The organism is Caballeronia sp. LZ029 (assembly GCF_031451275.1).
Classification (GTDB): Bacteria; Pseudomonadota; Gammaproteobacteria; order Burkholderiales; family Burkholderiaceae; genus Caballeronia; species Caballeronia jiangsuensis.
On the sequence record NZ_JARUXO010000002.1, the window covers coordinates 1 to 56,261 of the forward strand.

At 62.2% G+C, this 56,261-nt stretch carries 56 protein-coding genes and 1 pseudogene (1 of these 57 running past the window's edge); 34 read left to right on the top strand and 23 right to left on the bottom strand.

The features are described from left to right. The 5 genes from QCE73_RS14940 to QCE73_RS14960 form a co-directional block, all read left to right on the top strand. Positions 1–1,096 (top strand): type VI secretion system baseplate subunit TssF (locus tag QCE73_RS14940; RefSeq protein WP_309882033.1); only part of this gene is annotated, 1,096 nt, incomplete at its 5' end. A gap of 63 nt (positions 1,097–1,159) precedes the next feature. Beyond that, positions 1,160–2,026 (top strand): DUF2515 family protein, encoded by an 867-nt coding sequence (locus QCE73_RS14945; protein WP_309882034.1) that lies wholly within the window; start codon positions 1,160–1,162, stop codon positions 2,024–2,026. Next, positions 2,023–2,946 (top strand): hypothetical protein, encoded by a 924-nt coding sequence (locus tag QCE73_RS14950; RefSeq protein ID WP_309882036.1) that lies wholly within the window; start codon positions 2,023–2,025, stop codon positions 2,944–2,946. The genes QCE73_RS14945 and QCE73_RS14950 overlap by 4 nt, the downstream gene beginning before the upstream one ends. Before the next feature lie 25 nt (positions 2,947–2,971). Then, on the top strand, positions 2,972–3,241 hold the full coding sequence (locus QCE73_RS14955; protein ID WP_309883115.1) for a PAAR domain-containing protein: 270 nt from the start codon (positions 2,972–2,974) through the stop codon (positions 3,239–3,241). Between the two features lie 249 nt (positions 3,242–3,490). Beyond that, on the top strand, positions 3,491–3,772 hold the full coding sequence (locus tag QCE73_RS14960) for a PAAR domain-containing protein (protein ID WP_309883116.1): 282 nt from the start codon (positions 3,491–3,493) through the stop codon (positions 3,770–3,772). A 129-nt stretch (positions 3,773–3,901) separates the two neighbouring features. On the opposite strand, the gene QCE73_RS14965 is transcribed toward QCE73_RS14960, so the two are convergent. Genes QCE73_RS14965 through QCE73_RS15030 form a run of 14 tightly spaced genes read right to left on the bottom strand, consistent with a single transcriptional unit; the run spans position 3,902 to position 17,048 of the window. Next, a complete protein-coding gene (locus QCE73_RS14965; protein WP_404989785.1) occupies positions 3,902–5,320 on the bottom strand; it encodes an MFS transporter in 1,419 nt (472 codons plus the stop codon). Positions 5,321–5,348: 28 nt separating this feature from the next. Beyond that, complete coding sequence (locus tag QCE73_RS14970; RefSeq protein ID WP_309882037.1) at positions 5,349–6,566, bottom strand: FAD-dependent oxidoreductase; 1,218 nt, start codon at positions 6,564–6,566, stop codon at positions 5,349–5,351. Then, the gene (locus QCE73_RS14975; RefSeq protein WP_035500218.1) at positions 6,559–7,524 is read right to left on the bottom strand and encodes a VOC family protein; all 966 of its coding nucleotides are present in this window, start codon (positions 7,522–7,524) and stop codon (positions 6,559–6,561) included. The genes QCE73_RS14970 and QCE73_RS14975 overlap by 8 nt, the downstream gene beginning before the upstream one ends. Before the next feature lie 10 nt (positions 7,525–7,534). Beyond that, positions 7,535–9,025 carry an aldehyde dehydrogenase gene (locus QCE73_RS14980; RefSeq protein WP_309882039.1) on the bottom strand — a complete coding sequence of 497 codons (1,491 nt, stop codon included), beginning with the start codon at positions 9,023–9,025 and terminating at the stop codon, positions 7,535–7,537. Positions 9,026–9,040: 15 nt separating this feature from the next. Continuing rightward, positions 9,041–9,865, bottom strand: a complete 825-nt coding sequence (locus tag QCE73_RS14985; protein WP_309882041.1) for an aspartate dehydrogenase — start codon at positions 9,863–9,865, stop codon at positions 9,041–9,043. Continuing rightward, positions 9,858–11,525, bottom strand: a complete 1,668-nt coding sequence (locus QCE73_RS14990) for a thiamine pyrophosphate-binding protein (protein ID WP_309882043.1) — start codon at positions 11,523–11,525, stop codon at positions 9,858–9,860. The genes QCE73_RS14985 and QCE73_RS14990 overlap by 8 nt, the downstream gene beginning before the upstream one ends. Continuing rightward, positions 11,518–12,327, bottom strand: coding sequence for an SDR family oxidoreductase (locus tag QCE73_RS14995; RefSeq protein WP_309882045.1), 810 nt, complete (start codon positions 12,325–12,327; stop codon positions 11,518–11,520). The genes QCE73_RS14990 and QCE73_RS14995 overlap by 8 nt, the downstream gene beginning before the upstream one ends. Then, complete coding sequence (locus QCE73_RS15000) at positions 12,324–13,184, bottom strand: IclR family transcriptional regulator (protein ID WP_309882047.1); 861 nt, start codon at positions 13,182–13,184, stop codon at positions 12,324–12,326. Before QCE73_RS15000 ends, QCE73_RS14995 begins: the two co-directional genes overlap by 4 nt. Next, positions 13,181–14,041: an alpha/beta fold hydrolase gene (locus QCE73_RS15005; RefSeq protein ID WP_309882048.1), complete on the bottom strand. Its 861-nt coding sequence runs from the start codon at positions 14,039–14,041 to the stop codon at positions 13,181–13,183. Before QCE73_RS15005 ends, QCE73_RS15000 begins: the two co-directional genes overlap by 4 nt. Before the next feature lie 7 nt (positions 14,042–14,048). Beyond that, on the bottom strand, positions 14,049–14,576 hold the full coding sequence (locus tag QCE73_RS15010) for a cupin domain-containing protein (protein WP_035500207.1): 528 nt from the start codon (positions 14,574–14,576) through the stop codon (positions 14,049–14,051). Between the two features lie 29 nt (positions 14,577–14,605). Further along, complete coding sequence (locus QCE73_RS15015) at positions 14,606–15,349, bottom strand: SDR family oxidoreductase (RefSeq protein WP_309882050.1); 744 nt, start codon at positions 15,347–15,349, stop codon at positions 14,606–14,608. Further along, entirely contained in the window at positions 15,342–16,403 is a 1,062-nt protein-coding gene (locus QCE73_RS15020; RefSeq protein ID WP_309882052.1) for an aromatic ring-hydroxylating dioxygenase subunit alpha, read from the bottom strand. The genes QCE73_RS15015 and QCE73_RS15020 overlap by 8 nt, the downstream gene beginning before the upstream one ends. A 17-nt stretch (positions 16,404–16,420) precedes the next feature. Next, entirely contained in the window at positions 16,421–16,729 is a 309-nt protein-coding gene (locus QCE73_RS15025) for a recombinase-like helix-turn-helix domain-containing protein (protein WP_238295522.1), read from the bottom strand. A 1-nt stretch (position 16,730) separates the two neighbouring features. Further along, positions 16,731–17,048: a non-heme iron oxygenase ferredoxin subunit gene (locus QCE73_RS15030; protein WP_035500201.1), complete on the bottom strand. Its 318-nt coding sequence runs from the start codon at positions 17,046–17,048 to the stop codon at positions 16,731–16,733. Between the two features lie 470 nt (positions 17,049–17,518). Here QCE73_RS15030 and QCE73_RS15035 point away from each other — a divergent pair, with 470 nt between their 5' ends. After that, entirely contained in the window at positions 17,519–18,592 is a 1,074-nt protein-coding gene (locus QCE73_RS15035) for a porin (RefSeq protein WP_035500200.1), read from the top strand. Positions 18,593–19,238: 646 nt separating this feature from the next. On the opposite strand, the gene QCE73_RS15040 is transcribed toward QCE73_RS15035, so the two are convergent. After that, positions 19,239–20,120 carry an IclR family transcriptional regulator gene (locus QCE73_RS15040; protein ID WP_309882056.1) on the bottom strand — a complete coding sequence of 294 codons (882 nt, stop codon included), beginning with the start codon at positions 20,118–20,120 and terminating at the stop codon, positions 19,239–19,241. A 135-nt stretch (positions 20,121–20,255) separates the two neighbouring features. On the opposite strand from QCE73_RS15040, the gene QCE73_RS15045 reads away from it, so the two are divergent. The 3 genes from QCE73_RS15045 to QCE73_RS15055 all read left to right on the top strand — a co-directional run bounded on the left by QCE73_RS15045 (position 20,256) and on the right by QCE73_RS15055 (position 23,137). Beyond that, positions 20,256–21,122 (top strand): sulfite exporter TauE/SafE family protein, encoded by an 867-nt coding sequence (locus tag QCE73_RS15045; protein WP_309882058.1) that lies wholly within the window; start codon positions 20,256–20,258, stop codon positions 21,120–21,122. Further along, a complete protein-coding gene (locus tag QCE73_RS15050; RefSeq protein WP_309882060.1) occupies positions 21,119–21,406 on the top strand; it encodes a DUF1634 domain-containing protein in 288 nt (95 codons plus the stop codon). Before QCE73_RS15045 ends, QCE73_RS15050 begins: the two co-directional genes overlap by 4 nt. Before the next feature lie 105 nt (positions 21,407–21,511). Next, positions 21,512–23,137, top strand: a complete 1,626-nt coding sequence (locus QCE73_RS15055) for an FAD-dependent monooxygenase (protein WP_309882062.1) — start codon at positions 21,512–21,514, stop codon at positions 23,135–23,137. On the opposite strand, the gene QCE73_RS15060 is transcribed toward QCE73_RS15055, so the two are convergent. Then, positions 23,134–23,958 carry a class I SAM-dependent methyltransferase gene (locus tag QCE73_RS15060; RefSeq protein WP_309882063.1) on the bottom strand — a complete coding sequence of 275 codons (825 nt, stop codon included), beginning with the start codon at positions 23,956–23,958 and terminating at the stop codon, positions 23,134–23,136. The genes QCE73_RS15055 and QCE73_RS15060 overlap by 4 nt on opposite strands. 164 nt (positions 23,959–24,122) lie before the next feature. Between QCE73_RS15060 and QCE73_RS15065 the strand changes: the two genes are divergently transcribed. The 4 genes from QCE73_RS15065 to QCE73_RS15080 all read left to right on the top strand — a co-directional run bounded on the left by QCE73_RS15065 (position 24,123) and on the right by QCE73_RS15080 (position 26,806). Then, on the top strand, positions 24,123–24,869 hold the full coding sequence (locus QCE73_RS15065) for a glucose 1-dehydrogenase (protein ID WP_035500195.1): 747 nt from the start codon (positions 24,123–24,125) through the stop codon (positions 24,867–24,869). A gap of 111 nt (positions 24,870–24,980) precedes the next feature. Further along, the gene (locus QCE73_RS15070) at positions 24,981–25,676 is read left to right on the top strand and encodes a nitroreductase (protein WP_309882064.1); all 696 of its coding nucleotides are present in this window, start codon (positions 24,981–24,983) and stop codon (positions 25,674–25,676) included. A gap of 90 nt (positions 25,677–25,766) precedes the next feature. Next, positions 25,767–26,399 (top strand): LysE family translocator, encoded by a 633-nt coding sequence (locus QCE73_RS15075; RefSeq protein ID WP_309882066.1) that lies wholly within the window; start codon positions 25,767–25,769, stop codon positions 26,397–26,399. Between the two features lie 26 nt (positions 26,400–26,425). After that, the gene (locus tag QCE73_RS15080) at positions 26,426–26,806 is read left to right on the top strand and encodes a hypothetical protein (protein ID WP_309882067.1); all 381 of its coding nucleotides are present in this window, start codon (positions 26,426–26,428) and stop codon (positions 26,804–26,806) included. Between the two features lies 1 nt (position 26,807). Here the strand turns inward: QCE73_RS15080 and QCE73_RS15085 are convergent. Beyond that, positions 26,808–26,939, bottom strand: a pseudogene (locus tag QCE73_RS15085) (SDR family oxidoreductase); the annotation flags it as partial. Between the two features lie 36 nt (positions 26,940–26,975). On the opposite strand from QCE73_RS15085, the gene QCE73_RS15090 reads away from it, so the two are divergent. The 3 genes from QCE73_RS15090 (at position 26,976) to QCE73_RS15100 (ending at position 29,054) form a co-directional block, all read left to right on the top strand. Further along, on the top strand, positions 26,976–27,179 hold the full coding sequence (locus QCE73_RS15090; RefSeq protein ID WP_309882069.1) for a hypothetical protein: 204 nt from the start codon (positions 26,976–26,978) through the stop codon (positions 27,177–27,179). A 311-nt stretch (positions 27,180–27,490) separates the two neighbouring features. Beyond that, entirely contained in the window at positions 27,491–28,699 is a 1,209-nt protein-coding gene (locus QCE73_RS15095; protein WP_309882071.1) for a hypothetical protein, read from the top strand. Positions 28,700–28,850: 151 nt separating this feature from the next. After that, the gene (locus tag QCE73_RS15100) at positions 28,851–29,054 is read left to right on the top strand and encodes a hypothetical protein (RefSeq protein WP_035500185.1); all 204 of its coding nucleotides are present in this window, start codon (positions 28,851–28,853) and stop codon (positions 29,052–29,054) included. A gap of 113 nt (positions 29,055–29,167) precedes the next feature. Here the strand turns inward: QCE73_RS15100 and QCE73_RS15105 are convergent, their stop codons facing one another. Then, entirely contained in the window at positions 29,168–29,581 is a 414-nt protein-coding gene (locus QCE73_RS15105; protein WP_309882073.1) for an RcnB family protein, read from the bottom strand. A gap of 217 nt (positions 29,582–29,798) precedes the next feature. Here QCE73_RS15105 and QCE73_RS15110 point away from each other — a divergent pair, with 217 nt between their 5' ends. Further along, the gene (locus QCE73_RS15110; RefSeq protein ID WP_309882074.1) at positions 29,799–31,700 is read left to right on the top strand and encodes a KUP/HAK/KT family potassium transporter; all 1,902 of its coding nucleotides are present in this window, start codon (positions 29,799–29,801) and stop codon (positions 31,698–31,700) included. An 18-nt stretch (positions 31,701–31,718) separates the two neighbouring features. Here the strand turns inward: QCE73_RS15110 and QCE73_RS15115 are convergent, their stop codons facing one another. The 3 genes from QCE73_RS15115 to QCE73_RS15125 all read right to left on the bottom strand — a co-directional run bounded on the left by QCE73_RS15115 (position 31,719) and on the right by QCE73_RS15125 (position 32,880). Then, positions 31,719–31,934, bottom strand: a complete 216-nt coding sequence (locus tag QCE73_RS15115) for a hypothetical protein (protein WP_309882076.1) — start codon at positions 31,932–31,934, stop codon at positions 31,719–31,721. Between the two features lie 50 nt (positions 31,935–31,984). Next, on the bottom strand, positions 31,985–32,191 hold the full coding sequence (locus QCE73_RS15120) for a hypothetical protein (RefSeq protein ID WP_309882078.1): 207 nt from the start codon (positions 32,189–32,191) through the stop codon (positions 31,985–31,987). A gap of 104 nt (positions 32,192–32,295) precedes the next feature. Further along, positions 32,296–32,880, bottom strand: coding sequence for a glutathione binding-like protein (locus QCE73_RS15125; protein WP_309882079.1), 585 nt, complete (start codon positions 32,878–32,880; stop codon positions 32,296–32,298). A 233-nt stretch (positions 32,881–33,113) separates the two neighbouring features. On the opposite strand from QCE73_RS15125, the gene QCE73_RS15130 reads away from it, so the two are divergent. From QCE73_RS15130 to QCE73_RS15140, 3 genes are read left to right on the top strand one after another with little or no spacing between them, the layout of a single operon-like run. Further along, complete coding sequence (locus QCE73_RS15130; protein WP_309882080.1) at positions 33,114–34,232, top strand: GGDEF domain-containing protein; 1,119 nt, start codon at positions 33,114–33,116, stop codon at positions 34,230–34,232. A 42-nt stretch (positions 34,233–34,274) separates the two neighbouring features. Then, a complete protein-coding gene (locus tag QCE73_RS15135) occupies positions 34,275–34,814 on the top strand; it encodes a DUF4142 domain-containing protein (protein WP_309882081.1) in 540 nt (179 codons plus the stop codon). A gap of 53 nt (positions 34,815–34,867) precedes the next feature. Beyond that, positions 34,868–35,251: a DUF1801 domain-containing protein gene (locus QCE73_RS15140; protein WP_309882083.1), complete on the top strand. Its 384-nt coding sequence runs from the start codon at positions 34,868–34,870 to the stop codon at positions 35,249–35,251. On the opposite strand, the gene QCE73_RS15145 is transcribed toward QCE73_RS15140, so the two are convergent. Further along, a complete protein-coding gene (locus QCE73_RS15145) occupies positions 35,248–36,078 on the bottom strand; it encodes a methyltransferase domain-containing protein (RefSeq protein WP_309882085.1) in 831 nt (276 codons plus the stop codon). The two genes, QCE73_RS15140 and QCE73_RS15145, sit on opposite strands and share 4 nt — an antisense overlap. 213 nt (positions 36,079–36,291) lie before the next feature. Here QCE73_RS15145 and QCE73_RS15150 point away from each other — a divergent pair, with 213 nt between their 5' ends. The 3 genes from QCE73_RS15150 to QCE73_RS15160 all read left to right on the top strand — a co-directional run bounded on the left by QCE73_RS15150 (position 36,292) and on the right by QCE73_RS15160 (position 40,524). Then, complete coding sequence (locus QCE73_RS15150) at positions 36,292–37,305, top strand: ABC transporter substrate-binding protein (RefSeq protein ID WP_309882087.1); 1,014 nt, start codon at positions 36,292–36,294, stop codon at positions 37,303–37,305. Positions 37,306–37,344: 39 nt separating this feature from the next. After that, on the top strand, positions 37,345–38,292 hold the full coding sequence (locus QCE73_RS15155) for a TauD/TfdA family dioxygenase (protein WP_309882088.1): 948 nt from the start codon (positions 37,345–37,347) through the stop codon (positions 38,290–38,292). A gap of 129 nt (positions 38,293–38,421) precedes the next feature. Then, entirely contained in the window at positions 38,422–40,524 is a 2,103-nt protein-coding gene (locus QCE73_RS15160) for a phosphocholine-specific phospholipase C (RefSeq protein WP_309882089.1), read from the top strand. On the opposite strand, the gene QCE73_RS15165 is transcribed toward QCE73_RS15160, so the two are convergent. After that, entirely contained in the window at positions 40,525–41,862 is a 1,338-nt protein-coding gene (locus QCE73_RS15165; protein ID WP_309882091.1) for a capsular biosynthesis protein, read from the bottom strand. A 381-nt stretch (positions 41,863–42,243) separates the two neighbouring features. Between QCE73_RS15165 and QCE73_RS15170 the strand changes: the two genes are divergently transcribed. From QCE73_RS15170 to QCE73_RS15220, 11 genes are all read left to right on the top strand, one after another. Further along, the gene (locus tag QCE73_RS15170; protein ID WP_309882093.1) at positions 42,244–43,047 is read left to right on the top strand and encodes an ABC transporter permease; all 804 of its coding nucleotides are present in this window, start codon (positions 42,244–42,246) and stop codon (positions 43,045–43,047) included. After that, positions 43,044–43,709, top strand: a complete 666-nt coding sequence (locus QCE73_RS15175; RefSeq protein ID WP_309882095.1) for an ABC transporter ATP-binding protein — start codon at positions 43,044–43,046, stop codon at positions 43,707–43,709. Before QCE73_RS15170 ends, QCE73_RS15175 begins: the two co-directional genes overlap by 4 nt. Continuing rightward, complete coding sequence (locus QCE73_RS15180) at positions 43,706–44,860, top strand: chain-length determining protein (protein ID WP_309882096.1); 1,155 nt, start codon at positions 43,706–43,708, stop codon at positions 44,858–44,860. The genes QCE73_RS15175 and QCE73_RS15180 overlap by 4 nt, the downstream gene beginning before the upstream one ends. A 7-nt stretch (positions 44,861–44,867) precedes the next feature. Next, entirely contained in the window at positions 44,868–46,655 is a 1,788-nt protein-coding gene (locus QCE73_RS15185) for a polysaccharide biosynthesis/export family protein (RefSeq protein ID WP_309882098.1), read from the top strand. A gap of 80 nt (positions 46,656–46,735) precedes the next feature. Then, positions 46,736–47,203, top strand: a complete 468-nt coding sequence (tagD, locus tag QCE73_RS15190) for a glycerol-3-phosphate cytidylyltransferase (protein ID WP_309882100.1) — start codon at positions 46,736–46,738, stop codon at positions 47,201–47,203. Beyond that, positions 47,204–48,478 carry a CDP-glycerol glycerophosphotransferase family protein gene (locus QCE73_RS15195; RefSeq protein ID WP_309882101.1) on the top strand — a complete coding sequence of 425 codons (1,275 nt, stop codon included), beginning with the start codon at positions 47,204–47,206 and terminating at the stop codon, positions 48,476–48,478. It abuts the gene before it with no gap. Next, positions 48,475–50,544, top strand: coding sequence for a capsular polysaccharide biosynthesis protein (locus QCE73_RS15200; RefSeq protein WP_309882102.1), 2,070 nt, complete (start codon positions 48,475–48,477; stop codon positions 50,542–50,544). Before QCE73_RS15195 ends, QCE73_RS15200 begins: the two co-directional genes overlap by 4 nt. Positions 50,545–50,586: 42 nt before the next feature. Next, entirely contained in the window at positions 50,587–54,264 is a 3,678-nt protein-coding gene (locus tag QCE73_RS15205; protein ID WP_309882103.1) for a CDP-glycerol glycerophosphotransferase family protein, read from the top strand. Positions 54,265–54,297: 33 nt separating this feature from the next. Beyond that, positions 54,298–54,639 (top strand): hypothetical protein, encoded by a 342-nt coding sequence (locus QCE73_RS15210; protein ID WP_309883118.1) that lies wholly within the window; start codon positions 54,298–54,300, stop codon positions 54,637–54,639. Continuing rightward, the gene (locus tag QCE73_RS15215) at positions 54,636–55,805 is read left to right on the top strand and encodes a hypothetical protein (protein WP_309882105.1); all 1,170 of its coding nucleotides are present in this window, start codon (positions 54,636–54,638) and stop codon (positions 55,803–55,805) included. The genes QCE73_RS15210 and QCE73_RS15215 overlap by 4 nt, the downstream gene beginning before the upstream one ends. 5 nt (positions 55,806–55,810) lie before the next feature. Beyond that, positions 55,811–56,261: the beginning of a cytochrome P450 gene (locus tag QCE73_RS15220; protein WP_309882107.1), read on the top strand. The gene runs 932 nt beyond the window's last position; the window shows 451 of its 1,383 coding nt (coding positions 1–451); the start codon lies at positions 55,811–55,813; its stop codon lies beyond the right edge, outside the window.

The following is a 56,261-nucleotide window of genomic DNA, read 5'->3' on the forward strand; positions in this document are numbered from 1 at the left end:
TTTTTTCACCCTGACGGGGCTCGAAGCCGGACTCGCGCGCATTGACGGGGACGAGGCCGAGATCATCGTGCTGCTGGACCGCGCCACGAGTGAACTGTCGCCGCACGTGGATGCCTCGACGTTCGCCCTGTTCTGCGTTCCGGTGGTGAATCTGTTCAAGGTCCGCACCGCACCCGCGAAGCTGAAACAGGGCGACGGCCAAGCGCGGCTCGTGCCGGTCGAGAACAAGCCGCTGGACTACGAAGTTCATTCGGTGGAACGGGCCATTGGTCAGACTGATATCGAAGGGGACTCGGAGGAACTGCCTTTCTATCCGCTTCACGAGGCGCAGTTGCGCGACGAGGCAGAGCATGGACGCTATTTCACGGTGCGTCGAGAGCAGCACCTCAGCACGACCAAAGGACGTTCCTACGATACGCGCACGCCGTACATCAGCACCGATTCGTACTTGTCTCTGGTCGGCCGTGACGGACGGCCCTACGCGCCGGATGCATCCAGCCATAACGGCGAGGATGGCCGGATCAACTATCTGTCGCTCGATGCGTGGCTGACCAACCGGGATCTTCCGGGGCGCCTGCAGTGCAACGGCGTGAACGATCTGAGTCTGCCGGAATCGGCGCCGTTCTCCAGCGTGGGGTTGGTGCGTGCGCCCAGTCGCTCGATGCCGCCGCTCGCCGCGGGGCGCAAGGCGTGGCAGATGTATGCCCAGTTGAACATCGAATATGCGCACTTCGACGATCCCTACGACGAGCCGAATCCGGGCGAGGGCTTGCGCAGCTTGCTGCGGCTTTACGCGCCCGAGGATCGGGCTGGCCTCGCGCGTCAGGTCGAGAGCCTGACGGCTGCCACGCTTACGCCGGTCAATTGCGTGATGGCAGGCAGCGTGCCGCCCGTGGTACGCGCGCTCGAATGCGCGCTCACCTTCGACGAAGACGGTTTCGACGGCATGAGTCCTTACGCGCTGGGGCTGGTACTGGAGCACTACCTGGCCCGGCATGTGTCCGGCCACTCGTACACCAGGACGCTGCTGCGGTCGACCCGGCGTGGGCGTATCGCCAGTTGGCCGCCTCGAGCGGGCACGCGTGGAGCGATTTGACGCGACGGCTCAAATGCCCGCCCACATCGTGAATTCAAACAAAAAATCAGGAAGAAGCATCAGATGTTCAATCCGCTACAAAGCCGCACACTGAACGTGGCGTGCAAGGCGCTGCCCACCTGGGGCGGCGCGGATGTGCTCATCGCGCAGCGTGTGAGCGGCGTCGAGGCGCTCGGCAACCTGTGGCTCTTCAACGATGTGCTGCCTTGGTTCTATGCTTATGCCGCTGACTCGTTCGAGGCATGTGCGGCGTCGCGCAACAGCGAGAATTTCGTCGATCAGGTCAAGACCAATTTCATGCGGCAGAAGGGACATGCCGAATCGATCGACAAGATTCCCTATGTGGTTGATGGCAAGACGGGAGAGAAGAAGGCGAAGCTGGGCTACTTGAAACAGACGCCGATCGTGAAAGATGGATTTGATGCCGTTTCCGGGTGGGAATCAGCCGGAGATTCGAAGTCAAAGGCTAAATACTCCTTCGCCCATTTGATAGCAATTGCGCAGCATGAACAAGGTGAAGTGCTTCAAGGCCTGATCTACGACGATCCGAAGTTCCAATGGTGGTTGAAGGGACAGCGAGGGGCGCTGGCAGTATCGGACGATTCCGCAATCAGGAATTCGATTGAGACTTCTGCGGAAATGATGAATTACGGCCTATCCGCTGATGGCGCAGACAAGGCATTGATACCCGTTATCCGCGCACTGGTGCCAAATCTTCAACTCGTGTTAACTTCAGAGTACAAGACCGATGACATTGAATTTCGATCCGATGCGCCGGATAGAATGGTGCTTGAAGATTATCAGCAGCGTATGAGTTGGATTGTAGGAGCTGCCACGAAATATCATGGGCTTATGCAGAATCAGACTGAAAAAATGATCACGTATCTTTCTGCGATCAAATCTTGGGGGGGCGAAACAGATACTCCATGAAGAAAATTTCTACTCTCGTCCTGCTGACTATTGCAATCCTCCTGGGTACCTGGGCCGCCGTTCAGTCCTCGAACGGTCAGCGTATATCTAAACACAGCGAATATATGCTTTCACCACGCAAACTAATTCGACTCGGCAATCCGCAGCTTTCAGATCTGAATGGCCCGGGTTCGAGTGTCGAAAATCACCCATCGGGTACAACTTTCTACCAACACAACTGGACAAGGGGTAACCTTGGTACCGTGGAGTTTGCCCACGTACCATATAACTTTGTCGTAGACAATGTCTTGTCTGTGCTTGGTTTCGCGGACAAAGACGTGCCAGAGGGGATTTATGATTGGAGCATCAGCTTTGGCGTAAGCCCTGAACAGGCCGATACACATGAAGCCGCCCGTGATCGGGTTATGAGTCTCCTCGCTCAACTACGCGCAGCGGGATGGAAGCGTTACATTCCTGTGACTTTACCTCGTCTAAAAGGTAAGGAAGCTTGGCAATTTGGCTCATCCCCGAAGGGACGAACCATTTACTCGCTTGACTCGACCTACACGCCAACAATGGAAGAATGGAAGTCGGTCCTAGGAAGTCGCCCAACATGGTTGTTCCAGGCAGATGGCGTGTATCTCGAAGTCGTCGTCGACGAAAGTAACATGGGCGGCTTCGTTGGAAAAAGCACCTATTTGCTTGGTATAAAGGCCGAGAGTGAATATGCTTTCTTTGGCATCGGGTATTTCGGTGGGTTCGGTGGTGATCCGGAGAGAATCGACAACTGGAAGGCGCTAATTCCCGCCGAACTTGCAAAGTATCACAAGTATCGTCTCAAGACTGAGGCCGAATTGCGAACGGCGGGCTATACGATCGACACCACTTATCAGGATCCACCGATCAAAGCATTGCAAGTCACTTCGGATAGAACGAAATAAGGATATCTGAATGGAACGGGCAACAATGAACGGCAGCGCGCAAATCGTGGTCGGTGACACGACCAGCCACGGTGGCCGCGTTATTTCAGGCAGCCCTTCGTCGACCTGGAGCCGTGCGGAAATTCCGATTGCGCGTAAGGGCGATAAGGTGACCTGTCCCAAATGCGCGCCTCACTTATTCGAAATTGCGCAGGGACATGAGGGTAGCCTGGATTTCGGTGCGCCTGTTGCACTTGAGGGTCATGTGACGACATGTGGTGCGGTGTTGATCGCACGACTTGCTGACGCAGGTTAGTAGAGCCCGGGCGAAGAACCTGCCGTCCAAACCGATGGGCGTGAGCCCGCAGGGGGTTCCGGACGTGCAGGCGAACGACCACATGTTCCGCGTGCTTTCGCCCGGTGGCAAGCCACTTCCGGGCGTGGACTATGCTATCCAAACGGCATCAGGCGACGGCTGTCTGGGATGACATTGCCCGCAACCACGAAAAGCTCCTCGCGGTAACGACCGGATGAAACGTACAACCAATCCACAATGGAATTCGATATGCCCCTGCAAATAATTGTAGTCGGTGACGTCACTTCTCACGGAGGCAAGGTCATTACCGGCTCGGAGACGCATACGATCGGCGATAAACCAATTGGCCGCCTGCATGATCTCGTCGATTGCCCGGAAAAGTATCCGGACGGTCGCCCGCATGGACTCAACAAGATCATTGAAGCGGATCCAACCTTCATTGTCGGTGATCGGCCCGTTGCTTTGCACGGGCATCGTACAGAATGTGGGTGCACGCTTATCGGAAGTGTGTCGGCAGCCGTGGGCGACTGACGCGCTACGACAACGATCGATTCTTCAACTTCTACGTCGATCTGCTGACGCGCCCCGTCCCCGTGAAATTCCAGTAACGCCAAAATTTCAGCCCCGGCGGTGCAACCCGCCGGGCCTGAAAAGAAAGCATCAAACCTCAAGCTGCTCCAGCACCTTCCCCTTCGTCTCGATGCCCATGTAATGCACCGCGACGGCCGCAACCAGCGGCACCACAGCCAGCGCATAAAACGCGACATTCATATTCCCGCCCATCAACGTCTTGCCGACGAGCGCCGGCGCGAAGATCGCCGCGATCTTGAGCCATGCGCCGCCGAGGCCGCATCCGAACGCGCGGATGCTCGTCGGATAAAGCTCGGGCGTATAGACATAAGCGGTGATGAAGCCGCATGCCATGAAGCCGAGCGCGAGCGCGCAGAACGTCGCGACCACATACACCGACTGCATGACGAACACGCCCGCACACACCAGCGACACCGCGCACAACACGAACGACCAGTTGATGACCGGCTTGCGCCCGACCTTGTCGACGATCAGCGCGCACGTCAGCGAGCCGATCACGCCGAGCACGGACGCCGCCACCGCCAGATTCAGCGCGAGTTGCAACGGCGCGTGATAGACGGTCTTGTAGATCGTCTGCAGCCACGTCGAGAGGCCGTACTGAATCACGCCGCACGTCATCCACAGAAGCGCGACCGCGATCGTGCGCTTCAGATACGCCGGGCCGATCAGATCGAGGCGGCGGCGCTTCGGGTGACGGTTCGCCATCGCTTCGAACTCGGCGAGATTGCCGATCGGCGGCAGCGGCTGCTTCACGGTGGCTTCGAACGCGTTGAGCGCGTCGCCGGCTTCGCTCATGCGACCGCGCTCGCCGAGCCAGCGCGGCGATTCCGGCACCAGCGTGCGCAGCAGGAAGAACAGCAGGAGCGGCACGCCGCCGATGAAGTACATCACTTCCCAGCCGAAGCGCGGCACGATCCACGCGCCGAGCGCGTTCGATGCGAGCAGGCCGATCGGAAACACGATCTCATAGAGCAGCACGAAACGGCCGCGTCCATGCGCACGCGTGATCTCGTTGATGTACGTCGCCGCGACCGGCAACTCGCCGCCCAGCCCGAGCCCCTGCACGATGCGCAACGCGACGAACACCGCGAACGAAGGCGCGAAACCGCACGCGATGCTCGTCAGGCCGATGATGCCCGAGCTCCACGCGATGGACCGCACGCGCCCATAGCGTTCCGCGAGCGACGGGAACAGGAACGCGCCGATCAGTTGCCCGATCGAGCCCGACGCGATCAGAAAGCCGACCTGCCCCGGCGTAAGCCCCCATTTCTGGATGAGCAGCGGCAGCGTCGCCGCGATGACGATGACATCGAAGCCATCGAAGAAGGTCGCCGCGCCGATCAGAATACGCGCGCGCACCTGCATCGCGTTGGCGGGCAGCCGCTCGATGCGCGCGATGATCGATCCCTTCGTGACCGCGTGAGCGGCAGTGGCCGCGTCGGCGACTGTCGTGGCGGTGCCGCCGTGTTGAACGGCCGTATTGCCCATGCTCCTCATGCCTGCTCCCGTCTGTGTGTTATGCGAGTGCTTTCGCGGTGTCCGCGAGCGCTGCAATATCGACCGCGCGCCCCTGACTCATCCATTTCTTCGCGACCTTGAGATCGCGCGTCGCGTTGATCGCGATGACGCCGCGCAATGCATCGCCCTCGAAGAAGAACAGCGACGCGCGACGCGCGTCCAGATCGCCGCGCACGACCGGCACCGCGCCCGCCGGAATGTCGCCGAGAATCTGTAGGTTCACGTCGTACTGATCCGACCAGAACCACGGAATCTCGGCATACGGCGTGCGCACGCCGAGCACCGCGCGCGCCGTCGCGATCGCCTGGTTCTGCGCGTTCGCCCACGATTCGAGGCGCACGCGGCGCTTGAGCCACGCGTTCGGATGATTGGCGACGTCGCCGCACGCGAACACATGCGCATCGTTCGTCGCGCCGAATTCATCGACGACGATGCCATCGTTCACGTCGATGCCCGCGCGCTCGGCAATCGCCGTATGCGGCGTCAATCCGATGCCCGCGACCGCGAAATCGGCATCGACCGTCGTGCCGTCTGCGAGTTGCGCGCGCACGCCGTTGCCGAAGTCATCGAGCGACACGAGCGAAGCATTGAGCCGCACATCGACGCCGTTGTCGCGATGCAGCTTCAACAGAAAATCGGACACGCTCTCAGGCACCGAACGTCCGCACAGACGCGGCGCGCCTTCGATCACCGTCACGTCGACGCCGAGCTTCTTCGCGGTCGCCGCGACTTCGAGGCCGATCCATCCGCCGCCGATCACGACGAGCCGCTTGCTATGGCTTTCGCGCAGACGCTTGCCGATGAGCATCGCGTCGTCGAGCGTGCGCAGATAGGCGAGATGCGAAGTCTTCACGAGCGACGCCGGCAGACGCCGCGCCGCGCCGCCCGTCGCGATGACGAGGCGGTCGTAGCGCACTTCGCGTCCGCTCGCGGTGCGCACGATGCGCGCGTCGCGATCGATCGATGCCGCGCATTCCGGCTGCCACGCTTCGACGTTCAGCTCGGCGAACGCGTCGTGATCGACGAGCCGCACGGTGTCGATATCCGCATCGCCCGCGAGCACGGCCTTCGACAGCGGCGGGCGCTCATAAGGGAGATGAATCTCGTCGGCGATCATCACGAGGCGGCCGTCGAAGCCTTCCTTGCGCAGCGTTTTCACGATCCAGCCCGCCGCCTGTCCGCCACCGATCACCACGACCGTTTGAAGATCAGCCATTTTTGCGCTCCGTCATGAACTTGCCTTCCGGCGCCTTCGCGTCTTTCTGGCGGCGCGTGTTGCCGTCGAGACCGCCATCGACGGCCCATTCCGCGAACACGGTCGGGCCGGGCTCGAAATCGCGCGGCTGCCATTCGGGCGTGAGCACGTCTTCATCGGCGTAATACTCGATGAGTCCGCCCGCCGGATTCTTGAAGTACCAGAAGTACGCCGACGAAACCGGATGACGTCCCGGCCCGAGTTGTGTCGTCCAGCCGCAGCGGCTGATGTGCAGGCCGCCGCCGAATACTTCGTGGATATCGCGCACGGTGAACGCGACGTGATTCAGGCCGCGCTTGCCATCGGGCAATTGCAAAAGAAACAGGTCGTGATGACCGCCGTGCGGCGCGCAGCGCATGAACGCGCCGCGGCCCGGATATCGATCCGATGTCTCGAAGCCGAGCAGCTCGTGATAGAACTTCTCCTGCTCCGCGACACAGTTCGTGAAGAACACGACGTGTCCCACTTCCACCGGCTCCGCGCGTTCGTACACGGGACTCGGCGTATCGACGCGCAGGGTTTGGCCCCACACGTTCGAAGGCGAGCCCTTCACGTCGATGTCGCGCTTCTTCGTGACTTCGACGCGAATCGCCATGCCGTTCGGGTCGATGCAGCCGACCGCGTCATCCGTTTCGACGTGGCCGGGCTGGCCCGCGAAGCGTCCGCGCAATGCGTCGAGTTCTTCGCGCGTCGCGACGGCCCACGTGACTTCGCGCAGCGTCGGACCGCCTTCGAAGGCGGGCGGAAGCGCGGGGTCATCGGACAGCGCGAGCAGCACTTCGCAGCCGTTCAGGGTTTCGAAACGCGCGCGCGTTTCGTCGTGCGCGACTTCTTTCAGGCCCCAGTCGGCGAAAAAGCGCCGGCAGGTGTCGAGGTCCGTCACGCCGTAGGTGATTCGTTCAATGCCGAGAATCGTCATGGCAACTCCTTCAGTTCGCCCACGGCAGCGGGGCATCGTTCAAGCCCCAGTACAGGCTCTTCTGCTGCATGTATTCGCGCAGGCCCAGACGGCCTTTCTCGCGTCCCATGCCGCTGTCTTTCCAGCCGCCGAAAGGCGTCGAAATCGAAAACTGCTTGTAGGTGTTGATCCAGACCGTGCCGGTGTTCAATGCACGCGACATCTTCCACGCGCGCTTGTAGTCCCGCGTCCAGATGCCTGCCGCGAGGCCGAACACGCTGTCGTTCGCCTGGTCGAGCAGCGCGGCTTCGTCGTCGAAGGGCAGGGCGGCGAGCACCGGTCCGAAGATCTCTTCCTGACACATGCGCGCATCGTTGCTAAGACCTTCGATGATCGTCGGCAGATAGAAGAAGCCTTTCTCGCGGCCGTCGCCCGTGGGACGTTCGCCGCCGCACAGGAGCGTGCCGCCTTCTTCGAGACCGAGCGCGACGAAGCGCTCGATGCTTTCGCGATGCTGTCCCGTGATGAGCGGGCCCATCTGCGTGTTCTCGCGCGTCGGGTCGCCGACGCGCAGCTTCCTCGCGCCATCGACGAGCCGCGCCATGAACTCGCCGTACACCTTGCGCTCGACAAAGAGCCGCGAACCCGCGATGCACGATTCACCCGACGAACTGAAGATGCCGTAAAGCACGCCGTTCACCGCGTGATCGAGATCGGCATCGGCGTACACGATGGTCGGCGACTTGCCGCCGAGTTCGAGCGACACCGGCATCAGCTTCTCGGCGGCCAGCCGCGCGATGCCGCGACCGACTTCCGTGCCGCCCGTGAACGCGACCTTCTTCACGAGCGGATGCCGCACGAGCGCATCGCCGATCACGGAACCTTTGCCCGGCAACACGCTGACGACGCCCTTCGGCACGCCCGCTTCCTCGCAGATGCGCGCAAGTGCGAGCGATGCGAGCGGCGTTACTTCGGCGGGCTTCAGCACGACGGCGTTGCCGGCGGCGAGCGCGGGCGCGAGCTTCTGCGCGTCGGAAGCGATCGGCGAATTCCACGGCGTGATCGCCGCGATGACGCCGAGCGGCTCGTGCACGCTCATCGTCAGATAGTCGCCGCGCGAGGGCGTGAGTTCTTCTTCGAGCGTTTCGAGGCACGACGCGAAGTAGCGGAACGTGCTCGCCGCACTCGTGACGAGCGCGCGCGTTTCGCTGATCGGCTTGCCGTTGTCGCGGCGCTGCAATTGCGCGAGCGCTTCGTGGCGCGCTTCGATCAGACCTGCGATGCGATGCAGAACGGCGGCCCGTTGATGCGGCTTCAATCCGGCCCAGTCGGCCTTTCTATAAGCGCGATCCGCGATCTCGACGGCTTCGCGCGCATCGTCGGCGTTCGCCGTGCTGATTTCCGCGTTGACGCTCTGATCGGCGGGATAGATGCTCGCGTACTGATTGCCACGCCCCTGGCGCCATTCGCCGCCGATAAAGATATCGCCGGACGTCACGAGCGAAGTGTCGGGATGATTCATCGTTCAAAAACTCCTTCAGATGACGCAGCGCGCGGCGCGATTGCGCAACGCACGGATCGCGCTGAACGCGGTGAGCGCGGATGTCTTGGGATTCGACGGCAGCGGCTTGCCGCACATTTCGAGCGACATCTCGCCGAACGCGCCGCGCGCGACGATGCGATGCACGTTGCGCTCGACGGCCGGATCGGCGATCAGCCGCACGCGCGTGCCGTCGAGCCCGAGCCCGGCCAGCGCGATGGTCGCCGCGACGTTCGCGTTCTTCGGATAGAGCCGCGCGGCATCGCGTGCGGTCCCTTCGAAGATGACCTTCTCGGCCGTCAGCGACCTCAGATCGCACACGCTTTCGGCGGGCGTGCCGAGCCAGCCGAGCGGCGGCTTGCGGCCCGTGTATTGCACGTCGTCGAGACCGCCTTCCTTCGCCGCGGCGAGCGCATCGACGCCGCCGATCGCGCCCGACAACAGCGTGATCGTGGCCGCGCCTTCATCGGCGGCGCGGGAGAGCGCATCGAGAAGGCCGGCTTCGGACAGCGCGCCGATCGATGCGACCGCGCAATCCGTGCCCGACTTCAACAGCGGCACGACGTGATCGACGAGCGCCGCGTGTCCCGCGCATTCGAGCGCGAACTCGGGATGGCTCGCGAGCGCATCGACGTGCGACACGACATCGACGTGATCGCCGAGCACCGAGCGCACGTGATCGCGATCGTGCTCCGGCACGATGACATGCGAGATGCGCACGAGCGGATCGTTATCGAGCGCCTGGAACACCGCCCTGCCGATCGCGCCGAAGCCGATCATCGCGATGTCGATCGCGTGCTGTGCGCGACGGGGATCACGCATATTCCGGCTCCTTCGGCTCTTCCTTCTTCACCGGCGGGCCTGCGAACGCGGTCGCGAACGAGCCGACCGACAGCATGTCCACTTCGACGAGCACCGGACCGTCGATGGCGAGGCCTTCGCGCACGATGTCATCGGTCTGATCGAGCGACGTGATGCGGCGATGCGCGAGGCCGAGGCTCGCGCAGAACTGCGCGAAATCCGGCTGATGCAGATCGACGAACATGCGGCGTCCGCCGTACTGCGCGTCCTGAATGTTGCGGATGACGCCATAGCATTGATCGTTCATCAGCACGATCATCACGTTCGCCTTCTCCTGCACGGCCGTGGCGAGTTCGCCGACATTGACCATCAGGCCACCATCGCCGACGAGCGCGACGGTCTTCTTCGCCGCGCCCGAAAGCGCCGCGCCGATCGCCATCTGCATGCCCTGGCCGATGCCGCCGCCGAGCGCATGAACGCCCGCACGCGGATTGAAGATCTTCAGCAGGCGATTGCCCCACGTGCTGTTCGAGATCGTCACGTCGCGGACCCAGTTGTAATCGCGGCCGACCGCGCGTTGCAGCGAATCGACGAGACGCTTGTACGGCCCCAGTCCCTTCGATACTTCCGCGACCGCCGTTTCGCGCGCGGCGGCGAGATCGCCCGCGAACGCCGGATCGATACGGATGCGGCCTTCGAGCAGCGTCGCGAGTTCGTCGAGCACGCGCGATGCGTCGCCATGCACGAACAGTTCGTTGCGATAGCCACGGCTGTCGGCGAGCGCATCGGCGTCGATGCGATAGAGCGGTTGCGGCAGCGCGAGCTTGTACTTCAGCGTTTCGTTGCCGCGCAGACGCGAGCCGACGACGACGAGCGCATCGCACGTCTTGTAGAACGCTTCGACCGACGGATGCACGTTGAACGCGCCGAGCGTCGCCGGATGATCTTCCGGCAGCACGCCGCGTCCCTGCACGCTCGTCACCACGCCGAAGCCGAGCTTCACCAGCCGCTCGACTGCGCCGCGCGCATGACGCGTGCCGCCGCCGAGCCACAGCAGCGGGCGCTTCGCGTTCGTGAGCGCATCGGCGAGTTGCTTCACGCGCAGGCTGTCGTGCGTGAGGGCGCCGACGTGCGGAGCGGCCAGATCGGCGGGCCATTCGATTTCGGCGGCCTGGATGTCGATCGGAATCTCGACGCTCACCGGACCCGCAGGCGCGGTCAGCGCGACGCGCACGGCTTCGCGGATCGTCGGCAATGCGGTTTCGACCGTGCGCACCCGGAACGCGGCCTTCGAGATCGATTGCAGCATCGACAACTGATCGGGCGCTTCGTGGATATACGCGAGGTCCTGATCGAGATATTCGGTTTCGATCTGCCCCGTGACATGCAGCAGCGCCGTGCCCGCGGTCAGGGCTTCGACCATCGCGCCCGCCGCGTTGCCGGCGGCGGTGCCCGTCGACGTGAACGCGACGCCCAGTTCGCCCGAGACACGCGCGAGGCCATCGGCCATGTTCAGCGCGCCCGCTTCGCCGCGTGCGCCGACATAGCGGATATTGCCGCGACGGCCGATCGCATCGAGGATCGGCATGTTGTGAATCGAGATCACGCCGAACGCCGTGCGCACACCGCATTGTTCGAGGAACGCGGCGATCAGTTCGCCGACCGTGGTTTTCTTAGACATGACGAGCAAAGCCTCCGGAAACATCGATATGGCTGCCGGTCGTGTACGACGACAGCGTTGTTGCGAGATAAAAGAGCGCCTGCGCCGCTTCTTCGGGAAGCCCGAAGCGGCCGAGCGGAATGTTCTTCTTGCGCGCGAGTTCGCCGGTCCATTCCTGCCAGCTTTGACGCGGCTCTTGCGCCTGTTGGAAATAGTCCTGGTAACGCCGCTTCCACTGCCCCGATTCGACGATGCCGATCAGAATCGAATTCACGCGGATGCGTTGCGGCGCGAGTTCCGTCGCGAGCGATTTCACGAGGCTCAGCACGCCCGCTCTCGCCGATGAAGTCGCCACCATGTGCGGCTCCGGCTGCAACGCGAGCAGTGAGTTCACGCAGACGATCGCGGGCGAGGGCGCGTCTTTCAGCATCGGCAGAAAGGCGCGCGTCGGACGGATGATGCTGAAGTACTTCAGCTCCAGTTCGTCGCGCCAGGCGTCGTCGGTCGTATCGGCGAAGGTGGACACGCGGCCTTGTCCCGCGTTGTTCACCAGCATGTCGACGCGGCCGAAGCGTTCCTCGATGCGTGACGCGAAGGCATTCACCTGGTTTTCGTCGAGCACATCGCAACGTGACGCGAGCAATTGCGCTTGCGGAAATTCCTTGGCGAGCGCGGCTTGTGCGGCTTCGAGCCGTTCGCCGTCTCGTCCGCAGATGGCGACTGACGCGCCCGCTTGCAAAAACAAACGCGCCGTCGCGTAGCCGATGCCCGACGATCCGCCGGTCACGACCGCGACCTGCCCTGAAAGATCGATCTGAATCATTGCAACCCCAGAGACTTCATGTATCGGCTCGACGCTGAAGCGCGCGCGGCCGGACGATAGTTGAGACGCATCGAGAGCGCATCGGCGGCTTCGCGAACCTTGTCGATGAGGCCGCTGCCGAGCAATGCGGCATCGATTTCCGGACGCGGGATCGTCGTCGTGATGACGGCGACGATGCGCCCCGTGTCGTTGCGAACCGGCGCGGTGACGACCGAAATGCCGCGCTCGAACGACGATTGACTCGTCGCGTAGCCGCGTTCGGCGTCCTCTTTCACGCGCTCGAAGAGTTCTTCCACGGTCTCAGGCGTCGACTTCGTGAAGCGCTCCAGATGCTGTTCCGGATAGAGCGCGCGCAATTCATCGAGCGAGAGATCGCCCATCAGAACGTGACCGTGCGTGGTGGCATGCGCGGGCAGGCGCGTGCCGACGTTCACCTTCACCGAGCTGAAGATCGGCGCATGACTCTGCGCTTTCGCCACGAACACGACATCGCGGCCATCGCGAATCAGGATGTGACTCGTGAGGCCGGTCGCATCGCGCAACGCTTCGATGATCGGCAGGCCGAGATCGGTCAGTTCGAGCGAGCTCAGGTATTCGAAGCCGAGACGCAGGACGGCCACTCCCAGGCGATAGTTGCGGTCCTTGTCGGCGCGCTCCAGAAAGCCGAGCGATTCGAGCGTTTGCAGCAGCCGGAAAACCGTCGTGCGCGGAATGCCGAGGCGTCGCGACAGTTCCGGCGCGCCGAGCACGGGTTCGCGCGGCGAGAACTCGGTGAGGATCTTCAGTCCGCGTTCGAGGCCCGGCACGATGTAAGTCGGTTCGCCCTTGTCGGCGTCTTCGGTGGCGATGGATGTCATTGCGGTACTCCGTCTTTCATGTGACATTCGATGCCCTGGCAAAACGAATCGATCAGCGCCGTATAGGCGGCGGGTGATTCGACATAACCCGCGTGTCCGGCACGCGGCATGACTTGCAGGCTGACATGCGCGGCCTGCGCGATGGGCGCGCACGCGGCGGGCGGCGTGATCGCGTCTTCCGCGCCGACCGCCACCGCGATGCGTCCATGAAAGCGCGCGACATCCGCTGCGAGGTCCGCGTTCGCGAGCAGATGCGTCGCTTGTGCGTAACCTTCGGGGACGATGCGCGCCATGTTCCAGCGGACCCATTCGCGCGCGGTGTCATCGGCGTATTGCGAAACCATGTTCGCGCTGCGCTCGCGTGCGAGTCCTTGCGGACCGAGCTCGTTCAGCATCTTCAAACGCGCATCGCGTTTCGATTCGCGCAGTTGCTTCGATGCAGCGCCGTAACCCGCAGCGGGCGATATCAGCAGCAAGCCCGCGACACGCTCCGGCGCATTTGCGGCAAACGAGCCCGCGACGATCGCGCCGAGCGAATGACCGACGAGCACGCAACGCGTGATATTCAGCGCATCGAGCCACGCGCGCAGTGCATTCGCATAGTCGGAAGCAAGCGGCGATTCATGCGCCACGCGAGCGGACGCGCCATAGCCCGGCGCATCCCACGCGAGCACGCGACGCTTCGCGCCGAGCACGTCGAGTTGCCGAACCCACGACGCCGCGCCCGACCCGATCCCGTGCAGCAACACGACGGGCACGGTGTGCAGATGCGACGCACCTGCTTCGCGATAAGCCGTGATGCCGTGCGCGGTATCGATGTGCATGTCCGGAAAGCGCGCAAGCGTCTCGATGTTCATCGCAGCCTCAGCGTTTGAGCTTCGCCAAGGGCGAATCGGGCGGATATGTCGGCGTGATCGGCTTCGATGCGCCGAGCATCACGCACATCAGCGCGTCTTCCTCGCCGATGTTGATCTCCGTGCGATACACGCCGGGCGGCACCGAGATGAGATCGCGCTCGCCGAGCACGGCTTCCCACGTCTGTCCGTCCTTCTCGCAGACCACCTTCATCTTTCCGCGCAGCACGAAGAAAATCTCTTCGACGTCGATATGAATATGGCTCGGCCCGATGTTGCCTGCGGGAATGACCATCGTCGAAAACGTGAAGCTGCCCGAGGGGACCGTGTTCATGTCCTTCGCGACGCCCGTGCCGCCCGTGCCCACATAGCGCATCTGCGCGCGGCGATACTTCGGGTCGTAATCGGCCTGGAACTTGAGCGCGTCCCAGTCGTAGCGGCGCGTTTCGAGGCGCGCGACGCGCGAGTCCATCCATTGCTCGAAGCTCGCGTCGGCGGGCTGATCCCACGATTTGCGTTCGATGTCTGCATCGGCCATTGCTTTCTCCAGGTTCTAGGTAGAGCGAATCAATTCATCACGAAGCCGCCGTTCACCGGCAGCAACTGGCCCGTCACGAAGCGCGCCGCATCCGAGAGCAGGAACAGCACGGGGCCGTTCACGTCGTCGGGTGTTTGCGCGCGCGTCAGTGCGCGGCCTTTGAGGTAGTACTCGTGGCGCTCGGCGGGCACGTAAGCGGTGGCTTCCACTTCCGTGAGGCCGGGCGCGATTGCGTTGACGGTCACGTTGCTCGCGCCGAACTCGCGGGCGAGCGAACGCGTCATCGCGATCACGGCGCCCTTGCTCGCGACGTAGGCGAGCAGCTTCGGCGCGCCCCACAACGCCGTATCCGATGCGATATTCACGATCGCGCCGCGCCCCGATTCCTTCAGATGCGGCAGGCACGCGACGCTCATGAGCCACGAGCCGCGCACGTTGACGTTCATCACGGCGTCCCACGTTTGCGGCGTAAGTTCATCGGCGGACTTCCCGCCCGAGTTCGTGATCGCGGCGTTGTTGATGAGGGCGTCGAGTCCGCCCAGCGCCTTCACGCTTGCTTCGACGAATGCGGCGATGCTCTGCGGCTCGTTCAGATCGAGCGGGAAGAAGTGCGCATTCGGCAGATCACGTGCGAGCGCCTCGCCTTCCGCATGCAGCACATCGCCGAACGCGACACGCGCGCCGCTCTCGACGAGCGCTTTGACGAACGCCGCGCCGAGTCCGCGAGCGCCGCCTGTCACGAGCACGCGGCGGCCATCGAGCGCATCACGCATGAGCGTGCTCCGGGTTCTTCGGCAGCGCGTCGAGCGCGGCGAGATGCTGCTGCGCGCGTTGCTTGAGCATGCGGCGCACACGCGTCATGCCGACATCGTGCTGATAGAGGAATTCGTGATTGCGCGCGTCCGGCGCGAGGCTTTCGAGCACGTAGCGGTCTTGTTCCAGCACGGCCCAATGCAGCCCTTCGAGACGATTGCGATACAGGAAACGCCATGCATCGCGCTGCCATCCCGACACCTTCCGGGTGCGCCAGAAATAGACCTGGCAGTTGTCGTCATCGACGGGCGTAGCGAAGCCGATGATCCCGAAGTTGCCGCCCGGACCGAACTTCTTCTTGTACGGAATCGCGAGACGCATCCACAGGCAGCCGGTTTCGCCGAGCTCGACCCAGTCGAAGTTCACGTCGCGCTGATTCACCTTCTCGAACATGAGGCCGGTTTCGGTCTTGCGCACGCGCATGTCGGCCTGCTTGTCGCCTTCGGCCATCGAGTGCGACGTCGCGTGCAGATACGCACCGTGCATCGGGTCCATCACGTTGTCGATCGCGTACTGGTAATTGCACTTCCAGTGCGACATGCACAGGAAGCTCGCGTATTCGTCGCCGACGAGTTCTTCCGGCAGCACGAGCGGCGCGGGTTCCTTATTGGCGTCGTCGCCGAACCAGAGAAAGATCGCGCCCGCATGTTCTTCGACGGGATACGACTTCACGCACTTCTGACCTTCGAGCGGGCACGCCGACACGGCGGGCACTTTCTGCACGGTGCCGCTGCCATCGATTTCGATGCCGTGATACCAGCATGCGACGCTGCCGCCGAGATTCCAGCCGAGCGACAGACGCGCGCCGCGATGCGGGCAGCGGTCTTCGAGCGCGTGCACTTTGCCTTCGTTGTCGCGCCAGAGCACGATCTGATCGCCGAGGCGCGTGAGGCCGATGGGCGCGTTCGCCACTTGCCAGCTCGGCGCGACGGGATACCAGTAGTTACGCAAGCCGCGATCGAGATAAGCCTGAACGGGATCGGCGGCGGCGGATGTTTGCTGAGGGGACGTCATGGGGAAAAGCTCCTTCTTTAGTCAGCGAGCGTGCGCAACTCGGCGGCGAGGCGTTCGGCGGTCCACGTGGTGCCTTCCGGCGTACGGAAACCGTCCTTGTTCAAGCCCGCGACCACTTGCTCCAGTTCCAGCGCGCCCGCTTCGAAGACGCGTTCGAGCGCATCGCCGAAGTCGTTTTCGTATTGCGTGGGCTCGGCCTTGCGCGTTTGCCAGATGAAGTTCTCGGTCTGACCCGGCTTCTCGATCACGCCCTTGCCGGCGACGTTGTTCGGCTGCGGCGCGAGCCACGGCTTGAGATTCGGGTTGAAGTTCACGACTTTTTCCATGTCACGCCACCTTGATCTGGATTTCCTCGCCGGCGAGGCGCACCGAATACGTCTTCAGGTCGCGGCCGCCGGGCTCTTTCAGGCATTTGCCCGTGGGGATGTGAAACACCGCTTCGTGCAGCGGGCATTCGACGGTGTCGCCATCGACGAAACCCTGCGTCAACAGTGCATATGCGTGCGGGCAGACGTTCTCGAGCGCATACAGCTCGTCGCCCACTTTGTAGATACCGATCTCCGCGCCGTCATCGAGCTTGAATTCGATCGGTGCGTCTTCCGACAGATCGCCGGCATGTCCGGCGCAGCGCCATTGTTCAGACATCTTTCACCCTTTCCTCTGGTTCGTCCGTGTTCCACTAAAGGAACATCAGTTCGTGTATGGGCATTATAGGAGTGGTCTCAGCCTCAGAAAATAAAAAAATGAATCTCTAGGTGAAAACACTGAATCGAGCCCGTTTAAAAGATCGCCCGTGCATTTGCTCACAAGTAAGAACGCCCGTTCGACATTGATTCGTAAGCTCTTTTTCCCACGATCGACACGCATCGGACGTGCCTCAGGGTCTACCCGATGTCATCTCAAATTTATTGTTTTGGCGCTGGAAACCTCACTATACTTTCCATAGGCAGTACGTTGATCCATAGGTGGAACATAAAACGAGATCGACGGAATGCCTTCCGGACGGCGCGAATCGCGGCCAATCGGAGCTGGGATAAAGCGCAATAACGGCTACAAGCGGGAACGGGAGAGGGGGCACGGCCCGTCCTTGAACCACACGGTTAGGAGAACGAAGGGTGAAGCACATCATTGCAGCGGGGCTCATCGGAGCCGGGGTCGCTACGGGCGCGGCCGCGCAAAGCACAGTCACGCTTTACGGCAGCCTCGATGCCGGCATCGCATATATCAACAACGTCGGCGGCCATCCGAAATGGATGGAGGAGCAGGGCAACATGCAGCCGGACCGTTGGGGCTTTCGCATCGTCGAGGATCTGGGCGGCGGCCTGAAGACGGTTGCGCAACTGGAGAACGGCTTCTATACGAACACGGGCAACTTCGCGAAGGCGGGCACGCTCTGGAATCGCCAGGCGTATCTCGGGCTGAGTCAGGAAAACGTAGGTACGCTGACGCTCGGTCATCAGACGCCGTTCAGTTTCGACATGCTCGGGCCGCTCTCTACCGCCTATCTCGCGGCGAGCTGGTATGCGTTCCATCCGGGCAATATCGACCAACTCGCGGACACCGGCGTCGTGCCGTACGACAACTCGGTGAAATTCCGCTCGGCGAACTTTTATGGCTTTTCCGCAGGCGCGATGATGGGCCTCGGCAACACGACGAACTTCTCGACGGGCCGCAACTACGGCTTCGGCATCACGTATGCGAACGGTCCGTTCAGCGCGGCGGCCACGTATTCGAACGAGCACAACCGGACACCCGCGATTGCGACGACCGGTCTTACGACGTTCCAGGGTCAGCCTGCCGCGACGTATATGGCGGACAAGCAGGAAGTGATGGGCGCGGGCGCTTCATATGAAATCGGCAAGTTCGTCGTGCACGGTCTTTATACGCGCGTGAAGCTGCAATCGAATGGTCAGTCCGATACGTTTCAGTCGTACGATGCGGGTCTTACGTTCAAGCCTGTGGCCTGGAACTGGATTGCTGGCGGCGCGGCTACCACGACCTTCGCGGGCGGGCGGTGGACGCAGTTCGAAATCGGCGATATCTATATGTTGTCGAAATCGACGCAGCTTTATGTGAATGCGCTTTATGAGCACGCGACTGGTGGTGCTAAGGCGGCGTTCTTTACTGCGGGTGTTTCGAGTACGGCGAATCAGGTTATTGTGCTGGCGGGGATTCATCACTCGTTTTGATGGGGGCTTTTTCGGGGGATCTCGTTGGCGTGGAATCCCGTTATCGTGGTGGTCTATTAGCACTGCCCCTCCCCGGGGCGGGGGTCACTTTCTTTGCTGCTGCAAAGAAAGTAACCAAAGAAAGCAGCTTCTCACCGCCCGCGGTCACACGCAGGTTGGCCATGCTTGCCAGCCGCCAATGGCACTCGCCTAAGTGTCGCCCCCAAAGGCCCAATCGGGCTTGGCTCGCGCACGGTCTGACAAGCTAGTTGTTTTAGGGCGCTGGTTCAGCACCAAATAGCTTCGGCACAGCGCTACGCGCTGCCGTTGGGTATATGAGGGAAACCTTCGAGAAGAAGCGCGCGCACACCCGATTGACCCATCGGCCGCGAAGCGGGCTGGAGCTATTTGGTGCTGAACCAGTTTGTTGTGTGGTGCGATGTGTCAGACCGTGCGCGGTCCAAGCCCTTGTCTGCTTGCGGGGGCACTCGCTACAGCCGGGCCATTCAGCCAATCGTCTGTGCCGCGGCCGGTGTGAAGTGCTTAGGCTGGGGATAGCTGTTTCTTTGGTTACTTTCTTTGCAGCAGCAAAGAAAGTGACTGCCGCCCCGCACAGGGGCAGTGCTAATAGACCGCCACGAAAACGGGATCCGGCGAAAAAAAAACCTCAACCCAGCGCAGCAGTACGATCACCCGCCGAAGGCCGATAATTGAGCCGCATCGAAAGCTCAACCGCAGCACCACAGATCGTCTCGACGAGCCGAGACTTCTCATCATCCGCCCCGATATCCGACCGCGGCACGGTCGCCGCCACCGCCGCAACGATCCCTCCGGAATGATCCCGCACCGGCGCGGTGACCACCGATATCCCGCGTTCAAACGACGCTTCGCTCAATCCATAACCGAGCGCCACGCACTCCTGCACGCGTTCGAAGAGTTCATCGACGGTCGCGGGCGTACGCTCCGTGTACTTTTCCAGTTGAACCTCAGGATAGAGCGCCTTGAGCGCCGCGAGCGAAAGATCGCCCATCAGCACATGTCCATGCACCGTCGCATGAGCGGGCAGCCGCGTGCCGACATGCACCTTCACCGAACTGAACAGCGGCTCATGACTTTGCGCCTTCGCGACGAACACGACATCGCGCTGATCGCGGATCAGCAGATGCGTCGACAGACCGGTTGCATCGCGCAGACGCTCCAGAACCGGCGTGCCGAGATCGGTCAGTTCGAGCGAGTTCACGTATTCGAAGCCCAGCCGCAACACAGCGACGCCCAGCCTGAAATTGCGGTCGCCATTCACACGTTCGAGAAAGCCGAGCGATTCGAGCGTTTGCAGCAGACGAAACGTCGTCGTGCGCGGAATGCCGATGCGCCGCGACAACTCGGGCGCGCCCAGCACCGGCTCCCGCGCGGAGAATTCCGCCAGGATCCGCAAGCCGCGTTCGAGGCCCGGCACGAGATAGCTCGAACCGCCGCCGGACGATGCGTCATCGTCCGTGGTGTCGAGGGTTTGCGCCTGAGTGTCTTCCTGTTTGCTTCGTCGGGCCATGGTTGGCTTTAGTTGTCGTCGTGCAATGGCCAAATCATAGCGCGAGACGATCGGACCTCATCCGTCTGTGGCTTTTGCTGCTTGTTATGACATGTTATATTAATGCCCTGACGATACTTCTCCGAGGCAGATTCAATGAGCTTCGAAGCAACCCTCTGGCTCTTCTGCGCGGGCGTCGGTGCGAGCGCGTTGGGCGGCATGCTGGGCATGGCGAGCGGCCTGTTCATCGTGCCCATTCTCACGATGTTCTTCCATATTGACATGCACGCGGCCATCGGCACGAGCATCGTGTCCGTGATCGCGTGTTCATGTGGTGGCGCGGCGGCCTTTCTGCGCGGCGGCCTCACGAACGTGCGGCTCGCCCTCGTGCTCGAAACCGGCACCACGCTCGGCGCGCTGACGGGCGTGCTGCTTGCGGGCATCGTCCCCGTGGCGGCGCTGGATTTTCTGTTCGCGGGCGTGCTGGTCGTGTCGGCATGGCAGATGTTCATTCGCCGCGAAGATACGGCGGGCATGTCGAGGCCGATTCCGTCGCGAGGACTCGCAGCCGCGCTCGATCTCCATTCGAGCTATCCAGACACCACGCTGCGCCGCGATGTCGCGTATGAAGTGCGGCGCGTGCCCGCCGGTCTCTCGTTGATGGTCGCGGCGGGACTCGTGTCCGCGCTGCTCGGCATCGGCAGCGGCATCCTCAAGATTCCGGCGATGGACAACGCCCTGCGCCTGCCGATCAAGGTATCGACCGCGACATCGAACTTCATGATCGGCGTGACGGCCGCCGCGAGCGCGAGCGCCTATTTTCTGCGCGGCGAGATCGTCAGCGCCATTGCGGGACCAGTCGCGCTCGGCTCAGTGATCGGCGCGATCGTGGGCGCGCGCGTGCTGATGAAAATGCGCAGCGAACGTCTGCGCGTGCTGTTCCTGTCGATGCTGCTGCTCGTCGCGTGTCAGATGCTCATGCAGGGTCTCGGCATCGATCTTATGGAGTACATCGGTCGATGAAATGCGCCACGTCAGCTTCGATGGATCGTCTGCTCGCCCGCTTTCTCCAGTGCGGCACATGGGTCGCGTGCGCGCTGATCGGCGCGGGACTGCTCTTCGACACGAAGGCGTTGACCGCGGGCGTCGCGCTCTTCATTCTGCTGCCGGTGCTACGCGTCGTCGTGATGCTCGCCGTGTTCGCGCGGCATCGAAACTACCTCTATGTGACGATCGCCGCGACGGTGCTCGCCGTGATCGCGGCGGGCTGCGTGATCGGCTTGCGTCTCGGGCCGCTCGCGGGCTGACGCGCCCGCCACAAGCACACACGTAACGGTTATTCTCTCTGACGACCGCCGGCGAAGACGTCGCGCGCGAAGGCATTCGCCGGTTTCCTCAGGAGATATCGCACCATGTTCGATACGACCGATGTGCTGATTGCCGGCGCGGGCCCCGTCGGCCTGATGCTTGCCGCCGAACTGCGCCGCGATGGCGTGAAAGCGCGTGTGATCGATGCGCACGACGAGCGCGTCTTCTTCGTGAAGGCGCTCGGCGTCACGGCGCGCACGCTGGAAATTTTCGAGGATCTGGGCATCGCGCGCGACGCGATCGATGCCGGTGTATGGCTCACGGGCGCGGACACGTTTCAGGACGGCGCGCCCGCGTTCAGCGCCGAGGTTCCGCGCGCCGGCTTGCCGTATGGCGCGCTCTCGCTCGCGCAGTTCGAGACCGAGCGCATTCTGGAAGCGGCGCTCGCACGCAACGGCGGGCACGTCGAATACGGCGCGACGCTCGTCGATTTCAGCGATGCAGGCGATGCCATCGACGTGCGCATACAGGACGCATGCGGCAAGAACCGCACGATTCGGTGCCGCTGGCTCGTCGGCTGCGACGGCGCGCGCAGCACGGTGCGCCGGCAATCGAACATCGCCTACGAAGGCGATCAGTATCCGCAAACCTTCATGCTCGCCGATGTCGATGTCGAGTGGGGTTTGCCGCGCGGCCGCATGTATCGCTTCAACGTGTCGGGCGAGGGCGGGGCGGGCTCGACCACGCTCGCCGCGCTGCCGGTACGCGGCTCCGCGCGCCGCTATCGGCTCTCGATGGTCCTGCTCCCCGACGATGCCGCCCGCCACACGCTGAACTCCACGCCCGATTTCGCGGAGATCGAACGCATCATGCTGCCGATTCTGCCGAAGGGCACGCGGCTCTCGTCGATGCGCTGGTCGTCGGTGTATCGCGTGAGTCATCGGATCGCGCAGAACTATGCGCGTGGGCGCGTCTTTCTCGCGGGCGATGCCGCGCATATCCATCCGCCCGTCGGCGGGCAGGGCATGAACACCGGCTTGCAGGATGCGCACAATCTCGCGTGGAAGCTCACGCTCGCCGCGCGCGGCATCGCGAATCAGGCGCTGCTCGATAGCTACGAAGCGGAGCGGCGGCCGGTCGGGCTCGATGTCGTCGAATCGACGAGCCGCGCGTTGAACACGGTTCTCGCGCACGGCGAAATCAAGCCCGCGATGCGCGAGACGCAATTGCTCGTGGGTTATCGCGGCGGCAGTCCTATCGTCGCGGACGAATGCGCCGACATGGCCGCGGAGTTGCCCGCGCCCGGCGATCGCGCGCCGCAGGCCGGTGGTCTCGTGGAGGCTTTCATCGGCCATGCGCAGCGTTTGCACGATCATCTCGGGCGCGGACGTCACACGCTCGTCGCTTATATCGATGACGCCGACAGCGCGCGCATCGCCGCCTTCGATGCGGCCGTCGATGCATGGCGCACCGCGCTCGGCGCAGCGGCGAACGCCGTGTTGATCGTGTCGCCGAAGGTGGCGAACGCGGCGTCGTTCGAGCCTGCGCGCGAGGCGTATCGAACGCTCTGCGACAACGCGGGCGAGTTCGCCGATGCGTTCGGTGCGAAGCACGGCATGGTGTGGGCCATACGGCCGGATGGGCATATCGGCTTTCGAAGTGCGTCATGCTCATCCGACACGCTGATCGCATGGCTCGATCGCGTGCTCGGCCGCGACCTCACGCGTTAGCGCTGTACGACGATCACATGCGCCTGAATCCTGCCATCGACGGCGCCTGATCCGAAGCGCGTCGCGATGGCTTTCGCACATGCCGACGTCGCTTCATCCAGACTCGCGCCGCCGCGCGCTTCGATCTCGTTGCGCAAGGGCGTGCCCTGGCAATAGGCGATAGCGGCCACTTCCGCCGATGACGCGCGGCTGCGTTGCGCGAGCGTATCGAAGCGCGGCTTCTTATCGAAGCCCGCCGCTGCGAGATCGCGCGCGATCACGTCCCGATCGAAATAGCCGTGCGGCGTGCGTTTCATGAAAAGCGGCGGATCGGCGGGAAAGACGCGGGCGAGCGCATCGGTTACGGTGTCCGCAAACTCGTTCTCTTCGATGCGGTCCCACACGTTGAACAGGAGCGCGCCACCGGGCCGCAGCACGCGACGCGCTTGCGCGAACGCCGCTGTCTTGTCGGGAAAGAACATCGCGCCGAACTGGCAGACGACGATATCGAAGCTCGCATCGTCGAAAGGCAGTTGCAAAGCATTGGCCTGCTGCCACGTCACCGATCCGCCGGTATCCAACGTTGCGGCGCGATCGAGCATCGCCTGATTGAGATCCGTCGCGACGATATCGACATGGGCGGGAAACGCGTGCGCCATCGCGCGCGTGACGGCGCCGGTGCCCGCAGCCGTCTCCAGTACGCGCGATGGTTCGAGCGCCGCCGCGCGTTGCGCGATATCGGCCGCATAGGATGCGAAGAGCATCGGCACGAGATAGCGGTCGTAAAGCTCAGGAATCCGGCCGGCGAAATTGGCGTCGTGCCGTGGCGTGTTCGTGTCCATGCCGCCTCCCGCGTTCGATTATTCGTCTGATCCCGCAAGTCTTTTCACTCTACGCCGCTTTATCGCGCTCGAAGAGATGTCTACATTGAACGCTGTCAAGACGGTTGTGCAACGGGCACAACCGGTCAGTCCCGGCATTAAATAATCTCTTCAAGGATTCGATCATGAGCAAACTCGCAGGCAAGGTGGCGGTCGTCACGGGCGCGTCGAAAGGTATCGGAGCGGCGATTGCAAAGGCGCTCGCCGCGGAAGGCGCGTCGGTCGTCGTCAACTATGCGAGCAGCAAGGCGGGCGCGGATGCGGTCGTCGCGGACATCACCGCATCGAAGGGCAAGGCGATCGCAGTTGGCGGCGATGTCTCGAAGGCCGCGGATGCGCAAGGCATCGTGAATGCAGCGGTCGAAACATATGGACGGCTCGATATTCTCGTGAACAACTCGGGCGTGTATGAGTTCGCGGCACTCGAAGAGATCACCGAAGAGCACTTTCATAAGCAGTTCAATATCAACGTGCTAGGCACGCTGCTGACCACGCAGGCCGCCGCGAAGCATTTCGGCGAAGGTGCGAGCATCATCAACATCAGTTCGGTCGTGACCCGCATCACGCCGGCGACGAGCGCGGTGTATAGCGGCACGAAGGGCGCCGTCGATGCGATCACCGGCGCGCTCGCACGCGAACTCGGCCCGAGAAAGATCCGCGTGAACTCGATCAATCCGGGCGTCGTGGTGACCGAAGGCACGCACAGCGCGGGCATCATCGGTTCCGAGTTCGATGCGGCCGCGCTCGCGCAAACGCCGCTCGGACGTCTCGGCCAGCCGGACGATATCGCATCGATCGCCGTGTTCCTCGCCTCCGACGATGCGCGCTGGATGACCGGCGAAAGCCTCATCGCGAGCGGCGGCATGCGTTGATGCGAATCGCGCCGCGTTGAGTGTCGTGCAAGATGGTCTTGCAGATACTTCGCGGCGGCGCGGCTTTTCGCCGTGTCATCATGGGGCAACCTGTCATTGCGCACTTGCCCCATGATCGATCGTCACGCTCATCCCGATGCTTTAGTCGTCGATGCAACCATCCGTTCGCGCCGCGCGATCCGGCGCTTCACGCCTGATCCGGTTTCGCGCCGCGTAGTCGAAGAAATACTCGATGTCGCGCGATCCGCGCCGAGCAATTCGAACACGCAGCCGTGGCGCGTCTATGTGCTGACGGGCGAACGCAAGGCCGCGATGAGCGAAGCATTGCGGCGCGCCCATGCCGACAATGGACATCCGCCATTGCGGCATATGCCCGATGCGTTGCCGCACGATATGCGGTCGCGTCAGGAGGCGTTCGGCATGCGCTATTACGGTGCGCTCGGCGTACCGAAGTCCGATCTTCAGGAGCGTGCGCGCGTCACAGCGAAGAACTTCGATTTCTTCGGCGCGCCGGTCGGACTGATCTTCGCGATCGATTCCACGCTCACGAAATATAGCTGGCTCGATTACGGCATCTTCATTCAAACGGTGATGCTGGCTGCGCGCGCTGTCGGCCTCGCGACTTGCGCGCAGGTGTCGTTCGCGCGCTTTCAGGACGTCATCGCGGATCAGCTCGACTTTCCTTCCGATCATGAAGTCGTCTGCGGCATGAGCCTCGGATTCTCCGATGAAGCATCGCCCGTCAATCGCATCGATATGACGCGCGAGCCCGTGCGGAATTTCTCGACCTTTCTCGGCTTCGATTGACTGTATCGACGGGCGTCTTCGAATTTGTATCTGGCTACGCGGCCAGACGCGCGAGAAACTGCATCGACCTCTTTAACCGGAGCACGTCCGATGCCTCACACGCCGCAACTCTTCGCATTCGCCCTCGTCGCGCTCGGCATGGCGCTTACGCCGGGACCGAACATGGTCTATCTGATTTCCCGCTCGATCTGCCAGGGCCGCACGGCGGGGCTCATTTCGCTCGGCGGCGTCGCGCTCGGCTTCGTGTTCTACATGCTGTGCGCGGCGTTCGGCATCACCGCGCTCTTGATCGCGATCCCGTTCGCCTACGACGCGTTGCGCTTCGGCGGCGCGCTTTATCTGCTCTATCTCGCGTGGCAGGCGGTCAAGCCGGGCGGGCGTTCGCCGTTTCAGGTGCGCGATTTGCCCGTCGACAGCCCGCGCAAGCTCTTCACGATGGGTTTCGTCACGAACCTGCTCAATCCGAAGATCGCCGTGCTGTATCTCTCGCTGCTGCCGCAGTTCATCGATCCGGCGCACGGCGGCGTGCTCGGCCAGTCGCTCGCTCTTGGCGTCGTGCAGATCATGCTGAGCATCAGCGTCAATTCGATCGTCGCGATGACCGCCGGATCGATCGCGGTTTTCCTGGCGCGCAGGCCCGCATGGCTTCTGGTTCAACGCTGGCTGATGGGCACCGTGCTCGCGGGTCTCGCCGTGAGAATGGCGACCGAAGCGCGCCGCTGATCCATCCGCGAAAATCTCGGGCTGAAATGTATTCGATTTCAGCGATAGCTATCCCGTCGCTTTTTCTGGTTTTCCCTAATCGTCGGCTGATTGCGTCACTGGACAATCTGACTCACAGCCTTGCGGCGGCGCGCACCGCCGGAAAAGAGCGAAGACAGCTATCAAATGAGAGAGAGGGTGCCATGCATCAATCCAGCCTCGCGTATCGCGGTTTCGTCATTACGCCGATGGCCGCGGTCGACGGTGGTCTATATGCCGCGATGACGATCGTCTGCGATGGCGACGGAATTCAGCGCGCGAGCGGCGTCCTGGGCCATTTCGCTTGCGCCGAAGACGCTCGCGCATTCGCGTTGAGCGCCGGAAAGAAGGACATCGATCAGCGGCTGCACACGCCGCTCGCCGCCTGACCTAGATGATCGGCTTGCCGCCCGTCACGGCGATGGTCGCACCGGACATATAGCTCGCCTCGTCCGATGCGAGCATCACGTAAGCGGCGGCGAGTTCCACGGGCTGGCCGGGGCGCTTCATGGGCGTCTGCGTTCGGATTTCGGAATTTAGTTAGGATGAGCAACGAAAATGGCGTTGACGCGTTTCAGCGGCAACGGCATCGCTCATGGGCTCAAGCTTATGCGCCGGGTATTTTCGCGCAAGCAAACCGTGGTCCAAACGAAAGCCTTACGACGTTTGTTCAGTCTAATCAGCGTAATCGAATCGATTGGTATTTTTATCGATGAGCCGTCGGCGCTTGAATATGCCGAGGCGGACGATATGATGTGCTAACGTATTAGTGACATGCATGACGATTGCATGTTCGCGTCATCTACAAAACTCCGATCCTTCTTCGCGCGCTTCTGTTCGATCGAAGCGCGAAGACCCCTTGTGGCATTCGGTGGGCACCATGCCCGGGCCATCGCGTAACTTGCGCATCGGCCATCGGGGTGCTCCTTTATCTCTTTTATCGAAGCGCGGCTGCGTTCGTCATTCCGGACGCGGCTTGCACCCGTTCGCGATGATGTCGCCGCGCGAGGCGGGTGTTTCACTGCCGGCAATGAACCGGCCGCTCGATATCGTTTTCAACATTCCGAGTTGTCATGACAAGAAACATTTATATCTCCTCCATTGCACGCCTCTTCAGGTCGCGTCGAACTGCTTCGCCGGGACAACTATCGACGTTGCTGAGTTTAACGGTCGTTTTCATACTGGCGGCATGCGGAGGCGGTAGCGGCGACGGCGGTGGCGGCGCGACCACAACGGGTGGTTCGCAGTCGAGTCCTTCGGCTGCATCGAGTCCGGCGGAGAGCGGCGCATCGGCGCCTTCGGCGGCATCGAGCCCTGCGCCGGCGAGCGGCGAAACCAGCACCGCGCTGTCCGTGATCGCGCCTTCGGGCAGCGTGTTCTATGGCATGAATGGCCATGTCAACGCGGCGGGTCCGTACATGACATCGACGCCCGAACAGCAACTCGCGCAACTGAAGGATCTCGGTGTCACGCTGTATCGCAGCGATGTCTCCAACGTGGCCGGAGCGCAAAAACTGGCGGGCGTCGCGCAGATGATGGCGCAATCCGGCGTGACGGTTTATCCGGTGATCCTGCAGCAGCTAGACTTTCCCGACGAGAACTCGGCCTATCAGGCGAGCTATACGCTTGCTCAACAGATCGTCAATGTGCAGCACTATGCTTATTACGAAGTGACCAACGAGCTTGCGCCGGAGTGTCTCGTCGGCTGGGTCGACGGCGTGAACAGCACCGACTACAAGAACGATTGCTTCCAGATTGCACGTGGCGTCATACGCGGCTTGATCGCGGGCATCAAGTCGGTGGATCCCGCCGGGAAGATCGTGATCGGCGGCAATACGTGGATGCATCTGGGCCTGGACGTGATGCTGGCGAACGGCATGCAGCCCGACGGCACGAGCGGGCATCCGGTCGTCACGTGGGACATCACCGCGTGGCACTGGTACTCGGAGCAGGGCGACATTACCCACGCATGCGGAACGCTTTGCTACAACGTGATCGGCACGTTGCAATCGTTCGGCAAGCCGATCTGGATCAATGAAGTAGGCATGCGGCCGAGCTTTCCCGGCACGGCCGATCAGGCGGCGACGTTCATGGCCAACAACATGATGGGCGCGCTGCTCGCCATCGCGCCGCAATACAACATTCAGTCGCTTCAGGTCTATGAGCTCTACGACGATCCGCCGACAGGACAAGGCCCCTACGGCATCATGTTGAACGATGGCGTAACGAAGAAGCCGACTTATACGGCGGTCAAAAACTTCATCGCAACGAATCCGCGATAAAGCTATAGGTCGATGACCAGGCTCGACGCTTGCTGACGCATTTAAGGATTTAGTGGATACGGTGCTAATGCGATACGTATAAAGAGCAATTGGCTGTCCGCTTTTTTTGACATATAAATGAGTTACTTCTCACTCATATTCGGGAGTAAAGATGCTGATCCGCTGTGTAGCATGCAACAAGCTCATTTACTCGGACGATGCTCTCGAAGAAGATACCTGTCCCGCATGCGGCTCCACGAACACCGAGCATATCGCGATGGGCTTTATCTTCGATCAGACCGTCACGACGCCGGATCGGCCGGGCGGCGCGACACAACAACGCGACGCGCCGGACACGATCCGCGGCAAGGCTTGATTGCATCTTGGATGTGCGCCTCGATCCCCTCTCGTTGAGCGCATCATTGCCCGCCTGAACAGGCGGGTTTTTCTTTCCGGGCGTCCAAACGAACGCAGCAAGCGAATGCGTAGTTATTGCGACATCACGACTTGCGCAATAACCCCCGACGCGACCGCGACCAGCAGATAATCCGCGCCTACGCCGACCCATTGATACCCGCGCGGCGGCTGATGCAAGCCGTGGCCGTGCCAGTCGTCGACGACGTACTGATGATTCCGGTAATCGGACGAGAGGCGTTCGCCCTTGCGCCAGTCCGGATGACGCGGCTCGTCGTTCGCATGTTCGGGCGGACGTGGCGCATTGTGATCGTACCCGTTGTGACCGTTCATATCGGGTCCGTGACCGGGCGCGCCGGGTCCTCCGGGTCCGCGATTCATGTCGCGATAGCCGTCCGGGCCGTTCGGTGCGGGCTGCGCGAATACGGCACCCGTTGTCAGTCCGATGGTCGCGCAAAGCAGCGCGGCGACGATTCGATTCTTCTTCATGTTCTTCCTCTTGAAAGTTGCGAAGGGATGATCTCGATGCCGGGACTTTACGCAATGAACTGGAAGAATGACGTGAGCATGTGTAAGCAACGCTTACCTTTGATTACGCGCGAATGCGCATTTAATACTTAATGCTATTGAAAGAAAGCACCGATTAGCTGCGCGGAATGCGGATTGCTATGTCATCGGCACGGCATACCGGAGACCCACGCGTCGGATGACATCGACTTCGAACAACGTCCACGCGCCTGAGAAAGCGCTCTCGGGCCTCATGCTCGGCGCGCTTGGCGTCGTGTTCGGCGACATCGGCACGAGCCCGATCTATGCGCTGAGGCAAGGCGTGAGCGACGCAGGCGTCGTTGATGCATCGATCGTGATGGGCATTCTGTCGATGATCGTGTGGGCGGTTGTCATCGTGGTGATGGGCAAGTACGTGTGCTATGTGATGCGCGCGGACAATGAAGGCGAAGGCGGCATCGTCGCATTGACGGCGCTCGCGCGTTCAGGCTACGAACAGCAAGGGCGGCGCGTGCCGCATCTTCTGCTGATGGCGGGCCTGTTCGGCGCAGCGATGTTCTACGGCGATTCGATGATCACGCCCGCGGTTTCGGTGCTGTCCGCGGTCGAGGGATTGAGTCAGGTGAGCGCCAGGTTCGAGCCGTTTATCGTGCCGATCGCGGTAGCGATCCTCATCGCGCTCTTTCTGTTTCAATCGCGCGGCACGGCGGTCGTCGGCAAGTCGTTCGGGCCGGTCATGCTGCTCTGGTTCGTTTATCTTGCGGCGGTAGGCGTGTATCGGATCGTGCAGCATCCGGACGTGCTGCGTGCGCTTTCGCCAGCGTATGCGTGGTCGCTCGTGCTCGCGCACTCCGCGCTCGCATTCACGATTCTCGGCGCCGTGATTCTCGCGTTGACGGGCGCCGAAGCGCTCTATGCCGACATCGGTCACTTCGGCAGGCGTGCGATACGGCTTGCGTGGATGATCGTCGTGTTTCCGGCCATCGTCATCGGTTACTTCGGGCAAGCCGCGACGATTCTGTATCAGCCAGGCGCGGCCAAACAACCCTTCTTCTTCGCCGCGCCTTCGTGGGCGCTGGTGCCGACCGTGCTGATAGCATTGCTCGCCACGGTGATCGCATCGCAAGCCGTCATTTCAGGGGCTTTTTCGATGACGAGTCAGGCAATCGAACTCGGCTTCCTGCCAAGGCTTCGCGTGATCGAAACGTCCGCATCGCAGCGCGGGCAAGTGTATGTGCCTGCGGTGAACGCAGTCTTGTTTATCGCGGTGATGTTCCTCGTGATCGCGTTTCGCAGTTCGGACCGGTTGACGTCGGCATATGGCATCGCCGTCGGCCTCACGATGCTGATCACCACCGTGCAGATGGTGAGCGTCACGCGCAACATATGGCGCTGGCCGTGGCTCGCGGTCGCCGCGCTCAGCGTTCCGCTCATCGCAATCGATGCGCTGCTCGTCGCGGCCAACATCCACAAGATTCCGCAAGGCGGCTGGTTTCCGGTCGCGATCGGCATCGTGCTGTTCGCGCTGATGGCGACATGGCATCGCGGGCTCCAGCTCGCGCATTTACATGCATCGCACGCGCCGCCGCTCGCGGAATTCCTGCGCGATGTGCTGAGCAAGCCCGAGCCGCCCGCACGTGTGCCGGGCACCGCCATTTATCCGGGCAGCATGCCGGGCGCTACGCCTTCCGCCCTCACGAGCAATGTGCGCCATAACCGCGTGCTGCACGAGACGACGGTGATCTTCGCGAACCGCGCCGAATCGGCGCCGCGTGTGGACGAGCACACGCGCATCGAAGTGCGCGATCTGGGCGCGGGCTGCTATGAAGTGATCTCGCGTCATGGTTTCGTGGAGCGGCCGAATCTGCCGCGCCTGCTGTCATCGCTCGACGGACAACTCGGCGACTGGCGCTTCGATCCGAAACACACGACGTTCTTCCTGCCACGCGACGAAGCGACGCCCGGCTGCTCGCACGGGCAGATGCCGCGCTGGCGCGAACGCCTCTTCGGCGAGATGGCGTTCCATTCGGCAACGAGCGCGGAATATTACGGACTTCGAAGTGAAGATGTCGTCGAACTCGGCGTTCAGGTCGTCTTGTAACGCGCGTGATTCATGCAATCACTGCGCGGTGCCGGCGGGCAGCATGTCCGCCTTGGCATTTGCGTGATTCTTTGCCGCTTCCAACGCCGCATCGGCTGTGTCCAGCGGACGATCGCGCATTTCGGTGTAGCCGTCTGCATCGACGGTGTAAGACCATGTGCACTGTCCCGTCGGATCCTGATCGATGGTGATCTCGACATGGTGCCCGTTGCGAACGTAAGTCTCGGTAGACATGATGTGACCTTCATTGAGTGGAATCCGCGTCGCGTCCGCTTGGTGCGAGGTCACGGCTTACGGGAGTCGGGCGGAACGGGATTCTTGTCCTGAGACGATGGCAACTCGTTTTCCGACGCCTCGTGCATGTGCTTTTCGCGTTCGTCGAGCTGGCGCTGCGTCGTATCTTCAGAGCGCGTCGGCGTGGAATCGTCGCGGCCCACGGGTTCGTCCATGTCATCGGCGGTGGCGTGCGGCACAGGCTTGCCTGGCTCCATGATGGCCTCCGGAAATCGTGAGATGGCGCGCCGATGCGCGCCTTCTGCCGGTGCAGCAAATGCCGGACCCGCACGGCGATTTGCCGCACGTCACGAGGCACAGATCATTCGAGTCCCTCGTGCTCGAATGCGAGCTTTACGGCCGGCCGCTCGCGCATGCGCTTGTAAAACGCCTGAAGTTCGGCGGGCATATCGACGCTCATCTTTCGCGCCCACGTCAGCATCGTGAATAGATAGGCATCCGCGACGCTCACCTTGTCGCCGAACAGATAATCGCCACGCATCGTCTTCGCGATGAGCGCGAAACGCTGGCCGATTTTCTCGCGCGCGGCCGCGGCTTCGGCATCCGAAGACGGGCGGAATACGCGGCCGAACTGCTTGTGGATCTCGGTCGAAATGAACGCGAGCATTTCCACCAGACGCAGACTTCCGTCGTCGCCGGAAGGCGTTAGCGATGGCGCCTTTTGCGCGACCCAATAGAGAATGGCGATGTTCTCGGTGAGCCGCTTGCCATCGTCGAATTCGACGACGGGAACGTAACTCTTCGGATTGATTTCGTTGAACGGCGTGCCGTCCTCGGTGGTCTTGGTCTTGAGATCGACTTTCACGCGATCGAAGTTCAGGCCTGCTTCATGCATCGCAATGTGATCGGCGAGACTGCATGCGCCGGGTGCGTAATACAGTTTCATGATGCGCGTCTCCTTTCCATGATGGCTGTGCGGGAACCCTATTCGGCGAGCAAGGCTCATGCCGCAAATAGGTGAACGGCACTAAAGTTTTGCCGCGTGCGTGCCGTTGACCCGAAAGTGCCGTTTCCGCAGCGCCCGGAGGCGAAAGGTAAGATACGGCCGTTTTGTCGCGATGCGCGGTCGGCCATCGATGACGGTCGATGTCCCGGCCACCGCACGTGGCGGGCTTTTCCATGTTCCACACACCTGACACTGAAACACTACGCCTTTGCAGCGTGCTCGCGAGCACGGCGTTCGGGCTCGTCTTCGCGCTGGTGCGCTTCGGCCGCAAGATCGAGCCGCAGTTCGTGCACTGGTCGGCGAGCGCGTTCCTCTACGCGGCCGTGCTGACCGGTTTCGAGCCGGCGCGCGGCAATCCGGTCCTGATCGGCCTGCTGCTCGGCGCGCTCGCGGCCACCAACATGTTGATCGTTTCGGGCTTGCGCGCGTTCGACGGCAAGCCCCCGTTCCGTTCGTGGATGCTCGCGCCGATTCTGGGTTGTGCGGTGGCGCATGTGCTGCCGGGATGGATCGGCGGCCCTGGTCCGGCAGCGGCGATGTTGACGCACGCGGGCGACACGATCGGTGTCGCGATCTCGGCCGCGATTACCGGCATCATCCTCTGGTCGAGCGGGCGGCGCGAGAGGAGCCGCGCGCGGCGCATTGCCGGTTTCGCGATGCTGGGCTATCTGCCCGGTTATGCCGTGACGCTCGCAGCTTATGCATGGTCGGGCACGCACATCAACTACCTCGCGCTGATTCCGATGCTCTCGGACCAGTTGCTATTGGGCGTGCTCAATCTCGGTCTGCTGGCGATTCCCGCCGAACGAGCGCAACGCCGTTTGCGCGATGCTGCGCTGCGCGACCCGCTCACGGGTGTCTGGAATCGCGCCGGATTCGAGCTTTACGCGCAGCGCCTCGCCGCGCCGGGCGCGGCCGTGCTCGCCATCGACCTCGATCATTTCAAGCAGATCAACGACCGGCACGGTCACCTCGCGGGCGACAACGTGCTGATCGAACTCGCGCGGCTCGCGGGTGCGGAAGTCGCGTCGCTGGGCGGCGAGTTCGGGCGGCTCGGCGGCGACGAGTTCGTCGCGATCGTTCCGGCGTCGCGCGCATCGGATGCGCAGGCCTGCGCGAACCAGATTCACGCTGCGTGCCGCAAATACACCGAAGGCATGCCGGAATGGACCACGAGCATCGGCGTATCGCAGATCGGTGCGCACGATGCGAGTTTCCACGAAGCACTGCAACGCGCGGACGTCGCGCTGTATCGTGCGAAGCTCGCGGGCCGCAACACGCTGACGGTCTGATCAAGGTAGAGTCGTCGGTATCGATATAACCCGGAGACGCGGATGAACGGCAAACGCATCGCAACGGCGTTGCTGCTGCTGCTGACGTGGACGGTCTGTGCGAACGCGCAGGAACGCCCCCTCTCCGATGAGCAAATGCTCGGCGTGATTTTCGTCGCGAATCAGGCGGAGATCGCCACGGCCAATCTGGCCTTGCGCAAGACGCGCTCCTATAGCCTGCAGGTCTTCGCGAAGCGGATCGTGTCGGAACACGCGCAAGTCAATCAGGAGATCGCCACGTTGATGCAGCGATACGGCACGCAGCCGCAACGCAGCGCGACGAGCGAAGCATTGACGAAGCAAAGCAGCGACGATATAGCCGATCTCGACCAGACCAGCATTTACGATTTCGACGAAGCGTATCTGGATCGCGAAGTCGCTTATTTACAGAAGCTGGTCAATACCGTCGATGGCTATATTCGAACGGCGCGCAGCGCGGAGGTGCGGACCTTGCTGATCCGCTCGCGACCGTCGTTCATCTTTCATCTCGATCAGGCTCAACGGCTGCAAATCACGATCGGCAGTCCCGGTCTGATACGCTGACGCCGCTGTCGTCGAGCGAGGCATAAACAAAACGCAAAAGCACGGAGATATGCATGAATCCATCGGAACGAATCGACGAGTTGATTGCCGGCATCACGGACTGGCGCGGCGAGACATTCGCCAATGTGCGCAAGATCATTCTCGCGGCGGATAGCGGGATCGTCGAGGAGTGGAAATACATGGGTAGCCCGGTGTGGTATCGCGACGGCATGATCGCGGTGGCTAACGCGCATAAGGGAAAGGTGAAGCTCACCTTCGCCAACGGCGCGAGCCTTGCCGATCCCGAAAAGCTCTTCAACGCGGGTCTCGAAGGCAACGCGCGGCGCGCGATCGATTTTTTCGAAGGCGACAAGATCGACGCGCGTGCGCTGAAGAATCTCGTGCGCGCGGCGATCGAGTTCAATCAGTCGAAATCGAAGAAGAAAGCGGCTGGCTAGGGCACACGTGCCCACGCACCGATGAAGGCCGGCGGCTGTATGACGCCATCGAGCGCGACGATTTCATCGCGCAGACGTGCGGCCAGCGTATCGATGCCGACCGCATCCGCGCTTGCAACGCCGAAGCGCTCGGCAAGCGGCAACAGCGTGCGCAACACCTCGGCCAGATACTGATACGCGAACGAGTCGGGGCCGCCTTCGATGCGCGCCGATAGCAGCATCTGCGGGCCGGGCAGGCCGGCGCGGCGAAACGTCGAAAAGAGCTTCGATCCCATGTCGGTCTCGACGCCCGCCCGCTTGAAAGTCTCCCTGATCCAGCGCGTGCCCTGCGCGCATAGCGGTGACTCGGGCACCGAACGCGCGGTGCTCATGTCCATCTCGTGAAAGACGAAGAGCGTGCCCGCGCCCGCACGGTCGGCGAGACGGCGCAGGGTCGCGGCGGGATCGGGCAGATGTAGCAGGATGAGACGGCCGATGATGGCGTCGAAGGGTTCCGCGAGCTCGAAATCCGCCACGCTCGCAACGTCGAAGCGCACGTTGCCGAGGCCCGCTTGCCGCGCTCGTTCGCGCGCCTTGTCGATCACGCCGGGCGCCTGATCGATGCCGGAGACCGACCCGTCCGGTCCCACGAGCGATGCGGCCAGAAACGAGACATCGCCCGTGCCGCAGCCCAGATCGAGCACGCGCATACCGGACGCGAGCCCTGCGCGGCGCAGGATCTCTTCAGTCAGATCGCCGATGAAGCGCGCCTGATTCTCGAGGCGCTGCACTTCCGGATCGGAATGACCGAGCACGTAGCCGCCGGTGGAACTAAGGGAAGGATGCATGGCTGTGACCTCGCTTGTGCGTGCCCCTTTCATGTTAGTAGCTGCGCGACAAAAGCCACTTCCCGCCCCAAATATTTCAGATAACTTTCGATGAAAAAGAGCGCCGGCCCCGCGCTTATCGCGGACGAAGCTATCCGTATCGGGATTTCTTCGTTCGCGTGTGAGTAAGCGGCGAGTACATTTATCGTTCGCCGCTCTCCCACGATATCCCGCATGACGACATTTTCATTGCAGCGTTTATTCGCCGTGTTCGCGTCGATGGCGTTGCTCGCGTTGCCGATTCATCGCGCGCACGCCGAAGGGAAGGTGACGATCGTCGATCAATACGGCATCGGCTCGTTGCTGCTGAAAGTGGCGAAGGATCAGAAGCTCATCGAGAAAGCGGGCGCGCGCGAGGGACTTGCCATCGACGTGCAATGGAGCACGCTATCGGGCGGCGCGGCCGTGAACGAGGCGTTGCTATCGGGCGCGGCGGATATCGCGACCATCGGCATCGGGCCTTTGATGACGATCTGGGATCGCACGCGCGGGCGTCAGGACTTTCGCGCGATGGCGGCGCAAAGTGCGGTGCCGGTGTATCTCGTGACGAACGATCCGCGCATTCGCAGCATCCGGGATATCGGCGAGAAGGATCGGATCGCGGTGGTGTCCGTCGCCGTGTCGCAACAGGGACGTCTTCTGCAGATGGCATCGGCCAGAGCTTTCGGCGACGCCGACTATGCGCGTCTGGATCGCTTCGAAGTCAGCATGCCGCACGCCGATGCGACGACCGCGATGTTATCGGGCAACGCTGTCGTCAACCTGCATTTCTCGAATGCGCCGTATCAGTATCAGGAACTCGAAGACCCGAAGATTCACAAGGTGACCAGTTCCACCGACATTCTCGGCGGTCCATCGACGGGGAGCGTCGTCGTGACTTCCGGCGCATGGCGCAAGGACAATCCGAAGACTTATGCCGCCGTGCGCGCCGCGCTCGACGATGCTGCGAAGCTCGTCAGCAAGGACAAGGCGCAAGCGGCGGCCATCTATATACGTCAGGACGGGTCGAAGCTTTCACCGGCGTTCGTCGAACGCATTTTGAGCGACAAGGAAGCAAGCTTCGCGACGACGCCGCAAAACACGCTGCAACTCGGTGCGTTCCTGCATAAAGTCGGCGTGATTCGTCATGAACCGAAGTCGTGGCGCGATTACTTTTTCGCCGATGACGCGAACGCGCAAGGCAGTTGAGCGCATCGTCCATTTATCCCATATATAAAGGAATCCGAAATGAATGCCGCTGCCATCCAGAAAGAAGCAGAATTGACCGTCAGTCCGCTTTCGGCGCATATCGGCGCGGAGATCGGCGGCGTCGATCTTACGCGTGCGATGTCTCCCGGACAGGTCGAAGCGATCCGCGCAGCGCTTCTCATATGGCGCGTGATCTTCTTTCGCGAACAGTTTCTGAGTCACGAGCAGCACATCGCGTTTTCGGCCCAATTCGGCGAGCTCACGGTGGGACATCCGGTGTTTGGACATGTCGAGGGCCATCCCGAGATTTACTCGATCTCGAAGTTTCGCAAGGCGACGCGCTTCGAAGGGCCTTCGCTGCTGCGTCCCTGGACCGGCTGGCACACGGACGTCACGGCGGCGGTGAATCCGCCGTTCGCATCGATCCTGCGTGGCGTGACGATCCCGCCTTATGGCGGCGATACGCAATGGACCAATCTCGTGATCGCGTATGAGAAGCTCTCCGCGCCGCTGCGTGCATTCGTCGATGGCTTGCGTGGCGTGCATCGCTTCGCGCCGCCGCAAGGCGCGAGCGGCACCGATGCGTTCACGAAGGCCGTGACGGAGCACACGCTCGTGAGCGAACATCCGCTCGTGCGCGTGCATCCCGAAACCGGGGAACGCGCGCTGTATGTGAGTCCGGGTTTCCTCAAGCACATCGCGGGACTGGCGCCGCGTGAAAGCCAGGTGTTGCTCGAACTCCTGTGGGAGCATGTGACGCGGCCGGAATTCACGGTGCGCTTCAAGTGGGAACCGGGCAGCATTGCGTTCTGGGACAATCGCGCGACGGCACATCTCGCGCCCACGGATATCTTCGATCTCGACTTCGATCGCCAGTTGTATCGCACGACGCTCGTCGGCGATGTGCCGGTCGGGCCGGATGGGAAGAGGTCGCTGGCGATCGAGGGGTCGCCGGTGGGCGCCGCGGCTGCGGTGGCGTTGAATTGACGGTTCTTCATCAGGGAAGAAGAAATGGTTTTCTTTTGATGCCCGGCACGGGCGTCTCCGGTATATTCCTCGCTACTTCGCGCATGAGACTCGCGAAATACCGGTAGAGAACGAAAGGAAACCGTAGTCATGGTGTCTGTGAATCGCCGCCGCTTTCTCGGGCGGCTGCTGGCTTCGGCCGGTGCGGCAAGTTCCATGGGCGCGCTGCCCGAATCGATCCGCAAGGCGCTCGCGATCCCCGCGGCAACGCGCACCGGCACGATAGCCGACGTGAAGCACATTGTCGTCCTGATGCAGGAGAACCGCTCGTTCGACCATTACTTCGGGCATTTGCGCGGCGTGCGCGGCTACAACGATCGCTTCCCCGTGCCGCTCCCGAACGGGCAGTCCGTGTGGTGCCAGCCGTCGAAGTCCGATCCGGGCAGACCCGTTGTTCCGTTTCACCTCGACACGTCGACGACGAGCGCGCAATGCATCGGCGACCTGGATCACACGTGGTATCCGACGCATCGCGCGATCAACAACGGACGCAACGATCGCTGGCCGGCCAACAAGACCGACATGTCGATGGGCTATCACCTGCGCGGCGATATCCCGTTCCACTACGCACTCGCCGATGCATTCACCGTCTGTGACGCGTACTTTTGTTCGATGCCCGGTCCGACGCATCCGAATCGCACATACCTGATGACGGGCACCGTCGACCCGACCGGGACGAAGGGTGGCCCGCTGCTCGACAACAACGACTACGTCGCGAACCGCAAACCGCCGGAGTATCAACTGCTTTCGTGGACGACCTATCCGGAGCGTCTGCAGGACGCGGGCATTTCGTGGCGAATCTATCAGCAGGGCACGAGCGGCCGCGACCTTTATCACGGCAACTTCGGCACGAACGTCCTGCAGAACTTCGAGAACTACATCAACGCCAAGCGCGGTACACCGCTGCACGATCGCGCGTTGACCGCACGCACGATGTCCGAGTTGCGCGCGGACGTGACGGCGGACGCGCTCCCCCAGGTGTCGTGGCTCTTGCCTTCCGCTATCTACTCGGAGCATCCCAACTTCATGCCGGCGTTCGGCGCGGCGTATATCGAACAAGTGATCGATGCACTCACGGCTAATCCGGATGTCTGGAGCAAGACGGTTCTCTTCGTGATGTACGACGAGAATGACGGCTTTTTCGATCACGTGCCTCCGCCGCAACCGCCCGCGAACAATGCACAGGGGCGTTCAACGGTCAGCGTCGAGGGCGAGTTGCATACCGTCGTGAATCCCGGGCGCGGCAAGGGCTATACCGCCGACGGCCTGCCGTACGGCCTCGGTCCGCGCGTTCCGATGACGGTCGTATCGCCCTGGACCAAGGGCGGGTTCGTCTGCTCGCAGGTGTTCGATCACACATCGGTCATTCGCTTCATCGAGGCGCGCTTCGGCGTACACGAGCCGAACATCACCCCGTGGCGTCGCGCCGTCACGGGCGATCTGACCTCGGCGTTCGATTTCAGCGCGCCCGACGCGCGGATGCCGACCTTGCCCGATGCGACAGCGCATGCCTCCGCAGCCACGCAGCAGTGCATGGTCAATCCAAAGCCTGTCGTGCCGGCGGTGCCCGGGACGATCGATGCTCAGGAGCCCGGCGTGCGCCCTGCGCGAGCGCTGCCCTACGAACTGCACGCAAGCGGCGCGATGAGCCGCGATGGCGGTTCATTCGAACTCGTGTTCAATAACACTGGCCGGCAAGGCGCGCATTTCTATGTCTATCCGATCGGCCGCGAGGACGGTCCGTGGCGTTATACCGTCGAGGCGGGCAAATCCCTCACGGCGAGTCTTCCACTTGTCGCGCCCGAGAGCGAGTACGCGTACGAAGTCCATGGTCCGAACGGGTTCGTGAGGCGCTTGCGCGGGAAGGGCAACGGGCGCGGTATCGACGTGACGGTCGAATACGATGTGATGGCGACGAAACTGCGCGTGAAGTTGTCGAGTGCTGGCAGCGCGGCCGCGCGTGTCACGATCACGGACAACGCCTATGGCGCGGAGGCACGCACGATAAGCCTCGCGGCGCACGGCGAGCGCGTCGAAACGTGGCGACTCGAGCGTAGGTCGCGCTGGTATGACCTCAGTGTGACCGTGGCTGAAGACGATGCTTTCTTGCGCCGCTTCGCGGGGCACCTCGAGAACGGCGAGCCGGGCGTCAGCGATCCCGCAGCGGTTGCACCGGTTATGGCTTGGCGCTGATCAGAGCGCGTGCAGCGCGTAGGTCAGCCACGCCACGGATTTCTGCACGAAAGAAGGCGCTTCGCCCGAGCCGAACAGCAGCATCGCCGCGCCGGCGCCCGCGAAGCGCATCAGCACACCGGGTCCGAACTCACGTCGCGGCGCGCGCAGGCTGGAGGTGACATAGAACGAAGCGTTGATCTGCGTCGTATGCATCATGTAGCGATAGAACCGCGTGAAGTACTTGCGGTTCGGCTCGACGTGCTCCTGCCAGAAGTCGTCCATCCCGACATCCTCGACGATGCCCGGCCGTGCATAGAACGCGGAGCCCGTTACGCACACAGGCACGCCATGATAGAGCGCCTGCAGTCCGACGGTCGAATTGATCGTCACCACGCCCTTGCTGCGCTTGAGTAGTGAGGGAACGTGTCCGTCATGAATGTAGAGCACGCGCCCGGCGACGCCGCAATGTTCCGCGCTGGCGTTGATCGCGGTTGCATAGTCGGCATGGCCGCGTTCGAGCGGATGATGCTTGAAGACCAGCAGATCCGATTCGCATGCGTGTGCCGCGAAGGACCGGATCGTGGCTTTGATGAACGCATCGTTGTCTTTCCAGTTGCTTGCATGCGTGATCTGGCTGTCTGTGCTGATCTGCAGCGGCACGAAAAAGAAATCTGGACCGTAAGTATCGAGCAAGGACGCGATGATCTCCCGTTCCGTGGATCGGTACAGATGCTTGCGATAAGCAGATCGCAACCACCGGAACATCTCTGTCGATCCGAACGGCTTATGGTGCTCGTAACGCGGATAAAGCCGATGCGCGAATAAACCCGCGGCGAAATAGAGAAACGAGTACCACGCCATTCGCGTGAATCCCCAGCGAAATGAACGCGGACGTTGAACCTGCGGATAGATCGGCAGCGTCGCCGGCACGACAGAAGCGAGTTGCGAAGCGTGATTGACCCCGCCTATCTCCATCGTGATCCACCACGGTCTGACATAGCCTTCCTCGAACACCGCGACACTGACGCCCGTCTCACGCGCTAGCGAAAGCGCGATCTGATGCATCGGACGGCATTGCCCGAAAAGCACAATTGCGCGGATATTTCGTTCTTCGATGAGAAAACGCAGGAAAGCGGGCCAAGCCTCGAAGGAATCGCGGTAGCGGATTGCTGAGGAATCCCGATAGAAAAACGAATCACCGCCATTGAAGTTGATCTTCGTGACGCTCGCACCGAGCTCGCGCAGGCGATCGGCGAGCAGCTTGAAAAACGGTCCGTTGGGGCCCTGAAGCAGCAGAAGGTTTTGGTGGCGACTCAGTTCATCAAGCCTTGAACCGGCAAAGGCACGCGCGGGCATATCAAACTTTCTTGAGTAATTTTGACCAGTTTTTCGCAATTATTCGGCGAACCGGTTCTTCTTTCTGTTTGTAAAGAATAGAGCTTTTATGCTTTTCAGTAAGTGTTGTAGATATGTCGCAAAACCCTGAAGGATGCGATTTTCCGTATTTCTTACTTGGCAACGTCAAAGAATGTAACGCATAATTCATTTTTTTACCAATTTCTGTAACGTTAATGTAACAGAAACATGGCAAGGAGTACGCGGTGAGGGTTGGTGCATGGCGGGGCGCCGGTAATCTTGGCAACCCTGGCTTTCTGAATGCTTGGAAGAAGTTTTGGCTTGCTTTCGACGGCGGATTCGCCGTCGGTTCTTCCGCGCACGTGAGCACGGCGGTCGGCGATGCATAACCAATTGACTGCCGTCGGGCCGCGCTCGTCATGGACCGTGATGCGCTCGGTTATCCACGCGCTCTTCCTTCGTGAAGCCGTGACGCGTCTTTCGCTCGGGCGTGGCGGGTGGGTGTGGATCATCATCGAGCAGGGCGAGCACATCGTTCTGTTGGTCGTCTGGCATGGAATCATTCAGCACCACATGATTCCTGGCGTGAACGTGCCGCTTTTCATCGGGCTCGGTCTACTGCCGTATTACATGATGAAGAGCACGGCATTGCGCGGGCTCGATGCTATCCCGGCTAATCGTGCACTCTTCGTCTACCGACAAATCAAGCCGATCGACGCGGTCATCGCACGCGCGATCCTCGAGGCTCTCATTTATCTCGTGGTTGGAACCGTTCTCATTCTGGCCTTCGCGCTGTGCAGGGTGGACGTCTCCATTGGACATCCGTTGCAGGTCATCGGCATGTTTGTCCTCTTCTGGTTGTTCGGCCTGGGCTTGGCACTGACTCTTTCCGTCGCTGCGGAGTTGGTTCACGAAGTTGCTTCGATTGCGCGAATGACGTTCGGTATCGTGTACTACGCGTCGAGCGCGCTCTATCCGTCTTCGTGGATTCCAGTGTCGTGGCAACCCGTCTACTTCCTGAATCCCGTCGTACATGCCATCGAGTTGATGCGCGCGGGCTATCTCGGCTCTTATCGGCCGAATAGTCTCGCTAGCTTTACGTACCTTATGACGTGGATCGGCGCCTGGTTGATTACCGGTCTCTTCCTTCACGTCCGCTTCGGTAAACGGTTGGTCGAGCGATGATCGTAGTCAGCAACATGAGCAAGCGTTATCGCGGCAGTAACGACGAACAGTACGTGCTCAAAGACGTCAGCCTGAATATTCCGCGCTCGGCCAAGCTCGCGGTGATCGGCCGCAACGGCGCCGGCAAGTCGACTCTGTTGAATCTGCTCGGAGGCATGGACCGGCCCACGCGCGGAACGGTGTCGCGGCAGTGTCGCGTGTCGTGGCCGCTCGGGCTCTCGGGCGGATTTCAGGGTTCGCTCAGCGGCGCGCAGAACGCCAAGTTCATCGCGCGCGTACACGGTGTGGAGGACGAAGCCTTGCACCAGCGCATCGGCTTCATCCGCGAATTCTCGGAACTCGGCGATGCGCTCGAACGGCCCGTCAAGAACTACTCGTCGGGCATGCGCTCGCGGCTCGCGTTCGCCATCTCCCTCGCATTCGATTTCGACCTCTATCTGGTCGACGAACTGACCTCCGTCGGCGATGCGGCGTTTCGCAAGAAGTCGCGCGAAGCGTTCCGCAACATCGCCGCGCGCGCCGGACTGATCATGGTCTCGCACGACGAGGCGACGCTGAAGACCTTCTGCGACACGGCGCTCTGGTTGCACGAAGGGCAGGCGCTCTGGTTCGACGATCTGAACGAAGGCCTCGCCCGCTACAAAAAGAGTCTGGCAGCATGAACCGAGATCTACCGATGGATGTCATCGCGCCGCGCAAGCGCACGCTGCGCGAGCGTATGCGTACGATCCGCTGGCGGCGCCACTGGCTTCGCGTGCTGCTCGTCGTCGCGATCGGCCTCGCGTCGCTCTACTGGGGGGCCATCGAGTCGGATCAGTACGTATCCGAAGCGCACATCGTCGTCACGCGCACGAGCGTGGAAGCCAACGAGGCGGCGAGCGGTCTGTTGTCGCTGATCTCCGGATCGAGCAGCTCGCGCGACATGATGCTGTTCCGGGACCGGCTGCTCTCGCTGGACATGATCCGCAAGCTCGATCATCGGCTCGGCATGCGCGCGCACTACAGCGACCGCAAGCACGACTGGCTGTCGATTCTTTGGGATCGCAAGGCGGCGGACGAGGAGTTTCAGCGCTACTTGCTCGGCCGTGTTTCAGTCACCTACGACGACTACAGCCAGAATCTCGTCGTGACCGCGCAAGCCTATACGCCGCAGATGGCGCAGGCGATCGTTCGCATGATGGTCGACGAAGGCGAATCCGATCTGAACCGCATGGATAACGCGGTGGCCGAGCAGCAGGTGTCGTTCATCGAGAACGAACTCGTGTCGATCCGTGACCGGATGTTTGCCGCGCAGAAGCGGCTGCTCGCGTTCCAGAACGAGAACGGTCTCGCATCGCCGCTCGCGACGGCGCAGGGCGTATCGGAAGTGGTGGAGCGGCTCGAATCCGAGCGCAGCCAGCTTGAAGCGAAGAAGCTGGCGATGCTCGGCTATCTGACTCCGCAGGCACCGGACATCGTGCAGATCGAAGGACAGATCGCAGCGCTGCAGCAGCAGATCAATGTCGAGCGCAATCGGGTTGCATCGAAGAATGGCACCGCGCTCAATCATCTCGCCGAAGAGCAACATCGCCTTCAGGTCGAGGCGACATTCGCCGAAGACGTCTACAAGACCGGACTCGCAGCGCTCGAAAAGGCGCGCGTCGATGCGACGCGCAAGATCAAGAGCGTTCAGGTGCTGCAGTCGCCAAGCCTGCCGCAGGCTTCGATGCAGCCGCGGCGTCTCTACAACATCATCGTGTTCATCATCGTTTCCTTGCTCGTAGCCGGTGTCATCCACCTGATCGGCGCGATCATTCGCGATCACCGGGATTGACTGATTCATGTTTCGTTCTCTTGTCCTGACCAGTTTTCTTTGCGGTGCCCTCGGCATTGGCTCCGCGCAAGCCGCATCGTCCGCGCACGGCGGTGCGGACGTGGCAAGCGATGCGTCGAATATCAGCCGCTTGAGGACGAGCGAGTTCAGCAACATGTCGTCGATGGCGCGCGGCAATGCCTTGAACGTCGCCGCGCTCAGTGCGGGCATGTCCGAGCCAGCCGAGCCGCACAAGGAAACATCGGGCGATACGCACGCGAAACTCGCCGCGCTCACGCCGTCGCAGCGCGCCGACTATCAAGCGAACAGCGCGAGCCACGTGTTCGGCGCGACGCTCTTCACGGGCGCGTTCGCGTACGGATCGTCGGTCGACTTCAATCCGGGCTATGGGATTTCCGTGGGCGATCAGTTGCGCGTGCGCATGTGGGGCGGCTACGAGTTCGACTCGGTACTGACGGTCGACCAGCAAGGCAACATCTTCCTGCCGCATGTCGGGCCGCTGCACGTGGCGGGCGTTACGAACTCCGAGCTTCAGCCGACGGTCACGGGCGCGCTGCGCAAGGTGTTCAGCAGCCGCGTTTCGGTGTACTGCAATCTGCAGATGGCGCAACCGGTTCGCGTCTATGTCGCGGGCTTCGTGCGTCATCCGGGCATGTATAACGGCACGTCGAACGACAGCGTGCTGCGCTATCTGGATCAGGCGGGTGGCATCGATCCGAGCCGCGGCTCGTTCCTCGACGTGCAGGTCAAGCGCGGCGAGCAGGTACGCGGCACGATCGACCTGTACGACTTCCTGTTGCGCGGCACGCTGCCGTCGGTGCCGCTTGCCGATGGCGACGTGATCTTCGTCGGTCCGCGCCACAGCACGGTAACGGTCACGGGTCTCGCGGAGAACGCGAAGCAGATCGAGTTCCTCGGTGAGACCACGCCGCTCGAAAACATCATCGCGGCGGCACATCCGCAGCCATCGGCGACGCATGTACGCATCACACGCAACACGGGGCCGACGCTGAACGTCGAGTACGTTGCGCTCGTCGACTCATCCAATGTGAGGCTGCAGAACGGCGACGTGATCAGCTTCACCGCCGACAAGCAGCCCGGCACGATCACCGTACGCGTCGAAGGGGAGCATCTCGGTCCGCAGGAATATGTGCTGCCATACGGTAGTCGCTTGGGCAGTCTGCTGCAGCAGGTTTCGATGACCGAACGTTCCGACGTCGCCGACATGCAACTGTTCCGGCCCAGTGTGAAGCTGCGCCAGAAGCAGATGCTCGAATCCGAGCTCAATCATCTCGCCGAGGCAGTGCTGACCGCGCGCTCGGGCACGCAAGAAGAAGCCGCGCTACGCAAGGACGAGGCGAGCCTCGTGCTGCAGTGGGTCGAGCGTGCAAAACACATTCAGCCGCTCGGCCAGACGGTGGTGGGCAGGCCCGAGATTCGCGACCAGTTGTTGCTCGAAAACGGCGACGTGCTTTTCGTGCCGGTCAAGGACGGTCTCGTGCTGGTGGGCGGAGAGGTGCTGTTCCCGACTGCAATTGCAGCCGACTCGAGCTATTCGGTCGGGGACTATATCGCCAAGGCGGGCGGCTTCTCGCAGGATGCGGATACATCACGCGTCGTGGTTGCGCACCTCGACGGCACGTTCAGCGATGGCAAGCGCGACAAGACGGTCGTCGCAGGCGATCAGATCATGGTGCTGCCGAAGGTCGACTTCAAGACGCGCCAGTTCGCGAAGGACGTCTTTCAGATTCTGTATCAGATCGCGATCAGCGCGAAAGTGGCGCTCGGAATCTGAACGCGCGGGTTAGCAGTGGACAACGAAGGAAAGTGGCCAGCAGCCGGCCTCATGACCGGCAAACATTCTCGGGGATAGCGATGAGAACAGTCATTACATATGGAACGTTCGACCTGCTGCACGTGGGTCATCTGAACCTGCTGCGGCGCGCAAGGGCTCTGGGAGACCGGCTCGTGGTCGCGCTGTCGACCGACGAGTTCAATCTCGACATGAAGAACAAGCGCACCGTGATTCCCTATGAAGACCGGCGTCACATGCTGGAAGCGTTGCGCTGCGTCGACCTCGTGATCCCGGAGGAGAACTGGGAGCAGAAGGTGCTCGACGTGGGCCGCCATCAGATCGACACCTTCGTGATGGGCGACGACTGGGTCGGCAAATTCGATTTCCTGAGCGAGCACTGTGAAGTCGTCTATCTGCCGCGCACCGAGGCGATCTCGTCGACCGAACTGAAGCGCCATATTCGCGACGGCGCGTCGGGCCCGCTCGCGGCCGGCGGCTTCGGCAAGGAGCACGCGAAAAACGGCGACGCCCGCTGGCTCGCTGCCTGAATGCGCTTCATCGACAAAATGATCGCGCGGCGTCGCACCCGGCTCTGGCTGGCGCGGCTGCTGGATCGTTTGCTTCCGGTTCGCTCGCATCGGGTGGTGTTCGTCACACGGCCGAACGTTGCGATCGCAGGCAATCTGCGCATCGTGCTCGACGCTCTGGCCGATGCGGCCGGCGGCATGCCGCGCCGGGAACTCGCGGTGTTCAAGGACGGTCCGATCGCTCCCGAAACCGCGACTGCCCTCGCGGAAAAGGGTGTGAAGGTGTTCGAGCGCTTCAGCCTCGGAGCGCTGTGCTTCGTCTTGTCGAGCGCGACGGTGGTGCTGAGCCATTCGGCGCGCGATGCGTTTCTGCCGGGCCGCCGGCGCGGGCGTCGCGTGATCAATGTGTGGCATGGCGTGGCGCTGAAGCGCATCGAACTGCTGATGGAGCCGCGTGACGACGCGCAATCGCGCGCGCGGCGTTCGCTCATGGCTCGCAATGCGCGCCTCTACGATGCGCTCATTGCGAGCAGCCCGGTCGATCGCGTGGTGAACGCGCAGGCGTTCGGCCTGCCTTTCGAGAAAGTGCACGTGACCGGCCTGCCGCGTTTCGATTATCTGCGCACGGATTGGCCGCTGCCGCGCGATCTGCGGCGTCAGGCGGACGCGCTCGATTCGATCGTCGGTGGGCGCAGGCTCGTGCTGTATGCACCGACGTTCCGCGAAACCGGGAACTCGCCGCTCGACTGGATGAACGACGCCTGCATCGCCTCGATCCGCGCGCTGTGCCGGCGCATGGGCCTCGTGTTCGGGCTGCGGCCGCATCCCTACGAGAAGCGGCCGCTCGATACCCTGTGCGACGGCGTCGACATCATCGACGCATCGGCCATGCGCTTTGCCGAGGCCGCGCTGCTGCTGCGTCGCGCCGACGCGCTGATCGTCGACTATTCGAGCATCTGGGTCGACTTCCTTGCGACGCGCAAGCCGATTCTCGGTCTCGTGCCCGATTACGACCGGTATTGCAGCGAGGAACGCGGCTTCGTCTATACACAGGAATCGATATTTCCCGGGCCGCTGCATCATGACTGGCAAGCCGTGTTCGCGGACCTCGAGCGCCTCGCTCGTGTGAATTTCGAGCCCTCGGATGCGCATCGTCTCGACGCGGCCGCCGGCCTCTTTCTGCCGCCGGACCGGCTCGCGGGCTCCTGCACGCAGCGCTGCATCAGCGTGTTCTTCGACGAACCGGATCCGCGTGCCGCGCATGCATCCGTACGGTTAGGAGGCGCACGACAATGACACGCGCGATCGGCATCGTTTCGGCGGGCATCTGGCGCATTCCGCATCTCGACAGCCTGCTCGCGGGAACGCCCGTGCGGGTGCGCGGAAGCTTCGGCGCGCGCAAAGGGAAACTCACTGCGATCGCGGGATGGGGCGCGAAGCCGGGCGCCGAGCGCGCGCGGCGCCTCGCGCGTGCGCACGGCGTCCCGTATCTCGCGCTCGAAGACGGCTTCCTGCGCTCGCTCGGTTTGGGCGTGAACGGTGCGCCGCCGCTATCAATTGTCGAGGACGATCTCGGCATCTACTACGATGCGCGTCACGCCTCGAGGCTCGAACGTCTGATCGCCGAATGCGGGGACGACGCGTACGCGCTTCAGCATGCGCGACGGGGCATCGATGCGATCTTGCGGCATCGTCTTTCGAAATACAACGATGCGCCGGCGTTGCGCCTGCCCCTCGCGACGACCGTCTCGCGCGTGCTGGTCGTCGATCAGACTGCGGGCGACGTATCCGTGTCGCTCGGCGGCGCGAACGCCGATACCTTCGCGCGGATGCTCGCTGCGGCGCAAACGGAACATCCCGATGCTGAAATCTGGGTCAAGACACATCCGGACGTATCGAGCGGGCGCAAACGCGGCTATCTCGGAGGCGTGCAGGCGCAGGGACGCGTGCGCGTGCTTGCGGACGCATGTTGCCCGCTTTCGCTCATCGAGCAATTCGACCACGTCTACGTGGTGACCTCGCAACTCGGTTTTGAGGCGCTGATGCTTGGCAAGCCCGTGACGTGCTTCGGCATGCCGTGGTACGCGGGCTGGCGGCTGACCGACGACCGCCATCCCGGCATCGACGCGGTGCGCCGCCGCCGCGCCGTGCCGAGGAGCATCGAGCAGCTCTTCGCCGCGGCGTATCTGCAGTACGCGCGCTATCTCGACCCGGTGAGCGGGCAGCCCGGCACGCTATTCGATGTGATCGACTGGCTCGCGCGCAATCGCGAAATCAACGAAGCGAGCCGGGGCACGCTCTATTGCGTCGGCATGAGCATGTGGAAGCGCGCGGTTATCCGACCGTTCCTGAGCACGCCTTCGAACCGGCTGCGCTTCGTGCCCCGGCTCGAAGCGGCGCAACTCGACGTGCTCGAAGACGACGCGAGGCTCGTCGTCTGGGGCGGCCGTCACGCGGAACTGTGTCGCGTGGCGAAATCGCGCGGCGTCGGCGTGACGCGCGTCGAGGATGGCTTCGTGCGCTCGGTCGGCCTCGGATCGGATCTGCGCGGACCGCTTTCGCTTGCCGTCGACGATGAGGGAATTTATTACGACCCTGCGTCAGGAAGCCGGCTCGAGCGCCTTGCCCACGACATGAATCTCGAAGTGCACGATCGCCTGCGCGCCGCCCGGTTGCGCGAGGCGCTCGTGCGCATGCGCATCAGCAAGTACAACGTGGGCGTCGCTTATCGCTGCGCGAGCGCGGCGGGCGACAAGCGGCGCATTCTCGTGCCCGGTCAGGTGGAGGACGATCAGTCGATCCTCGCCGGCTCGCCGCACACCCGGCGCAATCTCGACCTGCTCGCGGCAGTGCGCGAAACCAACCCCGATGCCTGGATCGTCTACAAGCCGCATCCCGATGTCGTGGCGCGCAACCGAAGCGGTGGCGTCGACGTGGCACTCTCCGCGTCGCTTGCGGACGAATGCGTCATCGACGCCAACATTTCCGATTGCATCGCCGAAGTGGACGAGGTGCACACGATGACCTCGCTCGCAGGCTTCGAAGCGCTGCTGCGCGGCAAGGTCGTGCACTGCTACGGCGGACCGTTTTACGCGGGCTGGGGTTTGACCGTCGATCACATGGCGCTGCCCCACCGCACCCGCGAGCTCACGCTGGATGAGCTCGTGTACGTTGCGCTGTGCGCCTATCCGCGCTATCGCCTGCCAGGCGTTCGAGGCTTTTGCTCGATCGAGGACGCGATCGGCTTCCTGGTCGAACAGGGCGCGGGCGGGCAGGTTCCGACCGGCAGCCACAGGCTCGCGAGGCAGTGGCGCAAAGGCGTGCAGGTGCTGCGTGCGTTCGTTGCGTCTCTATCAGCCTAGCCGATTCTTACCGACGTTCGAAGACGTCAACTTGCATAAACCATGAATCTCGTCGCGACATACAAGAAAGCCAAGAAGCGCTACGGCGTGTTTCTGCTCAATCAATCGGCTGCGAATCTGCAGCGCGTCTCGCAGTGGTTTCCCGAGTGGGACTACCCGCGCTATTTGCGTGGACTGTGCCTGCTGACGCTCGGCAAGACGGTGGCCGCGGATCAGGTGCTGCGCGAGGCGATCGCGCTCAACCCGCGCCGCGCGCACGCTCAATACTTGCTGGGACTTGCGCTCAGCAAAAAGAGCAAATGGTGGCAGGCCGTCGCGGCCTTCGAGGCAGCGGTGGAGAGCTCGGGGAAGCATGCGCGCTGGCATTACGAACTGGGCAAGGCACGCGAGCGCATGAAGCGCTTCGATCGTGCAGCCGAAGCGTTCGGCGATGCGGTGAAGTTGAAGCCGAAGCGATCGGTCTGGCAGTACCGGTTCGGGCGGGCGCTGGAGCGCGCCGGGGATCTGGAGGGCGCGGAGAAGGCCTATGCGGCGGCGACGAGGCTCGATACGAGCGGTCAGTTGCGCAGACTCGGCGTGGGCGCGTGGCATCAGAAGGATGGTCTGTGGCCCTTGGCGCTCTCGTCTTATCTGAAGCGCGTGAGTGGTGCGCCTGAGAGCGCAGAATTGCGTTACCGAATGGGGCTTGCGAACGAACGGTGCTACCGATGGGATGCAGCCGAAGCATGCTATCGCCGGGCACTGCTGCTGCTGCGCAAATCCAGGGCGGACTGGAGCTACCGTCTCGCGTTCGTGCTCGAGCGCCAGCAAAAGTGGCACGAAGCCGCACAAGCGTACAACGCGTCTGTGATTGCCGACGCGACGCATCGACCCTATCGAAACTACCGGCTTGGCTTTGTGCTTTCGAAAGCCGGCGATCATCGTGCCGCCTGCGCCGCCTTCCTCAACACGCGGAAGAACGTCGCTTACGTAGTGCAAAATCCCGCGACTCTCGGGCTGCGCGACCGCGACATGTGGCGCGTGAAAATCGCACAACTCGAACTTAGGATCGCGACGGACGCCACCGATCAAAACCTCTATATGCAACTCGCGCGCGCTCACGAAGCAACGGGTGACTGGGAGGCCGCGGCGCGTGCTTATGGTGCGGCGCTTCTGCGTTGCAGCGACTTCAAGGCTGACTGGTACTACCGCCTGGGACGCGCGCTGATGCAGGCCGGGCGATACGACGAAGCCTGCGATGCGTTCGTCGAAACCGTACTGTTCAAGTTGCCGCACGGCGTCGATCAAAAGGACTACACGTCGGCAGAGGTGATCAAGGCGCTGCAATACACCGAATACTACGAGACCCTCGCTGTCACCGAGAACGTCATTCTCTACGAGAGCTTCAACGGCAACTCGATGAACTGCAATCCGTACGCGATGTTCAAACGGATAGTCGACAATCCCGAGTATCGAACGTGGCTGCACGTCTGGGTCTTGAACGACCGCAGCCGTATTCCCCCCGAATACCGGACGCGGGGCAATGTCGTTTTCGTCGCCAGGGAGTCGGACCGTTACCGTCGCTATCTTGCGAGCGCTCAGTATCTCGTCAACAACTCGACATTTCCTCCGTACTTCATCCGCAAGCCCTCTCAGCGTTACCTGAATACGTGGCATGGCACGCCGTTGAAGGCAATGGGGCTCGATATCGGCAACAACTTCATGGAGCACCGAAACTCGGCGCGCAATCTGCTTCAGGCAAGCCATCTGCTGAGTCCGAACGCGCATACGTCGCGTATTCTGCTTGAGAAGTTCGACGTGGCCCACGTCTTTTCCGGAAAGATGCTGGAGGCAGGTTACCCCCGTGTCGACGTGACGCTGAACCTCGCGCCGTCCGCGCGAGCCGCCTTGCGCGAACGCCTCGGGCTATCTGCCAATCGGCCGGTCGTGCTTTATGCGCCGACATGGCGCGGAGTGCTCGGCAAGGAACAAGTCGAGTTTGAGCGACTTGCGTCCGATCTGAAGCGACTCGGTTCTTTGCCGTGTCAGGTGTTGTTCAAAGGGCACAACTTCGTCGAGAAAAAACTGGCGGGACAAAAGAAAGCTGGTGTATCGATCGTGCCCGGCGATATCGACGCGAATGAGTTGTTGTCGATCGTCGATATCCTGATCACGGATTATTCGAGCATCTTCTTCGACTTCATTCCAACGCGGCGCCCCATCCTTTACTACACATACGACTACGAGCAGTATGCGGCGGAACGCGGTCTGTACTTCGACTTCGCGGAACTGCCAGGCACTCAGTGCTTCGACATTGAGAAGCTGTGCGGCAAGATTGCTACCCTGGCCGACTCCTGGCCCGTATTCGACGAGCAATACGATGACGAGATCGCGCGTTTCTGTCCATACGACGACGGCAACGCTACGGACAGGGCCGTCGATTTCTTTCTGCGCGACGCAAACGCCGGCAAGGTGATCACGGCGCGCCATGACCGTCCACGATTGCTGTTCTTCGGTGGTCACTTCGCTCCGAACGGCATCACGTCTTCATTCGTCAGCCTCGTCAACGGCCTGCGTGACGCCGGTCGTCATGACATGGTGGTGTTGATCGATTCCGGGCTGGTCGGAGGCAATCCGGCTCACCGGGAGAAATTCGGGGGCCTCGCCGGACGCGTTCCCGTCGTGGCACGCACGGGGGCGATGACCGTGACGCTCGAGGAAAGGCGCATCGTCGACAAGTTCGAAGATGCACCGGACGGATACATGACTGCGGAGCGCAAAGCGGTTCATGCCCGGGCATTCCGTCGCGAGTATCGCCGAATGTTCGGTGAATCGACGTTCGATCTCTACGTTCAATTCGACGGCTATAGCCAGTTCTGGACGTCGCTGCTTGCCGAAGCGGGCGTGCCGGACAGCCGACGACTGATCTACCTGCATAACAATATGATGGAAGAGTGCAGAGTCAAATTTCCAAAGCTGGAAGCACTGTTCGATCTCTACGCTCGATTCGACAATCTCATCTCAGTCTCAGCGAGCGTGCACGAGCAAAATGTCGAGGCTCTCGCGCGCCGATTCTCGCTCGAACCGGACCGCTTCGAGTACATCAACAACACGATAGACGCGGATCGAATCCTGCACCTTGCGCAGGAGGACGTCGAGCCGGGCATGCTCGACTGGATCGGCGCGTCGCGCGTTGTCGTGACCGTAGGCAGGCTATCGCCGGAAAAGGGCCAGCAAAAGCTCATCCGCGCGTTCTCCAGAGTGCGTGCGCAGATTCCAGACGTGAAGTTGCTCATCGTTGGTGAAGGACCTCAGCGAGCCCATCTCGAAGGTGTCGTAGCCGAACTAGGGGCATCCGCTTATGTCCGCCTGGCAGGCGGATATGCCAATCCGTTTCCGATCATTCGTCGCGCCGACGCCTTCATCCTCTCCTCCGACCACGAAGGCCAGGGCCTTGTCCTGCTTGAAGCGCTCACGCTCGGAAAGCAGGTCGTCTCGACCGACATCCCCGGACCGCACAGCGTGCTCGAAGACGGCCTAGGCTTGCTCGTCGAGAACACGGAAAGCGGTGTCGTGCATGGCCTGACGGAACTGCTCAATGGCTGGACCGCGCCGAGGCGTTTCGATGCGCATCAGTATCAGGCCGACGCGTTACGCGACTTTCTGGCACTGATCGAGCGTCACGCGCCCGCGCGTCCGCGCCTGCCGGCACTGATCGAAGAGCAAGTCGAACTCGCCTGAACCAAACGACTGATACCGCCGATGTTCAACACCCTGAAAGAACGCATAGCCGGCGTCGTGCTGATGACGGTCATCGTGCCGCTCGCCGTGCTCGGCTATCTGCTGATCGTCTACGTCGGCGTGTTCGGCAAAACGGAGCGCGGCCGCGCGGGCGTGCGCGCGCTCGATCATTTCGTCAACGCCACCGTGTTCAACGGTTACGCGTGGGAGTCAGTTTCCTCTCACGCGTGGCGCGAGCGTGATCGTCGCTGGGCGAAGTTCATCATTGCCGTGACCGACCGTTTCCAGACCGATCATTGCCGTCGCGCGAACAAGCGCGAGCAGCCCGTCGTCGATCTGGTGCTGCGCAAGCGGCTGCACGACCGGACCTTATGATGATGCAAGCGTCGATCACGGACACCGGCGCGCGGGTGAAGACACGCCGCGTCTATTACGTGAGCGGGTTCGATCCGCGCGGTCCCGGCTACTATCACCGGCTCTATCGGCAAGAGGCGGACAAGCAGGCAGCGATGCTGGGCGTCGAGATCACGACCGGTCCGCGGACTCGTCGAAGCGAGCATGCGAGTGCATGGCGCGTCGACGCCAACTGGAAAGGCCGCACGGTGTCGACCGAATATCAGTTCCTGCACTGGGACGATATCGTGCGCGGCAACTGGGAGCGCAATCTCGCCAGGCTCGCGTGGGCCGGCCTTGTGAGCATCGTGCAATATGCGCGCTCGGGTGCGTGGGCGCAATTGCGCCGCGATTTCCGCGGGCCGTTCCTCAGTTCCATCTATCCCCACGCGTGCCTGTGCTTCATCATGCTGCTCGCACTTATGGGCGGACTCGCCGTGACGGGCCTCGTCGCGCACGCGAGCGGTCATGGCGCAGCGGGCGTCGTGGCCGGCGGCATCACGGCGGCGGCGTTGTGCATGATGGGCGTACGCCTCGCGAATCGCTCGGCCGTGTTCTGGCTGCTGAGGATCTACGAGTTCGTCGGCGCATGGAACGACGCCAAGCAGCGGCAAGTCGAGGCGCGCGCCGATGAACTCGCGAGGCACATTCTCGACGAACAAGATCGCGCGCCATGCGACGAAGTGCTGCTCATCGGTCACAGCGTCGGGTCGATCGTCGCGGTGATGATCGGCGCGCGTTTCGCCTCGCTCTCGCGCGCCAACGAGCACGGGAATCTGTCGCTGCTCACGCTCGGACAGTGCATTCCGCTGCTCGGCATGCAACCCGCGGCCGAAGCGTTTCGCACCAGTCTGCGCACACTGGCCGAGCATCGCGATCTGCCATGGCTCGACATGAATGCCCGCGCCGATGCGCTCGCTTTCTCGCAGGTCAATCCGCTCGAAGCGTCCGGTGTCGCGGGCGCGGCGCTCGGGCGCCCCGTCGCGCAAGTCGTGCGGCCGTTCCGCATGTTCGACGACGCGGCGTGGGCGAAGATCCGGCGCGACAAGATGCGCCTGCATTTCCAATATCTGATGGCAAGCGACCTGCCCAATCAGTACGACTATTTCCGCATGACCGCAGGCCCGTATCGCCTGACGCCCTACTGACATCGATGAACTTCACGCCTCCCTATCCCAAACCGCACAGCAACAAGAGCTCGCTGCTGCTGCGCTTTCTGCGCGGCTGGAACTCGTGGATCGACGTGCTCTTCGAGCGCAGCTATTCCATGAAGATGGGCAGCATCTCACAGTTCGGGATGAAGATCTTCATGCTCAACGACACGAAATGGGTGCCCGGCATTCTCGCCGATGCGAAGCGCTATCCGAAGCATGCGCTGATGCACAGGATGCTGGAGCCGCTGCTCGGCGAAAGCATCTTCACGACGAACGGCGAAGTGTGGGAGCGTCAGCGCCGTCTCATGGAGCCGGCGTTTTCGGCGGCGCGTCTGAAGCTCGTGTTCTCGCTGATGCGTGAATCGACGGGCAACATGCTCGGCCGTCTCGACACCGTCGCTGATGGCAGCTCGTACGAGGTCGATGAGGAGATGACCTATGTGACCGCCG

Coding starts and splice junctions, on each gene's coding strand:
- QCE73_RS14945 (WP_309882034.1), top strand. CDS start 1,160: ATGTTCAATCCGCTACAAAGCCGCACACTGAACGTGGCGTGCAAGGCG.
- QCE73_RS14950 (WP_309882036.1), top strand. CDS start 2,023: ATGAAGAAAATTTCTACTCTCGTCCTGCTGACTATTGCAATCCTCCTG.
- QCE73_RS14955 (WP_309883115.1), top strand. CDS start 2,972: ATGAACGGCAGCGCGCAAATCGTGGTCGGTGACACGACCAGCCACGGT.
- QCE73_RS14960 (WP_309883116.1), top strand. CDS start 3,491: ATGCCCCTGCAAATAATTGTAGTCGGTGACGTCACTTCTCACGGAGGC.
- QCE73_RS14965 (WP_404989785.1), bottom strand. CDS start 5,320: ATGGGCAATACGGCCGTTCAACACGGCGGCACCGCCACGACAGTCGCC.
- QCE73_RS14970 (WP_309882037.1), bottom strand. CDS start 6,566: ATGGCTGATCTTCAAACGGTCGTGGTGATCGGTGGCGGACAGGCGGCG.
- QCE73_RS14975 (WP_035500218.1), bottom strand. CDS start 7,524: ATGACGATTCTCGGCATTGAACGAATCACCTACGGCGTGACGGACCTC.
- QCE73_RS14980 (WP_309882039.1), bottom strand. CDS start 9,025: ATGAATCATCCCGACACTTCGCTCGTGACGTCCGGCGATATCTTTATC.
- QCE73_RS14985 (WP_309882041.1), bottom strand. CDS start 9,865: ATGCGTGATCCCCGTCGCGCACAGCACGCGATCGACATCGCGATGATC.
- QCE73_RS14990 (WP_309882043.1), bottom strand. CDS start 11,525: ATGTCTAAGAAAACCACGGTCGGCGAACTGATCGCCGCGTTCCTCGAA.
- QCE73_RS14995 (WP_309882045.1), bottom strand. CDS start 12,327: ATGATTCAGATCGATCTTTCAGGGCAGGTCGCGGTCGTGACCGGCGGA.
- QCE73_RS15000 (WP_309882047.1), bottom strand. CDS start 13,184: ATGACATCCATCGCCACCGAAGACGCCGACAAGGGCGAACCGACTTAC.
- QCE73_RS15005 (WP_309882048.1), bottom strand. CDS start 14,041: ATGAACATCGAGACGCTTGCGCGCTTTCCGGACATGCACATCGATACC.
- QCE73_RS15010 (WP_035500207.1), bottom strand. CDS start 14,576: ATGGCCGATGCAGACATCGAACGCAAATCGTGGGATCAGCCCGCCGAC.
- QCE73_RS15015 (WP_309882050.1), bottom strand. CDS start 15,349: ATGCGTGATGCGCTCGATGGCCGCCGCGTGCTCGTGACAGGCGGCGCT.
- QCE73_RS15020 (WP_309882052.1), bottom strand. CDS start 16,403: ATGACGTCCCCTCAGCAAACATCCGCCGCCGCCGATCCCGTTCAGGCT.
- QCE73_RS15025 (WP_238295522.1), bottom strand. CDS start 16,729: ATGGAAAAAGTCGTGAACTTCAACCCGAATCTCAAGCCGTGGCTCGCG.
- QCE73_RS15030 (WP_035500201.1), bottom strand. CDS start 17,048: ATGTCTGAACAATGGCGCTGCGCCGGACATGCCGGCGATCTGTCGGAA.
- QCE73_RS15040 (WP_309882056.1), bottom strand. CDS start 20,120: ATGGCCCGACGAAGCAAACAGGAAGACACTCAGGCGCAAACCCTCGAC.
- QCE73_RS15045 (WP_309882058.1), top strand. CDS start 20,256: ATGAGCTTCGAAGCAACCCTCTGGCTCTTCTGCGCGGGCGTCGGTGCG.
- QCE73_RS15050 (WP_309882060.1), top strand. CDS start 21,119: ATGAAATGCGCCACGTCAGCTTCGATGGATCGTCTGCTCGCCCGCTTT.
- QCE73_RS15055 (WP_309882062.1), top strand. CDS start 21,512: ATGTTCGATACGACCGATGTGCTGATTGCCGGCGCGGGCCCCGTCGGC.
- QCE73_RS15060 (WP_309882063.1), bottom strand. CDS start 23,958: ATGGACACGAACACGCCACGGCACGACGCCAATTTCGCCGGCCGGATT.
- QCE73_RS15065 (WP_035500195.1), top strand. CDS start 24,123: ATGAGCAAACTCGCAGGCAAGGTGGCGGTCGTCACGGGCGCGTCGAAA.
- QCE73_RS15070 (WP_309882064.1), top strand. CDS start 24,981: ATGATCGATCGTCACGCTCATCCCGATGCTTTAGTCGTCGATGCAACC.
- QCE73_RS15075 (WP_309882066.1), top strand. CDS start 25,767: ATGCCTCACACGCCGCAACTCTTCGCATTCGCCCTCGTCGCGCTCGGC.
- QCE73_RS15080 (WP_309882067.1), top strand. CDS start 26,426: ATGTATTCGATTTCAGCGATAGCTATCCCGTCGCTTTTTCTGGTTTTC.
- QCE73_RS15090 (WP_309882069.1), top strand. CDS start 26,976: ATGGCGTTGACGCGTTTCAGCGGCAACGGCATCGCTCATGGGCTCAAG.
- QCE73_RS15095 (WP_309882071.1), top strand. CDS start 27,491: ATGACAAGAAACATTTATATCTCCTCCATTGCACGCCTCTTCAGGTCG.
- QCE73_RS15100 (WP_035500185.1), top strand. CDS start 28,851: ATGCTGATCCGCTGTGTAGCATGCAACAAGCTCATTTACTCGGACGAT.
- QCE73_RS15105 (WP_309882073.1), bottom strand. CDS start 29,581: ATGAAGAAGAATCGAATCGTCGCCGCGCTGCTTTGCGCGACCATCGGA.
- QCE73_RS15110 (WP_309882074.1), top strand. CDS start 29,799: ATGACATCGACTTCGAACAACGTCCACGCGCCTGAGAAAGCGCTCTCG.
- QCE73_RS15115 (WP_309882076.1), bottom strand. CDS start 31,934: ATGTCTACCGAGACTTACGTTCGCAACGGGCACCATGTCGAGATCACC.
- QCE73_RS15120 (WP_309882078.1), bottom strand. CDS start 32,191: ATGGAGCCAGGCAAGCCTGTGCCGCACGCCACCGCCGATGACATGGAC.
- QCE73_RS15125 (WP_309882079.1), bottom strand. CDS start 32,880: ATGAAACTGTATTACGCACCCGGCGCATGCAGTCTCGCCGATCACATT.
- QCE73_RS15130 (WP_309882080.1), top strand. CDS start 33,114: ATGTTCCACACACCTGACACTGAAACACTACGCCTTTGCAGCGTGCTC.
- QCE73_RS15135 (WP_309882081.1), top strand. CDS start 34,275: ATGAACGGCAAACGCATCGCAACGGCGTTGCTGCTGCTGCTGACGTGG.
- QCE73_RS15140 (WP_309882083.1), top strand. CDS start 34,868: ATGAATCCATCGGAACGAATCGACGAGTTGATTGCCGGCATCACGGAC.
- QCE73_RS15145 (WP_309882085.1), bottom strand. CDS start 36,078: ATGCATCCTTCCCTTAGTTCCACCGGCGGCTACGTGCTCGGTCATTCC.
- QCE73_RS15150 (WP_309882087.1), top strand. CDS start 36,292: ATGACGACATTTTCATTGCAGCGTTTATTCGCCGTGTTCGCGTCGATG.
- QCE73_RS15155 (WP_309882088.1), top strand. CDS start 37,345: ATGAATGCCGCTGCCATCCAGAAAGAAGCAGAATTGACCGTCAGTCCG.
- QCE73_RS15160 (WP_309882089.1), top strand. CDS start 38,422: ATGGTGTCTGTGAATCGCCGCCGCTTTCTCGGGCGGCTGCTGGCTTCG.
- QCE73_RS15165 (WP_309882091.1), bottom strand. CDS start 41,862: ATGCCCGCGCGTGCCTTTGCCGGTTCAAGGCTTGATGAACTGAGTCGC.
- QCE73_RS15170 (WP_309882093.1), top strand. CDS start 42,244: ATGCATAACCAATTGACTGCCGTCGGGCCGCGCTCGTCATGGACCGTG.
- QCE73_RS15175 (WP_309882095.1), top strand. CDS start 43,044: ATGATCGTAGTCAGCAACATGAGCAAGCGTTATCGCGGCAGTAACGAC.
- QCE73_RS15180 (WP_309882096.1), top strand. CDS start 43,706: ATGAACCGAGATCTACCGATGGATGTCATCGCGCCGCGCAAGCGCACG.
- QCE73_RS15185 (WP_309882098.1), top strand. CDS start 44,868: ATGTTTCGTTCTCTTGTCCTGACCAGTTTTCTTTGCGGTGCCCTCGGC.
- tagD (WP_309882100.1), top strand. CDS start 46,736: ATGAGAACAGTCATTACATATGGAACGTTCGACCTGCTGCACGTGGGT.
- QCE73_RS15195 (WP_309882101.1), top strand. CDS start 47,204: ATGCGCTTCATCGACAAAATGATCGCGCGGCGTCGCACCCGGCTCTGG.
- QCE73_RS15200 (WP_309882102.1), top strand. CDS start 48,475: ATGACACGCGCGATCGGCATCGTTTCGGCGGGCATCTGGCGCATTCCG.
- QCE73_RS15205 (WP_309882103.1), top strand. CDS start 50,587: ATGAATCTCGTCGCGACATACAAGAAAGCCAAGAAGCGCTACGGCGTG.
- QCE73_RS15215 (WP_309882105.1), top strand. CDS start 54,636: ATGATGATGCAAGCGTCGATCACGGACACCGGCGCGCGGGTGAAGACA.